This window comes from Methanosarcina sp. 1.H.A.2.2 (assembly GCF_000979975.1).
In the GTDB taxonomy this organism is placed as follows: Archaea; Halobacteriota; Methanosarcinia; order Methanosarcinales; family Methanosarcinaceae; genus Methanosarcina.
This window is the reverse complement of record NZ_JJQL01000007.1, coordinates 114,604-172,274: the sequence shown is the minus strand read 5'-3', so window position 1 is coordinate 172,274 and position 57,671 is coordinate 114,604. Positions and strand designations below refer to the sequence as shown.

The following is a 57,671-nucleotide window of genomic DNA, read 5'->3' as shown; positions in this document are numbered from 1 at the left end:
TTGCCAGATCGCTAATGTGTTTGCTTCAAGAACCCGGTTTCAGTCTGTCTTCTCAATGGGACTGTTCAGCAACCGCCCGGTTCTCCTGGGAATTGCAAGCGAACTCCTGATTCTTGCCCTCATTATCTGGAATCCATTTGCTAACCTTATCTTCAACACCGCTCCAATTGATCTCAGGTACATGCTACTCGCCGTTCCTTTTGCGGTTTTCCTCCTGGGGATCGATGAACTGAGGAAATATCTCCTGAGAAATAATGTGAACTGGGCAGCTAGATTCTTTAAATGGTGATCCGGTCACTTCCGAGGATAAATTACTCTGAACTCAAAATGGCTGGAAGGGTATTTTGAAAGGTAGGCTGGAAGAGAAAGCTGACATGCTGGAAAAAAAGCTGACATGCCGGAAAAGAAAGCTGATACATAACTTATGAGATAGTGTGATAGTAAATTATGTGACAATTAACACTTTTGGCAAGTTCTGTTTTTGCTTCTTATTTAATATATTTTTTTATAAAATATACCATATATCCGTTTTTTTGATAATAAAGCCTTATTATCCCCTTTAAATATTAACTCTGGATAAACTTTTATACTATGTATGTGGAGTATTTTATATATTTACCATCCCAAGTCTATCTGCTACAATTATTTTTTAACCCCCTATTCTGTTTCAACCCAGCCGAGTTCATAATATGAATGTAAGTAGAAAAATTTTTGTTATTATCTATATCATTTTTGCCCTCCTTACTTCGCTCGTCATTTTTGCATCTCAGAATATCCTCTACTCGAGTTTTTCCGACCTGGAGGAGAAAGAGGCAATTGGCACCGTGGAAAATATACATAATGTAATTGATTTCCAGATCATACAACTGGATGAGACAAACTCTGCCCTTTCTTCAAGGGAAGACATCAGGGCTTTTATGCTAAGTGAGAATCAAGAAGATCTTGGCAGAACTGTGCTCACTGATCTTTTTACCCTGAGCGGATACGACTTCATTTTTTTTGTCAATAGTTCAGGGGACATCATATACTCTCAGGTTTCGGATTCAATAAACGCTGGTAATGCTTCCAATGACTCAATAATTCCCGAAATCAACCACAAAATAAATGCTGGAAGCCTTCTCTGCAGGGGAGAAACGAGCTCTTTAAATGGGATGCTCCTTCTGAAAAACGGACCTGCAATTGTTTCCTGCCGCCCCGTATCTGCTGCATACGATAACAGGGAAATAATCGGCACAATAATCCTGGGGATGAATCTGGATTCCAGTTTCGTCGAGTCCATCCAGAAAATTACAGGAAATCCGGTTTTGCTTTACAGTCCCGACAGCGTGCCTCCTGATTTCCAGCAAGCCTTTTTCGAAAATGGAAACGAGAGTTTCACACATATTGTAGAGGGGAACAGGTTAGCAGGTTATTATATCCACGAAGACCTTTACGGAAATCCAACCGTCATGGTTCGGGCGGATGCTGACAGGAACATCTATGCAGAAGGCAGGAAGTCTCTTAAGTATATCGTACTCTTCCTCCTGTTTTCAGGTCTCATGGTCGGAGCAGTCTGTAAGTTCCTTCTTGACAGGGAGGTAGTATCCAGAATTGTCGCCATTGATAACTTTGTAGAAAAAGTGGGTAAGGACGAAAGTTTCTCAGCACATTGTATTATGAACGGGGATGATGAGCTCTCAAGGTTAACTGAAGGAATAAACCGGATGCTTGACCGGCTGAAAATAAATTCTGATAAATCTAAAGCTCAGGAACACGAGAAGAGGGTTATTCTTAACTCTCTCAGCGAACTCGTGATCTTTATGGATATTGAGCTGAGAATCGTCTGGGCAAACAGGGCTTCTCTGGACCATGCAGGTCTTAAGCTTGAAAACATTATTGGGCACAGATATGAGGAATTTTCTCCAATGTCCGATGCTGTTTCCGGAGAATCTTTTGCACAAAAAGCGCTTGAATCCGGAAATGAGGAGTTCGGAGAGGTAGTTACTCCGGACGGAAAAGTCTGGATGATCCGTGCAAATCTGATAAAGGATAATAACGGAAGAGTAACCGGAGTCCTGCAAACAGGGCTCGATATTACAGCATACAAACGTTCTGAAGAGAAGCTCCTTCAGGCAAAACTGGAAGCTGAGGCTGCCAGCTGTACAAAGAGTGAGTTCCTTGCCAATATGAGCCATGAACTGCGGACACCTCTGAATTCCATCATTGGTTTTTCAGACATACTGCTTGAGAGGGTTTTTGGGGAACTCAACGGAAAACAGCTGAGATATGTTAATAACATCTCTACCAGCGGAAAACATCTTCTGGGACTTATAAATGACATTCTTGACCTCTCAAAAGTAGAAGCCGGAAAAATGGAGCTGCATTACAGTGAGTTTTCGATTGAATCGGTTTTCGAAGAGGTGAAGGCTACTCTTTCTCCTCTTACCCAGGTAAAATCTCTTGAAATAAGCTTTAAGGTAGAATCGGATTTTGCAGATATTCAAGCCGACAAAAACCGTTTTATTCAGATTCTTTACAATCTTGTAAGCAATGCGGTCAAGTTTACCCCGGAAGGAGGCAAGGTATCTGTCCACTGTATAAAAAGCGGAAACCGAGCTATTTTTTCTGTAAAGGACACAGGGATTGGTATTTCTTCTGAAGACCAGAAAAAACTTTTCCAGCCCTTTACTCAGATCGATGCATCATCCGCCAAGCAGTACTGCGGGACAGGGCTTGGGCTTGCTCTCGTGAAGAAAATTGTACATCTACACCAGGGAGATATCTGGGTTGAAAGTGAACTTAAGAAAGGCAGTACTTTTATGTTTATAATTCCGCTCACCAAACCGCCTGAGTCCCGAAAAGCCGATACCAGGGAAATTGACGATTTAATGCTTGAGTTTGAAATGAATAAAGCAGCTACCTTTTCCGTGAAAGAGGGTGTAGAAGACCTTCTGGACGAAATCGAGCTTCCTGAGATCCTTCTTCCTGAAAAGAGTATTGGAGCGCAGAATCTTGTTCTCGTAGTTGATGACGAGAGGAATTCCAATGAGCTGATTTCAGTTGTTCTCAGGGAAGACGGGTACAGTACAGCCTCTCTATATAGAGGAAAAGATGTTTTAAACGTTGCAAAGAAACTGAAACCTTATGTTATCACGCTAGACGTTTTCCTTCCTGATACTAACGGCTGGGGTGTCCTGAGACAGCTGAAGAGCGACCCTGAGACAGCCCGCATTCCCATACTTATTATTTCAGTGACAGATAATAACGAGCTGGGAATTGCCTTTGGGGCAACTTATTCCTTTACAAAGCCAGTAAAAAGAATCGAACTGCTGGATTCCTTAAGAGAGATCACAGGTAAGTTAAGGTTCGAAGAGCCAAGGATTCTTATCATTGACGACGATGATAATGCAGTGGAACTGCTGAGTTCAATGATTGAACCCGAAGGCTTTGAGGTAGTAAAGGCTTATAGTGGGCAGGAAGGTCTGGAAAGCCTCTTTTCCGAGCAGCAGCCAGATATTCTTATCCTCGATCTGCTGATGCCGGGAATAAGCGGATTTGAGGTAATTTCCCGTATGAGAGCAGATGAGAAGACAAAAGACATTCCTTTAATTGTATGTACCGCAGGAGAGTTTACTGAGAAGAATATTGAAGAACTGAACGGTGAACTTAAGGAGCGTCTTATTTCTATTCTTAAAAAGGGTACATTCGGAAGAAAAGAGTTAATTAATAGGATAAAACAATTAGCTATGCTGAAGAGGCGTGAAGATGAAAGAAATTCTTATTGTCGAAGATAACCCCATGAACATGGAACTGATCCTGGACCTCCTTGAGTTTTACGGCCACCGTGTCACAGAAGCCGAGGACGGGATAAAGGCTCTTGAACGCCTTGCTGAGAAAAAGTTCGATCTTATCCTCCTCGATATGCAACTTCCTAAAATGGATGGGCTTGAGGTTATGGACAGGATCAAAAAGAACCCTGCTATTGCAGATATTCCAGTGATAGCTGTCACAGCCCATGCTATGAAGGGAAGTGAAGAACACTTTATCGAAATGGGATGCGTGGATTATATCTCAAAACCCATAGATATCCACAGGTTCAGGTCCCTTATCGATAAGTATCTGGGAGACTAAAGAGAGGACACAGAACTGCAAGCTCAAAATATATCTTTAATTATATAAATTTTATATGTTTTAAAAAATTGGTAATATATCAAAAAATATCACAAACACGCTGGTAATTAGAAGTTTTGAAATCTGAGACGGGATTTACAATCTAAAGTAATCTAAAGAGATTTACTGTCTGGAAAGCAGAGGACATCAGGAAAAGTAAGCTAACATTGGAAAACTATTGTAGCCGGAAAGATATTTTTTCTATTTCGAGCTGAGGTATTTTTCCTAATCCCATTTCCAGTCCAGATTCGATTTTCGTCTCTATCCGGCTTCAGTCTTATGTTTCAAAAAGATGCTACTTCTGTCTTAAACAGACCCTATTACCAGTGAAAAATTATATTTTCTCCAGGCGTCTGGACATCTCTTTATAATATATAAAGAGCTCTTCGCACCATTTAAGTGCGCTTTCATCGAAGCTCATCAACCGCTGATGGTCAAATTTTCCTTTTTTATCAAAGAGTACAAGAGAGCAGAAACGTTCTGTTACGACGTCTTTAAGTGTTACATTTTTGTCACAGATATAGACTTCCGTATTCTTTGATTCTACAAGAGTCTTCAGGTCTTCAAAATAATCCTTTTTCATTCTATCAAAGACCGGTTCTGTCAGGACAAGGCATATTTCTGCTTCTTTTCTTACGAGCTCTGAATAAATTTCAATATGGAGGGGATTGAAATATGAAAGAAACATTTTTATGTGTTTCGACTCAAGAAGATTCTTCTTGAAGTCTTCTGGGACTTCGAAAAGCCGGTTAAGATCGGCTTCAAGCATGAAGTAATTTCCGAGTTCATTAATCCTATTAAGAAGATGCTCAGGAATTGCGGTAAAATCATGGTTAATCCAGTAATCGTAGTTTTCCTCGAAAACCCTGACCGTATCAAGCAGAGGCTCCATCTTCTCAACAACTATTTCCCCCATATCCGTGAGACTGTAGGCATTGTTTTCATCCAGCACGATCAGACGCCCTTCCTTTAATTTCTTGATCTGGGGCATAATTGAAGTCGAGGTAACGTTAAGGGCTGTTTTTATTTCGTCGCCTGTCTTGGGCCCTTCTTCCAGAAGGAGCAATAAATCTTTCCTTTTTTCAGATAGGAACGCCAGGTCAATAAGTGATATTTTCATTTTACTCCATCTCCCCTAGAAGCTTCTCAAGTATGCCGGAGTGTTTCTCCTTCATTTCTTTTCAGGAAGCAACCTTCATTGGCAAAAGTCCTTTTTTCTCCCAGAAGAAAATAGTGAGGGGGACTTAGTGCAACACTCATGCGCTACTTTTCAGTTGATTCCTTATATTTTTTTCCAAAAAGCACTTACTTTCCTAAAGTTAAGCTCTTTTTCTTTGCTATTTTCCTTACCCTTTGCTATTTCCCTTACTCTTTGCCTTTTTTTCCTTTTTCTTTGCTATTTTCCTTACTCTTTGCCTTTTTTCCTTTTTCTTTGCTATTTTCCTTACTCTTCACCTTTTTTTCCTTTTTCTCTGCCTTTTTCACTTCCTATTTTTCTTCTCCCTCGTCTCTTTGCCTTTTTTATTTTCGGTCTGTCTTTCTAATCCTTTTCTCATTCCTTTATTCCGGTAGCAAGGACGTAACCCACATATTTTGAGGTTGACTTTTTTCGGAGCAGGATTTTTTTGCCTTCTCCCAGTCGGTTGAACCGGTACCGGATCGTTCTGCTGAACAGGTAATATTTTCCCATTTTCAAAATCAGCTCTGCAAAGTACCTGGAAAATTTCCAGCTTCTGCCCATCCCCTCCATAAGGGCTTTTACTTCTCCAGGGCCTGGAGAAGGCCTGAACTTCCGGACATTTACATCTTTGAGCCCCCCTTCCTCAAGTCCCTTTTTCCATTCTTCCGGCGTGGAGAGGGAAAAGGGAAGCCCTGTTATTTCCCTGAATACTTTTTCTGCATAAGCGATTTCTTCAGCGGCTTTCTGGGGAATCCTCTCCTCTTTGTACATTTCGTTGATTCCCACGTAGCCCTCCGGTTTCAGGACCCGCGCGAATTCTTTGAAGGCCCTGCCCCTGTCCAGGAACTGGGACACAAACTCGGTTATCACGGCGTCAAAAGTCCCGGCTTCGAAGGGCAGGGCATAAGCGTCCCCGACCCTGAATTTCACCCTCTCCGAAACTCCCTGCCTTCTGGCCCGCTCTTTTGCCTTCTCAATGGAAAGTTCTGCAATATCAATTCCCACCACCTCACAGCCGATTTTTCTGGCAAGGAAACAGGCAGAAAAGCCGGTTCCACAGCCTACCATCAGGACTTTTTTCGTCCTGTCAATCCGGCATAACTCTGCAAGTTTTTTGGTGGACACAAGGCCGCCTGTATGATAATAGGGTACTCCCAGGTAACTCATAAAATCGTAGTAGCCAAGAGCTTCGGCTTCTTTAACTGAAAGCCACTTCTTGGCGGCAGATACTTCTTTTTCTGTTTGTGCATCTGGATTTCCCGAACTTTCAGACATGCGTTCTCCCTTTGAGATTACTCCTTTCTGGGAGTTCACTTTTTCCTCTGTATTCTTCCGGTTTCCTGAGGTTCTCAGGTATATTTTTTTCCCGAAATTGAGAGACTCGCAGTCCGATGAGGGAGGACTAAAAAGTAAGTTTTAACACTAAAAAAGAAGTCTCCTCTGCCCGAAGCAGAAGGAGTTCCACGATTATTGGATGCTTTTATTTGGAGGCGTTTTTTACAAGGGCAAAAATCCCTTTCAGGATTTCTTTCGGAGAAGGTGGGTTTCCGGGAATCTTCATATCCACAGGCAGGATTTTATCAACCCCGCCGAGTACGGCGTAAGAACCCTTATAGATCCCGCCGTCACAGGCATCGTCTCCCACTGCTACCACAAATTTTGGGGAGGGCATGGCTTCATAGGTTTTTTTCACGGCTTCAGCCATGTTAAGGGTAACTGCTCCCGTAACCATCAGGACGTCAGCGTGTCTCGGGGAAGCAACAAAAGAGATCCCAAACCTCTCAACATCATAATGAGGGTTTCCGAGGTTTGAGATTTCAATCTCTGTGGAATTGTCACTGCCTGAATCCAGTTCGCGGATGGCAAGGCTGTGCCCGAAAACTTTCGGGATCTCTTTTTTGATTTCTGCTCCAAGGGCTTCCAATTCTTCATCCCGGAATTCAAAGGTCTCCGTAACCTTGGGACGGAGAAAGAGGGAAAGAGGGTTTACCATAATTATACCTCGTGTTTCCTGAGTTTTTGTATATTCAAAGGTCGGTTCCTGCATAGGAGAGGTTAAGGCTCTTGTTGATCAGGGGAAAGTCGGGAACAATATTTCCGAGTACTGCATGTTCTATAACTTGCCAGTTACAGAAAGATGCCGTTCTTACCTTATAACGGTCAACAAGCCCGTTTTTCATGTAGACCCAGTGCAGGTTCTGTCCCCTTGGGGCTTCTACAAGGGCAAGGGAATATCCTGTAGCTCCAGGGCAATTTGCTTCTCTTAGATTATGCCCGGCGTATCCGGCGTATCCGGTACTTTCAGCAAATATGGGGCCCTGTGGAAGTTTTTCTGCGAGGCGCAGGATCAGGTCCGCAGATGCACGGACCTCATTGGCTTTTACCTCAAAGCGGGAAAATACATCCCCTATTTTCCTTACTGAAAGTTCCGGAGCAAAGTCTTTATAGGCTCCATAGGGCCTGTCGAGCCGGGTGTCGGCAGGACAGCCTGAAGCTCTGGCAAGAGGGCCTGTAAGGTTAAGCGGAGAGACAAGTTCCTTTTTTATCACGCCTGTCGTTGCAAACCTGTCAATAAGTGAAGATGAAGACATTGCCCTCTCGAAAGCAGTTTCAAATGCCCTGGAAAACTTTTCCAGGAAGGCAGGAAGGTCGTTCAGGAGTGAATCGGGGATGTCCTTTTTCAACCCTCCGGGAATGGTAATTCCGCGCAGGAACCTTGAGCCTGTCAGTTTTTCGTTCTGCCTGAATGCCTCTTCCCTCAGTATTAAAAAGGGGCTTGCCACAAGAGAAAAGCCTACATCTACAGCCATTCCAGCAAGGTCTCCGAGCAGGGAATAAACGCGTTCGAGCTCAAGCATTATTGCCCGCAGGCGTTCTGCCCTTTCAGGTACTTTTATTCCGCAGACCTGCTCTACTGCCATACAGAACCCTGTTGCATTTGCCATACTTTCGTCCCCGCTCACTGCTTCGGCAAGAGCGACGCATTCTGAGGGGCTTTTTCCTTCAGCCAGTTTCTCTATTCCCCTGTGCTTGTAAAACAGCCGGATTTCCAGGCTGAATATAGGCTCTCCTATCACGCTGAACCTGAAATGCCCCGGCTCGATTATTCCGGCATGCACAGGCCCGACAGGGATCTGGTATACACCTTCGCCTTTAACCTGCCTGAACCTGTACTCTTTTCGGGGGAATTCAGAGGGGCGGATAGGCCCGTTTTTGAAGGTTTTTAGTAGAGGGTGGAAGTCTTCAGGGTAGCACTCGTGCAGGAAAAGCCTTCTGGTATCAAGGGCACCGGCAAAGTCCAGCCCGAAACCATCTCTTATTTCCCGCTCAAACCAGGAAGCTGAGGGGAAGGTTCCTGCAACCGAGGGAACCTTTTTTTCTTTTTCTGCCTCCCGGACAAGTACAAGGGCAGGTGCCCTTCCTGCCTGTTTGAAAACATAAAAGAGGGTAAAGCCGCCCTTTTTTTCAAAGGCTTCTGCGCAAAAAAGCCCGATAAGGCTGAACTTCCTTTCCGCAAGCGCAAGAGCTGCATCTTCAAACCCGGTTTCCGAAAGCCTCAGGTATATTTCGTTTTCACGGGCATTGAGCAGTTCGGGCTCTTCTTCTACAATGCCCGAAATTATTGAAAGCAATTCCGCTGTATCTTTATTCATTTTGATATCCATATTTACCGCCCCTTAAACATACCCGAGTTCAAGAATTATCGCATCAAGCAGATCCCTTAGTGAATCAGGGAAATAAAAGCCAAGGGCAAGGGCAAGAGCCAGCATGAAGATCGTTGGGACCTTCATTCCATTCTTTACCATATATTGACCCGGAAGCCTGCTTTTCTCATATACTGCTTTTCCTGTGGAGAGTTCCTTTGCGTTTCCTCCTGTTCCCGCAGGAGTCCTGGGTATGTGCCTGTGCTCCTCTTTTTCGTTTTCTTCTTCTACAGTCACCTTTGAGAAGGCTTTCAACAGGAAGTTTGCAAAGGATGCAGCTGCAAGGATGAGCATGAGCAGCACTGCAAGGGTCATGTAGGGAGAAACTGCCGCACTTTCCAGCAGGATGAAAAATTTTGCCGGGAAGAGAGGAAAAGGCGGCATTCCTACTATTGCAATGCTCCCAAGGATCAGGCACCAGGCTGCCATGGGCTGGAGTTTGAAGACATCCTTCATATTTTCACGCATATTGCTTCTGTATTGCCTGTGCAGAATGCCTGCGGAAAACAGCAGAGTTTCCTTTACCAGGATATGGACGAGCATGTAATAAAGAGTCCAGAAAAGGGCAATAGGCGTCCCGATCCCTATTCCTATGAGGAGAAGGCCCATATGCTCGACACTTGAGAAGGCTATCAGCCTCTTTAAATTCCTCTGCTGGAACATGCTGAATGAAGCGAGAGCAATTGAGAAAACCCCTGCTGCAATCAGGATAGAAGACGCCTGTGGGGCGGCACTGCTCTCTCTAAGCAGGGCATACATCCTGATAATTCCGTAGATTCCCAGATTCTGCATTAAACCTGACAGAATTGCACTTACCGAAGGTGCCCTTGCATAGGCGTCCGGGAGCCAGGTGTGGAAAGGAGCTACCCCTGCTTTTGCCCCGAAGCCTATGAACGTGAATGTAAAGCTTGCAAGGAGAAGGGCAGGGGAAAACTCAGAGGCATGAAGTGCCAGTACTGTCCAGTTGAGGGTGCCCTCTCCGAGGGTCTGTTCCGAGAGGGTGAAGAGGAAAACCAGCCCGAGGAAAGCAAAGAGCATGGCTCCGGAGACTATGAAGACGTACTTTAAGGCTGCATCGATATTCTCCCTTGCTGACAGAATTGCAACAAGCATGGCAGCGCAGACCGTTGTGAGTTCTGCAAAGATCCAGAAAAGCGCCAGGTTATCCGAAAAGAGCGCAACAGTGGATGTAACAAGCAGGAGATTGAAGGCAAGGTAGAAGGTCTTCAGGTTTTTAGGGTCAAGTTCTCCCGCTTCCATAAGGCTGTCAGTATACCCTCTGGCATAGAAGGCTGCTGCGGAAAATCCCAGGGCCGTTATTAGTTCCACATAAAGGTTAAGGTGGTCAAGATAGAGAGATTCTCCGAGCCTTCCTGGCAGGTCAAGCATGAGCAGAGCTGTGCAGCTCATGACAAGGTGCAGCAGGCCGTTTCCTGCGGCAAGCGCATTCATGAGTCGGTGGGACTTTGGAATAAGACCAAGTGCCAGGAATATCCCCATTACTAACAGGTAATACCGGATCACAGGGATTCCACTCCTGTCCAGATCTGCAGTTTTCGGAATTTCTGCCTGTATTCTTCAATGCTCGAGTCCATCCCCACAGCCAGAATAGTGGTCAGCATGACCAGGATAATAAGGTCGATTATAATCAGGACTTCGATGATAAAGGGAAGCTCCGTAACAAAAAGCCCGAACATCAGGACCCCATTTTCCATGCTTAGGTAGCCAAGCGCTTTTGTGATTACCTTTTTTCTGCTGAACATCACAAGCATGCCCATCAGGGTCAGGGAAAGGCCTATCACAGCCCCGAAGAAGAAGAGCCTCGAGAGGGGCAGTCCTTCGAAGACCCTTGAAAGGAACGTATAGGAGAGGAGGATAAGGCCTATGCTCAGCAGAAGAGAGGGAGTAGGCTCCAGATACGCAAAGTGAAGGTCTCTTCCGATTTTGATTTTCTCTTCTATTCTGGAGATGAAGTAAGGAATCAGAATTACCTTGCTTGCCAGGGTCAGGCCTGCCAGCAGCAGAAGCTGACCTTTCCCGTCTATCATGTAGAGGAGAAATGAGACTGCAGCTAGCAGGAAAGATTGGATTGTGTATGTGGTAAGGACTGAACTCAGGTTGCGGGTTGAGATGATCAGCCCTGCACTGATAAGGACAAAGACGAAAAGGACCTTTATTATGCCTTCAAGGAAGAGCGGGTCAATCATGCAAACACCTCGATAAGGATGGTAAGGGCTGAAAAGAAAAATGCCATCACGTAAAATGCAGGAAGCCTGAAGAGCCTCATCTTTGCAAGGGCTGATTCAAAGAGCCCGATTATTATTGCAAGCAGTCCTGCTTTCAGGAGGAAGAGAAGGGCCGAGACCGCAATTTTTCCGGCATCTATCTCAGTACTGAGCCCTACTGGAAGAATTGTGTTAATCAATATCCCCATAAGCAGGAACTGTTTAAGAGCATGGGCAAGTTCAAGCAGGGCAAGATTCTTTCCTGTCTGTTCAAGGATCATTGCCTCATTAATCATGGTAAGTTCAAGGTGAGTTGCCGGGTTATCCACAGGGAGCCTGCCGGTCTCCACGATCAGGATAATGAAGAGCGAGATTGAGACCAGGACAAGGGTCGGGCTAATGGGAAGGACCGTGCCTGCAGTAAGTGCGAACATATGGTGCAGATTGAGGCTTTTCAGAACAAAAGCCAGAGCTGCAAAAGCAACTACCATCGTTGGTTCGATCACGGCTGCAAGGCTCATTGACCTTGAACTGCCCATGCCTCCGAAAGCACTTCCTGCGTCAAGTCCGCCAAGGGCAGTAAAGAACCTTTCAAGTGCAAGAAGGTACAGGAAGACAATGATATTCCCCAGCCCTCCTGCAGGTTCCGGTACAAAGACCAGAGGTACGAAAAGGGAACAAACTAGCAGAGTCGAAAGGTTGAGGTATGGGGTAAACCGCATGACCCAGGAGGAGGTAGGGGAATAGACCGCTTCCTTCTTCATGAGTTTTCTTAAATCGTAATAAACCTGAAAAAGCCTCGGGCCCTTTCTTCCCTGGGCGTATGCCTTTACCTTCCGGATCAGAGCCATGTATAGAGGGGCTGCCAGCAGGGCAAAAAGCGGATTTAAGAGGGCAAAGAGCAGGAACGACGTGTTCATACAAGGCCTCCGGTTGCTATAATCAATGCAATTACTGCCAGAAAGGCGTAAAGGACGTAACTGTCAAGTTTTCCGTTCTGCAGGCTTGAAACATATTTTGAAAAACTCTCGATTGCCTGCGCAGGAGGGATGTAAAGGTACTCTTCAAAGAAGCGAAGAAGGCGGATTTCCACGTTCCCGTTTTTAAAGAGGCTTTCCTGTTTGTCGAGGTACTCAGCTTTGTGCACAATCTTTGTCCTGTAAATGTTTTTGAAGATCATTACAAGAGGCTCGGAAAAGCCTGCAGAGCTGTATTCCATGTAAGGGGCAAGGGTCGGACTTCCGCATCCCCAGGTTTCGCTAATCCTGGCAGGGCTCGTTTCTTTTGAACGGATTATCAGGAAAAGGGCTGCGTATATTAACCCAAGCAGAAGCCCCAGCAAAAGCAGGTCCGGGAACTCAATCTCCCAGCCTGCAAGAGAAAGGAGCTGCTTTGAGAAAAGCCCTGCAAGTATGCAGAGAGCTGCCGGCACTGCGGATCCTATCAGCATGGGTTTCTGGACTTCTACAGCAAGGCGGCTCTTTTCCGAACGCGGCATGGCAAGACAGGTGATCCCGAAAAGTTTTACGAAAAGAGCAGCTGCCAGCGCTCCGGTAAGGGCAAAGCTTGAGAGAGCAGTTATCAGAAATACGGTGAGAAGGGGGTCAGTTACGGCAAACGACTGGAAGAAAGCCTGGTAGAGCAGGAGTTCACCAGCAAAACCGTTTGTTGGGGGCAGGGCTGCAATCGAGACTGAACCTATCATGAAAAGGGCTGAGGTTACAGGCATCGTTTTTACAAGGCCTCCAAAGGCTTCGATATTCCTTGTGCCTGTAGCATGGACTATCGAGCCTGCACAGAGGAAGAGCAGGCTTTTGAAGAGAGCATGGTTAAAGGCATGGAAGCAGGCTCCTGCAAGGCTTAACAGGGCGAGGGATTCAAGCCCTTCAACTTTGAATATAACATACAGCCCTATTCCCGTGAAAATGATTCCTATGTTTTCAATGCTGCTGTAGGCAAGGAGCCTTTTTATGTCGTTTTCCTTAAGGGCATAAATTACCCCAAAGAGGGCTGAAAGGCTGCCTACTGTAAGGATGAGTACTCCCCACCAGAGTTCAGGTGTGAAGACAGAGAGCAGGAAACGCAGGAAGCCATAGACTGCAACCTTCAGCATGACTCCGGACATCAGTGCCGAGACACTTGATGGGGCTGCAGGGTGAGCATAGGGAAGCCATTTGTGGAAAGGAACAAGTCCTGCCTTGACCCCGAAACCTATAAAAAGGGAGAGGAAGGGGAGAGCCAGCTCGCTTGCAGAGTATTCAAGCGGTCCGAACTCGGCCGAGCCTGTCAACTTGAAGAGGCTTATGAAGCCCACGAAAAGAAACGCCGTGCTGATGTTGGTCATCACGAAGTAGAAAAAGCCTGCTTTTTTATTTTCCTCAGAGGAATAGTCGTGAAGCACAAGCAGGAGAGATGAAAGGGACATTATTTCCCAGAAAATAAGGAAGATGACCATATTGCCTGCAAGTACAACCATAAGCATGGCAAGGATGAAGAGATTTGTAAGGGCTGCCTGCAGGTTTTTTCCGGCTTCGCTTTTAGCGTGTTCTACATATTCTACCGAATATATTGAAACACCGGGCACGACTGCTGCAATTAGCAGGATAAATCCGGCTGAGAGCCGGTCTGCAGCAAGGGTAAAATCCAGGCCCGGAAGATATCTAATGGCTGGAAATACAGGCTCTTTTCCAGTGTAGAGGATCGCGCCTGCAAAACCCAGAAGCAGGATTGATGAGATCAGAGAAAGGCCAAAAGAAGTCTTTCTTGTGTTTTTACTGCGGTACAGGAGAGGGAGGACAGTTCCGGATATAAGGGCGGCAATTGCACCGTACACTAAGGCTTCGAGCAATGTATTCACTCCTCAAACCGAGATTCGGCAGCTATAAGAAAAGCTGAAAACAGTTTATCAGTCCGGGTAGAGAGTTCTGGCTTTCCAGATCCCATCCCGCTTAAAGCAAGACTTTCGAAACTATCCTCTGTATATGAGATGATAGGGTTAGTTTTGTAATTCGTATTGAGATTCCACCGTAAATTTCATCCGGGTTTACTCTCCCCGGAAACGTTTCTGCCTAATACTTCCTAATATTATATAGATTTACATTATAAAGTTTATTGAACTGATTGATAATTATTATTCATGACATATATTTTCGCTACAGGGAAAGAATCAGGGGCTTTAACACAATAAAATAATTTATTTTTTTGTATCTCAAGAGGGAATTCCTGATATCTAACTCTTATCACAGGAGGATTGGAATAATCAGAACTATAATAATCTTACGCAGCCTATTCCGCTCTCAACAGAATTACTTTTAAGTTCAAAACTCTACCTGGATATTTCATATGTCAAAAACATCCCAAAGTACAGCACATTATTGCCGTATCTGCAACATAGTCAAAACTATCGTCCGTTGCCTACAAAAAAGTACAGAATATAGAAAGGCGCAAAGCAGTTTCAATAGACTAATTTTTAATCCGTGGACGCATGGATTGGTATGACTACTCTCAAATCTGTTTCTTTCAGTAACCTTTCAGTGGTAATGATGTTGGTTCTTATTCCTTTCTTATTTTTTTCTTATTCTTTTCTTATTCTTTTCTAATTCTTTTCTTATTCCTTTCTTATTCCTTTCTTATTCTTTTCTAATTCTTTTCTAATTTTTTTCCAATTCTTTTCTTATCCCTTTTATTCTTTTAAAACCCTGTACACCAGATGCACATACTTCTTTTCCACAATTTCATTTCTTACAAGTTCGAGTTGAATCCCGCTTTTCTCAATGCCTCTGAAAAGATTTGTCCCGGGTTTTCCCACAATCTCCGGAGTCAAGACCAGGCTGATTTCCTCAACGAGCCCCTGTTCGAGCAGAATGCTGTTCAGTATTCCTCCGCTGTCCGAGACTACAAGCTTAAAACCATACCGTTCATTTGCAATTTCAAGTGCTTGCTTGACATCCACGCGTTCTGCTCCTGCCCGGATAAAGTCGTAGTTCCTTTCCTTTAGGTAATTGATGTAAGGCTCAGGAGTTTTCTCCGATACAAGGACGATCACATCTTTACTGTACTCGGAACGCCTGAAAACGTGCATCAGCCCTTCAAGAATTCCCCGGGAATCAGCGATCATCCAGTATGCCCGGGTGTCGTTAGGCTGAATTTCAGGTTTCTTGAAGTCCAATTCATCTTCCGGAGGGACTTTTTCGCAAAAAAATTGTGTTCCCGCCTTTGCGGTGTTTGAGCCGACTATCATGGCATCAGGCTCGTAATTGCCCAGGATTCCATAGTGAACATCAAGGTTTGCCGTAAAGCCGGTAGTTGAGCCGTCGAGACTTATGGTGTTGTGTATGACCAGTCTGGGTAGCATATTGTCACCTATTCCCCCAAATTAAACATCCAATAAAGTTATTCTATATTGGAATATATTTAATCTGGATGCATACTCTGGAATTTGAAGGCGTATCAAAGTCTTTCACAGAAAAAAATGTTATCAGAGACATCTCTTTTTCAGTCGAACAGGGTGAGATCTTCGGGCTGCTGGGACCAAACGGGGCTGGAAAAACCACCCTTTTAAGGCTGCTTCTTGATATTATAAAACCGGATTCGGGAGAAATCCGGGTCTTTGGGGGTTTTCTGGGTCCTGCTGCAAAAGATAGGATCGGCTATCTTCCTGAAGAAAGGGGGCTGTACAGGAAAACAAAGCTTCTGGATATGCTTGTCTATCTCGCACAGCTTAAAAACATCCCTAAGAAAGAGGCACAGGCGAATGCAGAGTCTCTTCTGAAATCCCTGGACCTGTACGAACACAGGGGGAAAAGGGTAGAAGAGCTTTCAAAAGGAATGCAGCAAAAAATTCAGTTCCTTTCTGCTGTCATTCATGAACCCGAACTTGTCATTCTTGACGAGCCTTTCTCAGGGCTTGATCCCGTGAGCACGAAAGCTATCAAAGACAAAATTATCGGGTACAGGAATGCGGGCAGGACTGTTATCCTCTCCACGCATATGATGGAACAGGCGCAGAAGCTCTGCGACAGGATCCTTATGCTGAATAAAGGTGAGCGAGTGCTTTACGGCACCGTTGCAGGGATACGAAAGGAGCACGGGAAGAACTCTCTGCTTGTGGAGTTCGCTGAAAAAAGGAGTTTGAGCATTATTCCAGAAATTCCAGGCATCAGAAAAATTACAGAGCATGACGGGTCAGTTGAGATCTTTCCTGAGGAAGGCATAAGCGCACAGGCAGTTCTTCAGGAGCTTGTACGGAGAGCTGATATCCTGCGGTTTGAGCAGGCTTTTCCTTCCCTGAACGAGATTTTTATTGAGACTGTGGAGAGTGCTTCTGGTGAGTAATTTTTCCGGAAAAACCTTTATTGTTGCCAAGCATGAGTTCCTGAAAACCGTAAGGCGTAAAGAGTTTCTCTTCATGACCTTTGCTTTTCCTCTTCTCCTTGCCGGAATCGCTATTATTCCCTCTCTGCTTGCCGGCACCACTCTTGCCGAAGATCAGAGGGTAGGCTATATTGACATGACCGGTTCCTTCGATTTTCCGGAATCATTAACCCATGAAGGTTTCTCTATGGGGCCGCTGGGAGCAAAGCCCTCAACTATAGAGTTTGTAAGGTACGAAGAGGACTCTGAAGCCAGGGAAGCCCTGCAGTCAGGGCAGATTTCTTCCTATCTTATAGTCCCTGCAGATTTCCTTGAGACCGGTGTGATCGAACTTTATGCCTCCGAAAAGGGAATGTCAGTTCCGGGGGCTGAACTCTCGTCTGAACTTTCAAATATCGCGATCAATTCTCTCCTGAAAGACCGGGTGGATGAACCCGTGCTCGAGCGAGTCAAAGATCCGATTAACCTTAATATGTATAATATAGGGGATAATGGAGAATCTTCAGAGCAGGGCATAGCCGAGATCCTTGCCAGCGTTGGTCTGCCTTTTCTTATGGCCTTTCTCCTCTTTTTCAGTATTTTTTCGGCATCAGGCTATCTCCTTCGTGGGGTTGCTGAAGAAAAGGAAAACCGAATTATGGAGGTTCTTCTTTCTTCCGTAACCCCTTCTGAGCTTCTTACTGGCAAAGTAGTGGGGCTTGGAGCAGTCGGCCTCCTGCAGATTGTCGTGTGGCTCTCAGTAATCTTTCTGGGAGGTGGCTATGCCCTTCCGGTAGATCTCGAGCCAATGCTCCTTTTTATTGCCCTTATCTATTTCCTGCTCGGCTTTCTCTTCTTTGCCAGCATGATGGCAGGAGTCGGGGCAGTAACCGGTTCTCTTCAGGAGAGCCAGCAGGTAGCAGGAATTTTCACATTTGTAGCTGCATTTCCTCTTATATTCATGCAGGTGATCCTTACAAGCCCCGACAGCCCGCTTGCAGTTTTTCTGTCCCTATTTCCTTTCACCTCTCCTGCATCCATGCTTGCAAGGATTGGGGCTTCGGAAGTTCCTTTCTACCAGATCGCAGCGAGTTTCTTTATCCTTTTTTTTTCAATTCATGTAGTAATCTTGATTTCGAGCCGGTTGTTCAGGGTTTACCTGCTCATGTACGGAAAAAGGCCTGGTGTAAAGGAAATCCTGAAAAATATTCGAGCAGGGGGACGGTGAAGGAAAGAAAACACGATATCCGTTGATTTATATCCGGGATTTGAGGCAGATTAAGTTACCTTGTCTCAGGTATACAAGGGCGATTGATTCGTAAATATAGGGACTGCGTAAATAAACACAACTTCTATCGCCAGCATTTTATAATATCACTTACATATATATGATTGGTTCATGAGGGATTACTGTAGAATGGAGCAAATTCAGGACAGCCTCAAAACTGATCCAGTAATATACTTCATGACACAGGATACTGTAAATGGAGTAAAAGCAGGACAGCCTCAAAACTGATCCGGTAATATTCTACTTCATGATGCAGGATAAACCTTGTGAACCACCTAACTGCCTTTTTTTACTCAACGGTCTTTTTTATATCCTACTTTTCATTGAACAAGCATGTTCAACCTGTTTTTGCCACCTCACTATAGTTGTTTTTAGAGCAACTGGTCAAGCCATAGCTTGTAGAGATCATTGCCGTGGACATGATGTTATTTGATTTGTAAAAAAGAAGACTGGTTAAATAATCAATAGTTCTATCGCTATCAATTTATAATATTGCGTATATATTTACAAATGGTCCATAAGGCCATACTGTAATATGAAGGGCATAAAGGGCAGACGTACAAACTGTCCCAGAAATAAATTATTAATAGCAGATATGGTCTTATGGGCCACTTTAAAAGGCTTTTCTAGTTTTGCGGTAGATGCCGATAATATAAAATCGATGTGACTTTTTGTAGTTCAGGAGATTTAAGGTATCTCCTGAAGAAAAAATGATGTTTTAATTCCTGTAACAAGTCTCTTCTGTAGTTCAAGTCCCTTCTGTAGTTCAAATCCCTTCTGTAGTTCAAATCCCCCGGGTAAGATAAGATTTCTTAAGATTCGAGAAATAAAGGAGAAAACCAGTGGACCTTAGTTTGAGAGCGGTTTATGATAGGTCCGCCTGGATACAGACCGGAGCGATATGGTTTACCGCCTGGAGAGCGATGCTTTCAAGGAAGTTACGGATACTCCAGGGAATCTTATCCAGAGTATGGGAGGCAAAATTCAAGCTGCCTACGATTTCGTTACTATACTTAAGAGGAATTATCGCGACTGCTGTAATTCCTTCTTCCCTTACCGCTTCAGCCATATTTTCGGAGTAAAAATCCAGCGAGTAAATGGGCTTTTCGATCCAGATCTGTTTTGCCTCATTTGATTCTGCCTTATATCTTGAAACCTTTTCTTTGAATTCGGGTGAAATTCCCCTGGATGCAACAAGATTTATCTGGTCCATAAGTTCGTCCTTAATATATACGCCCCCGGCATCCAGTCCGTTTATCTGCAGGCAGGCATCAAGTACCAGGTCAAGAATGGTATGGAGATTCCAGGTAGTATTAAGGTTCATTCCCAGTTCCCGCTGGATTTCAAGCATTTTCTGGGCTTCTTTTCGTTCGGTAATATCTACAACAAGGCCCTGAAGATGTGTTGCTTTGCCTTCTTTGTCCCTCTGGATAAAGGTTTTCTCATCCACCCAGAGCATTTTTCCGTCTCCTGTAAAAATCCTGTATTCAATATCAAAAGAATCCCGGCTTTCTGCGATGTTGCGTTTAAGGGTTTCAATAACCGTGCCAATGTCATCCCTGTGAATTATACTCCCGTAAGCCACTTTCCCTGATGTGAAATCTTCTACAGTGTAACCGAATTGGGTCACGTTTTCTGAAACGTATTCTGTCGGCAGGTTTTCTTTGTTTTCCCATAAATATGCCACTGCCTGGCTGTTGTTGATTATGGTTCTCAACAGCTTCTGCATTTCAAAAGATTTCCTGAGGGCTTCTTCATTCTCTTTCCGTTCGGTTATATCGAGGACAAGCCCTTGCAAGTGGGTTATCTCTCCGTCTTCATTCCGCTGGATAAATGTCCTTTCGTTGACCCAGCGCAGGTCTCCGGCTTTTGTGAATATTCTGTACTCCGCATTGAAGTCAACTTCACCTTTTCGGATACGCTGTTCAAACATCTCTTCAACTTTTTTCTGGTCATCAGGGTGGATGATGTCCCCATAAAGGATATTGCCGGAAATAAAGTCCTCCACCGTGTACCCAAACTGGATGACGTTTTCCGACACAAATTCGGATGGCCATTTTTCCTCCTTTCTCCACAGGAAAACAACTGCAGGGCTATTGTTTACTACGGTCCGGATTATTTCCTGCATCTTAAGGGCAGATAATAGGTCCACAATTCCTATTGCTGCAATTACCTCCCCATCTGCCGAGAAGATCGGGCAAACAGCCACGCTTCTGCCCAGGTAAGTGCCCTCCTTCGGAACTCCCCTTATGGTTTTTCCGGTCCTGAGCACCTCTTCGAGTACAGGTCCTGTATAGTCCCTGTCAATTATTTCCCCTTTTTCCAGGCGAAGCCCCCTTTGCTTGAGGCTGCGAATGGTTGTAGGAAGCCCTATAAGGGAGTGTACTGCCACTGCTATTGACTCAAGTTCTTCAGGTCCTGCATCTTCAGATATCACAGAAGTAATTCTTTCACCCCCAGGAAAGATTCTGACATTTTATAACTAAAGGTAGAAACATTTCAACCGGAAAAATATCGTGCTGAAAATCAGTATCCGGCCTTTTATACTATATTTTCAGAGAATATATAGTCGTTCTTTGTTTTTACCGGATATCAAACACATAGATATTCCTGTATTAATTATGAAATCCCTGTATTAGTTATGACCTCCGAACAATTACGATTAATGTTGATCTCTGTGAAGAGATCAGTTAAAATACCCTGTGTACGATGGCTCTCAGCTGAATCAATAAGGATATGCTTGGACTCGTTTCGTAGATATTCTTGAGGTTGAATATTTTATCTAACTATTTTTATACTACTCGGATGAATATATTCAAGTCATGAAAATTCTGGTTATCATGGGAAGTCCGCGAAAAGGTAATACTTATCGGGCGGCAAAAAAAATAGAAGAGTTCATGCAGTTAATGGGTAGTGTTGAGTTCGAGTATCTGATGCTCAAAGATGCAAATTTATCTCAATGTCGTGGCTGCTTTGTCTGTTTTACAGAGGGAGAGAATCATTGTCCATGCAAAGACGATGCCCCAATTATTGAGCAGAAAATGCATGCCGCCGATGGGGTAATCTTTGCTACGCCTGTATATGGTATGAATGTTTCCGCACTCATGAAAACCTTCATCGATCGTTTCTCTTATATTTTTCATCGCCCGCGTTTTTTCGATAAAAAAGCCCTTCTTCTCTCCACTGCCGGAGCACTGGGTCTTAAGGAGGTTCTCGATTACCTGAAACTGGTAGCTGGGGTATGGGGTTTTGAGGTCTCTTCCCGTGCTGGCATAGTAACTCCTCCAGGACCAGTTTCCAAAAAGAAGGAACAGGAGAATAACCGGAAACTTGAGAAAGCTGCATCTATTTTTTATAATTCCCTTCAGAAAGAGCGGCACCCTCCAGGCCTCCGGGATATATTCATTTTTCGTGCCCAGAAAGCAAGTTTTGGTGAACCTGACCAGAGTTCCCCTGTTGATTATACATACTGGAAAGAAAAAGGTTGGCTTAGTCCGGAAGCAAAATATTACGTGAATGTACCGGTTAATCCTGTTTACAACGCTATCGGCTGGATGGCTGAAAAGGTGCTAAGAAGAAAAATTCGAACGGAACTGGCTGAAACACGAAAATAAATTCTTTCTTATGATACATCTTTTGACTTAAGACCAGATGAATATTTTAATAGTCCTGAGCGGATTTGAACCGCTGTCCCGGGCTCCAAAGGCCCGAAGGATTGACCACTACCCTACAGGACTGCGCATGTAAGCTTTTACTTATAGCTTAATTCATGTACTTAATTTTTGTGCCTTATTGGGACTTTTTTGCGGTATTTTCAGGTCAAATATTCATTTATATAAAAATTCGTATGCCGGCTTTGAAACTTTTTACATGATAATATTTTTTGTTTGAAATGAATTTTTTGTATAATTAATTTAAAGTAATTTACATTATTACTATATAATGGAGCTGGAAGAGATAGGGATGACCGAATAGAATTATTAGCGGATTGTTTAAGAATCGCCCGGAGTTACAAGTTCCTGCTCTGGCAGTTGTTGATGGGAACATATTTTCAGAGCTACTGTGTTGGGGGACACAGTAAGGGATGAGGGTGACACCGGGCGTCTTCTTCTTTCAGTATCTATTTGTTTTGAGTGCTTTTGAATTTGTTTATATTAATTTTTGATCGATTTCGATCTGTTTTTGCTGTATTCTCAATATTCTTTTGCTCTTCTATGAGCACTCTTGCTGAATCTTTCTGGTTAAAAATTAGAATTGGCACAAAATTTATGCTGGTTTTGAAACTTTTAGTATAACAATATAATTTGTTACAGAACAATTTTTGATATAATTAATTTAAAATAATTTACGCCATTAGTATATACTGGAGTTGGGAAGTGACATTGGTTAATCTACCGACATAATCTACCACCTGAAGACTCGCCCGGGGGTCGCTGATCCTTTCTTCGAATTAATATGCTTGGGGGAGCATATGATATTCGGAGAGGCTATGTTGGGGGACACGGCGAACGGATGTAGTGCCTCTGGGCTTCTCTTATACTGTTTTTCCTTACTCCATCTTTTCTCTTCTGTTTTATTTTTTTTCTTTCTCTATTTCTTTCTCTATTTCCTTCTCTATTTCTTTCTCTATTTCTTTCTCTATTTCTTTCTCTATTTCTTTCTCTATTTTCTTCTCTATTTCCTTCTCTATTTTTCCGATTTCTATCCATTTTTTTGAATATGGCTTTTGAGACTTACATTCATAAAATATATTTTTTACAGGTCAAAAGGGTAAAAGACCTGGCACCGAAATGCCTTCCAGGTTGATAGTTTAAGTAACAGGCGCCTGCAGACCACAGTTATCTTTTTGGCAGTTGGCAGTTGAGCTTTTACACTTAAATCCTTATATTGCTTTGAATTTTTTAACGTTAAATTAATTTTTGTTTAAGAACAAAATTTTGGGTAATTAATTTAAAATAGTCAATGATATAATGTTATATTTGTGGAGTTGGGAAGTGAGTAGGGTATATACAATAAGAAATGCTTGGGGGCCATTGATCCTGCTCTGGATCAATATGCTTGGGGGAGCATATCTTCAGGGCTGCTGTGTTGGGGGACACGGTAAAAAAGGATAATAGTGCCTCTGAGCTTCTTCTCACAACGTTTTCTTCACTGCGCTTTTTTCTCTCCAGGTCTTTTCCCTGTTACTTTAAAAGTTGTCACAAACGGGCGCTTGATCGGAAGGGTGATGTCCTCTTTTTCTATATGAAGTTCTACCGCTTCTTTCAGGTTCGAAACAGCTTCTTCAATCGTTTTTCCCTGGCTTGATATGGCCAGTTCCAGGCATGAGGATACGTACCGCTCGTTCTCCTTTTGCACTACTGCCGAAAATGTAAACATTTCTGTCATGGTTCGTAATACCTCAGTGCCTATGTTAAATATTTCGCATCTAGCTATTTTAGATCGAGCTTATCTATTGACTCTAATAGATCGGAGAAGGAAACTATAAAGTAAATATCATAATTGTTCAGCTACCTTTGCTCCGAACTTCTTTTTCTGCTATATTCAATGCTGCTTATTTTCATACTGGTTAATACAAAAATCATTAATTTCGTGTTTTTTACGGGGCGTGATGATATTCTATTTCTCTGTCACTCTAATCCCGAGGCTATTCTTGACAATCTAAAGAGTCTCGAGATTGAATTGAATTATGTTAAGATTGAATTGAGTGAGATTAAAGAAAAAGTTAGGGATCTAAAGGCTCTTTTTAATCCGAACAGTCAATACAGCAATAAGCTCTCGTTTACCGATACTTACTAAGATTCTTTAAAGTTTGAGGTAATTTCATGGAGACCAAGAAACGATATGTTTTGTTTACTCTATCAATCGTCGGTCTGCTGCTGCTCGGATATATTACTTCGGCGGTGGACTCAATCGATTCCCATGCAAAAAGTACTGTTTTAAACATTAATGGCAATTCTATAACTTTGGCAGACCCGGATGCCAATATCAAAAACATTATTGTCCTTGTCCCTGACGGGTGTTCCCAGAGTGTACAGACCCTTGCTCGATGGTACAGCGGGAAACCCCTGCAGCTTGATGAAATGATGGTTGGAGCAGTATCAACTTATAGTGCTGACTCAGTTATCACAGATTCTTCTGCTGCTGCAACGGCATTAGCTACAGGTCATAAAACAACAAATGGGTTTATAAGCGTCGGCCGGGCTGATGATTCTGTGTTAAGCATACTGGAAGCCCCTTCCGAAGAAGTCCAATACCGACCGCTTGCAACAGTGCTTGAAGGTTCAAAACTTGAAGGCAAAGCTACCGGGCTTGTGGTAACCTCTCGTGTCACTCATGCCACACCTGCGGCTTTTGCTTCTCATGTAGATGACAGAGATAATGAAAACGAAATTATGGAACAGATGGTTTATGGGGATATTGACATAGTTTTCGGCGGCGGTTCCGGTTATCTCGTACCTGTAGATGAAGGGGGAAAAAGGAAGGATGGGGAAAATCTTACCAAAGTACTTCTTGACAGAGGCTACCAGTTTATTGATAACAAAGACGAAATGTTGGACCTGACCTCTGGCAGAACCTGGGGACTTTTTGCCAAAAGCCACATGGAATCGGACATTAACCGCCCCCTACTTGCACCTGAGGAGCCTTCTCTTGCAGAGATGACCGAAAAGGCAATCGAGCTGCTCTCCCAGGACAAGGACGGCTTCTTCCTGATGGTGGAAGGTAGCCAGGTTGATTGGGCAGACCACTCCAATGACCCTATCTATGCTGTCACCAGTTTTCTGGCATTTGATGAAGCTGTTAAAGTTGCAGTTGATTTTGCTGAAAAAGACGGGCATACCCTTGTCCTGGCTTTCCCGGATCATAACACAGGCGGCATGATTATTGGCAGTTACTCCGATTCAGAATATACCTCCACAACAGTAAAAGATGTTATTAAGCCTCTGAAAGGCATGAAGCTCAACTCTCCAGGTGTTGAGGCAAAAATAGGGAAAGATCTTTCTCCCAAAAATATCAAAACCCAGTTGAAGACCTGGTGGGGCATTGATGCAACTGATGAAGACATAACTGAAATTCTTGAACTTTACAATGATGGGAAAGGCCTCTCACTCGACTATGCTATCAGTGAGGTAATCAGCCGAAATCATACAGTCATTGGGTGGACTACTCATGGGCACTGTGGAGAAGATGTCCCTCTGTGGGCTTATGGTCCTGACAGTCCTGCAGGACACATGGATAATACTGAAATTGCGGAATATGTTGCTAAAGAACTGGGCTTTGACCTGAATGAAACCAGCGAATATCTGTTTGTCGAAGCAGGGGAGGTTTTCTCCAGAGACAACGGAGATGGGCAACTCGATGAAAATGAGTATTCTCTGGATATGACAGATCCCTTAAACCCTGTACTGAGAATCGGAGATGCCGAATTGCCCGTGAGCAAGAACCTTCTTATTAAGGATGGAGTTACTCATGAACTCGACGGAATAATTGTTTACGCCCCTGAAACCGATAAAGTCTACATTCCTTATGAAGCCCTTTCATTCGTCTGATGCAGGCACTGTCACAACAATGAAACCTGCAAACGGGTGAATAAGCCATATTGAAATCTCAGGAAACCCTGAAGAAAAACGGAAGATTTTTTCCTTTATATCTTTTTTTTATTCATTTTGCTCTTCTCTACCATTTATGAGCTGGAAATTGGTTGAATTTCCTTCTCAGGATTTTTTCTTCTGCCTTAAATCTGGGTGGTATTTATAAAACTACTTTTATACTGATATATGGAAGCTTAAAAAAGGAGATCCTATATGGAAGCGGAAATGACCTCAAGGGAGCGTTTTATTAACGCACTAGAAGGAAACTATGTTGACCGTGTCCCATACGGCTACCTGTGGTTCGGAGCAGGGCATGCGGTACTGGAACGGATGGGCACAAGCCTCAAGGACGCCTACGGTTCTGCAGAGGGAATTGCAAGGGCACAGATCCTTGCGCGGGAGATGTATCACCAGGATAATGTAATGTCCCCCTGGGGCTGCCTTCTGGTGGAAGCCGAGGCACTCGGGACAAAGGTAAACATAAAGGAAAATGCCTATCCTACAGTTGCAAAATATGTACTCAAATCCGCGGCTGAGCATGAATTGATAAACCCCGATGACATCGAGAAGTCCGGGAGAGTGAAGACCATTTCCGGATCGGTTGAGATTCTCAAGAAGGAAATCGGGGATGAAGCATTTATCACAGGGGCAACTATGTCTCCTCTGATGCTCGCATCTCAGGTCATGGGAGGGAGCAGGCTCTGCATTGACATGCTGAAGGACAGGGACAGTTTCCACGCCCTGCTGGAAAAACTCACGGAAAGCTGCATCCTTTTTGCCGATGCCCTGCTTGAAGCCGGAGCTGACGGTATTTTTGTCGAAAACGGGGAGAACACGGGAGACCTTTTCAGCCCGCAAATGGCTGAAGAATTCATGCTGCCATATACGAAGAAACTCTATGACCATATCAAAGCCGGAGGAAGCTATGTAATCTCCCATAACTGCGCAGCTCATGCCTTCTATGACCTGGAAATGAAACTTGAACCCCATGCCCTTAACTTTGCCTTCGGGGATGTCAGGCTGCTCGGAAAAAAGTATGGGGTTGAATGTAAAAAGCTCCATAACCACAAAAACATCGGATGCGGTCCGAGGCACTGCTTCAAGGAATTTAAGGAATTCTCGGATGCAGGCATCTGCCTTATGGGAAACATTATCCCGGACGCTCCTCTCACCGGTTCCTGCGCCGAGATCGAGCATGAAGTAAAAAGCTGTCTCTCCGCGGCACCGAAAAAAGGTTTCATTCTGTCGACAGGCTGCGAAATCCCTCTTAACACCCCGCTTGATAAAATGGAATTACTCTGGGATGCAGTAAAAGCAGGAATTTGAGGACTTCTTTCCAGGCTTTTGTTTCAAGGAAAGCTTTCTGGAAATATTAATTGTTTCATAAAGTTTCGTAAAGTTGGTAAATTTAGTATAATTTCAGTAATAAACAATTTTTGAAAAGCCCTGAGGCAGTTCTTCTCCCAGGAATTTTTCTACTTCTTTTTTCAGGTTTGCAACGGCTTCTTCAACAGTTCCTCCTTTACAGATTACATCCGCTTCAGGGCAGATTGAAACATAGGCATTCTCCTCCTTGAGAATGGTTGCAGAGAAAGGAAACCATATAGTCATATTTTGAAATATTGTTCAGTCCATTTTAAGCGTTTCGTATCCCTGTACTCTTGCTGTACTCTCACGAGCCGTTTTTCAGGGGTAGATGGACGAGCGCAGGAAATTTATACTTGCGAATATATCACATTCGAAGTTTATATTAATAGAACTTTGAAACTTATGTTGACAGGCTTGCGGGATTTATGGCAGTAGAGTCTTTGATAACCTCTTTTGTGTCTTCGCCTGACCTTTCGGTACTCGTTCTCCTTGGAGTCCTTTTACTGACCGCTCTGAGGCAGGTTGGGTCTTTGAGGCTGCAGATCTGGCAGGTTATGACCCTCGGGGCTCTCTCAGTGCTACTGCTTGGGGAAATTTCACCTCAAGAGGCTCTCCGGGCAATTAACATGGATGTTCTCCTCTTCCTTTTCGGGGCTTTTTGTGTGGGTGAAGCGCTTAACAGGAGCGGATACCTTGCCTGGCTTGGAAGCCGGATAGTTTCAAGGGCAAAGAACAAGGGTCAACTGGTCTTGCTCGTGATATTTTCTACAGGGCTTCTCTCTGCAGTCCTTATGAATGATACCCTTGCTATTATGGGCACTCCGCTTGTTCTGCGTTTTTCCCGGAAATACGGGGTATCCCCCAAACTCATGCTCTTTGCCCTGGCTTTCGGAATAACCACAGGCAGCGTCATGAGCCCCATCGGAAATCCTCAGAACCTTCTGATCGCAATTGACGGAAATCTTGATTCCCCGTTTGTGACCTTTTTGCGCTCGCTGGCTCTGCCGACTCTTATAAACCTTGCACTTGCTTACGCAGTACTCAGGCTCTTTTTCAGCCGGGAATTCGGGAAAACAGCTCTTGTTCATTCTGAAGAGGTTATTTCCGACCCCGAACTTGCAGAAATCTCAAAGAAGTCTCTTTTCCTTCTGCTGGCTCTTATCACCTGTAAGATCCTTCTTGTGGAGTTTCTGCCTGCCCGGGATTTCAGTTTGAGCTGGATTGCCCTGCTCTCCGCTTCTCCCATACTGCTCAGTAAAAGGCGAACTGAAGTTGTAAAGAATATTGACTGGACAACTCTGGTCTTCTTTGTTTCAATGTTCGTGCTTATGGAAAGTGTCTGGATGTCCGGAACCTGCCAGGAACTTCTTGGCAGAATGTCTCCGCATTTAGGCTCGGTTCCTATGATTCTTGTCCTCAGCATGGGACTCAGCCAGCTTATTTCTAACGTTCCCTTTGTTGCGCTCTATCTCCCTGCAATGGGAAGTGAGGTCTCTCAGGGGCAGCTGATGGCGCTTGCTGCTGGAAGTACAATTGCGGGGAATCTTTTTATCCTGGGGGCTGCAAGTAATGTTATAATCCTTCAGAATGCTGAAAAAGATGGTGAAACGTTTTCTTTTATGGAATTCGCCAGAATTGGGGCATTAATTTCCTTTTTAGATGCTATTATTTACTTTATCTTCCTTTTGCCCTTCTAAGCAATAATATTTCCCTAAATAACGCTAAAAAATCCGTTATAACTTTAAATGCCCTTTTAAAACCTATTAATCCTCTAATAAATTTTGCTGGTTAACCCTTACAGTATATAAAGGGTACCCAACCCTCTGATAAACTTGATATACTGAGAGCACATACACTTTTTTCTGGAAGATATCAAATCATGACCCAGAATACTACCGATTCAAATACCAGGCGCAAACGCGCTAAAGGTACCGTACAGATGAAAACCCTCGGACCTGTTGATGACCTTGAACCCCATGTCCAATCCAACTGGTGGCAGACTCTTTTTAATTCCCTTTATCTCAAGACCGATGCCGATCTTCTGGATGATATGGAAGTTACAAGGAAAGAAACAGATCTTGTTGTCTCCATCCTCGGACTCGCCCCTGAAGACACGGTTCTTGACCTTTGCTGCGGACAGGGAAGGCATGTCCTGGAACTGTCAAGGAGGGGTTTTTCAAACGTCGAAGGTTATGACAGGTCTCAGTACCTTATCCGGAAAGCAAGAACAAGGGCTCTGAAGGAAAACCTGCAGGTCCGGTTCAGGGAAGGGGACGCAAGAAAACTGCCTTACCCATCTGATACTTTCTCTGTGGTTACCATCCTTGGAAACAGCTTCGGATACTTTGATTCCACTCTGCATGATCGAAAAGTGCTTGAGGAGATTTTCAGAGTACTGAAGCCCGGAGGCAGGGTTTTTATTGATGCTGCAGATGGAGACCATATGAAAAAGAATTTCCAGCCAAGATCATGGGAATGGCTGGACAGGAAGTACTTCGTATGCCGGGAAAGAGCTCTTTCTTCTGATGGCGACCGTTTGATTTGCAGGGAGGTTATATGCCGCAATGACAGAGGAATAATTGCGGATCAGTTTTACGCTGAGAGGCTGTACAATAAGGAAAGCCTTTTTGAGCTGCTTACAGCATCAGGTTTTAGCAGCCCTACTTTTCATACAACCTTCAGCCCTGTGTCAACAGGCACCCAGGATGCAGGAATGATGGAGCAGAGAATCCTGCTTTCAGCAACGGTTGAAAAAGCCTGGCCGTCTCTGGCTTCCCCTCTTCATTCTGAAAGTAAAAAACCCCTTAACGTTGTAGTGGTGCTTGGAGACCCGAGAAAGGAAGATCAGGTCAAGCCTGCTTGCGTATTTGATGATGATGATTTCGAAACCGTTAATAGGATGAAAAAGGCACTTGCTGAGATTCCTTACATGAAATTCACTTTCCTGGACAGGCATGAAACCCTTCTCGAAGACCTTAAAAAGAGGGCAGGAAAAATTGACCTTGTACTCAACCTCTGTGATGAAGGTTTTAACAACGACCCCACAAAAGAACTCCATGTTCCTGCCCTGCTTGAGCAGTTCAATATTCCTTATACAGGCGCAGGTCCACAGTGCCTCGCCTTCTGCTATGATAAGTCTCTTGTAAGGGGAGTTGCCCGTGAGATGCGGATTCCTGTGGCAAAAGGAATTCTTGTTACCGGAGATTCTGATGTTTCAAGGCTTTCCCTCTCTTTCCCCCTGCTAGTAAAACCCAACTCAGGGGACTCAAGTTACGGGATCACGCAGAAAAGCATAGTCCACAGCAGGGAAGATATATTCAATATAATGAAGGAGACGAGAGAAAAAATAGGGTCAGATAAGCCTTTCCTGCTGGAGGAGTTCCTTCCGGGGAAGGACATCAGTGTCGGTATAATCGGAAATCCGCCTATGTGCACTGTACTGCCTATCACGGAAGAAGATTACTCTGCAGTTCCGGAAGAACTTCCACAGATTTGCGGGTATGAGGCTAAATGGCTTCCTGATTCCCCATACTGGAATATCAAATCCGTGCCTGCAGGAATTCCTGAAAAAACCGAAAAAGAAATTGTGAGGTGCTGCCTTGCTCTCTTTTCAAGGTTGGGCTGCCGCGACTATGCTCGCTTTGACTGGAGGCTTGATGCCGAAGGCAGGCCAAAATTGCTTGAAGTAAATCCGAATCCTGGCTGGTGCTGGGATGGGCACCTTGCAAAAATGGCAGCTTATACCAATATCTCTTACTCCGGTATGCTGGCAGCAATTCTTGAGGCTGCAAAGAAAAGGTATGGTATCGGAACCGATGTAAAGGCTGAGCTTCATAAGAAAGTCCCTGAACAATCCCCAAGGAAAAGCCCGGCTGAATGTGCTGCGGAATTCGAGGAGGAAGTCGAAGCTAAAGGTTCTATCGACTCAAAGAACGATAGAAAGAGAAATGTTTTCTCCAGCAATTCTGAAACAATACAGGCTCTTTAAGAGTATCTAAAATCAAAAAGTAATATCAATAAGATCGGTTAAGAAAAAGGTTAGATTTGGAAAAAAGTTATATTCAAAAAAACTGCAGTCAAAAAACTACGGAATGCGAAAGATCGATTTCTTCCTTTATTCTTCCCTTTCGCTTTCCTTTTTCTTTTACTTCTGGATGATTATCGTGAGGATATCTTCATCCTCCATGGCATGTTCAAGTCCTACCCTCTGTCCGGGGTGTTTTGCAGACGGGCCCCAGATCTGGGCATAACGGAACTTTCTGCGGAAATCACGGTGCAGGCGGTCACAGATCTGGCCTATGTTTGTCCCACTCATTACTATAAGAGGCTCTTCCATATCTGCTGGTCCTCCCTGAGGTTTCAGGTAGACCCGGATAAAGCCCAGGCAGTCGTAGATAGCGTCCTTGAGCTCCTCGATATTAATGCCTTTATGGGCTGAGATAAATATTGAGTTCGGGTATATTTTCCGGCATTCTTCTATCAGCTGAGGGTAGGCAAGGTCCACTTTGTTGACTGCAATCAGGGAGCTGACATAACTCCGGTTTTCCAGGACGACATCGATAAGCTGGTCTACAGTGATATTTTCCCTTATCAGGACATGGGCATTGTGGATTTTATATTCATCCAGTACTGCCTTGATGGTCTCTTCATCCAGGTCAAGGTCTATGGTTGAGTTTATCTCGATTCCACCCCTGTCCTTTCTCTTGATGGTAACGTCAGGGGGCACCTCATCCACACGGATTCCTGCCTGGTATAGTTCGTCCATAAGGACTTCATAGTGCTTGGGCTGGAAAACATCGAGCAAAAAGATAACCATGTCGGAGTTTCTTATGACCGAAATCACTTCTTTCCCGCGTCCGCGCCCTGAAGATGCGCCTTTTACAAGCCCGGGTACGTCAAGGAACTGGATTGTTGCGCCTTTGTGCTCAAGCACTCCCGGCACGACGGTAAGGGTGGTGAATTCGTATGCTCCTACCTCTGATTTTGCGCCAGTGACTTTATTCAGAAGAGTGGATTTCCCTACCGACGGGAAGCCCACGAGAGTTACGGTACCATCTCCCGACTTCTTGACCGAGTAACCGTCTCCTCCACTCTTTGAGGAGGCTTTCTTCTCAATTTCATCCCGCATGCGGGCCATCTTGGCTTTCAGCCTGCCTATGTGGTGAGAAGTTGCCTTATTGTACTGGGTCTTTCGAATTTCGTCTTCTACTTCCTGTATTTGCTCCTGTATGCTGCTCATCTGGAACCTGCCGACTTCGGGACTGAAGAAATTATTTTCATAGCACTTTAAAAATGAAACCGCATTCAAACGGTCTCTATAATCCTTTTTTGATCTAAAACAGATCCGTTATCTGGATATTTTATTCTGAATAGTTGGATGCAATATATATACCTATGGAATGGTTTTTATCGCTACTGAATGGTCTTTACTGATAGAATTATTTTATTTCCTTGCTACTAAGCTACTAAATGATTTTTACTGCTTGAATTATTTTGTTGGTATGAAATTATTTTTATTGATTGATCCGGAAATGATGAAATTGGTCTATTATTTATATCTCTCAATAAGTATAATAATACTTAAACCTTCTTGATGGGAAGCTCTCTGGCAAATATGCATAACAAACGCCCTGGAGCTTCCTGATTAATTGGTTGGTATTATTCCGAAGTGACCGCAAATGGCATCTCACGTTCTTTTTTCACGCGCCGCGCAAGGCTTGACCCCGCCTGCGTACCGTAGATCTATACAAAATCAATAGCCTTACCGGTAGCTTTAATACCAAAATACCAACCATGCAGCGGGGTGCGACCAACGCCTTTACTCAAAAGGAATGATCTCTCCAGTTCTCTCATATACCTGCAGCCCTGCCGGAAGCTTTGAGGCGAATTCTGTGGAGCTAAGGGTTTGCAGGAATTTTATTACTTCAGGGGCGTCCAGCACCTCTTTTCTGACCAGGAAGTCATATTCTTCTTCTGCAAATTTTACGAATTTCAGGCCGGTTCTTTCTGCACAGTTCCTTATGCCCACTCCGGCATCAGCCTTTCCTGAATGAACAGCCTCGCAGACTACAACTTCAGATTTCGCTCCGGAAACGTATCCTGGTATTGAGTCCGTAAACCCTTTTTTGCTTATTCCTCTTTCCTTTGCCAGTTCCTCTATTTTCATCTCCAGAAGAGCCCTTGTGCCCGAACCCCTGTTCCGGTTAATCAGGCTTTTTCCTGGCAGGTCTTCAAGTCCGGAAACCGGGGTGCTCTGCCTGACAAGGAGCCCTACTTCACGCCTGTACCCTTTAACAAGCACAGCTCCTGAAAGACTCATTGCCTCAACTGTAGGGGTGTTGTACCGGATTTCACCTTGCAGGGTTCCGTTCTGTCCTTCCGGATGTCTGGAGGGCATATTCACGCCTGCGATATCTGCCGTGCCTGCGGCAATTGCACTGAAACCCCCGCTTGAGCCGCTGTAAAGTGTTCTGAACCTGAGTCCGCTAAGGTCTTCCAGAACATCAAGTCCGGGGCAGAACCCGCCTGCTATGAGCAGGTCCGGCTTTTCAACTTCTCCAAAAAGGGTTACTTCTACCGGAGTTCCTGCTTCTATGAACTCGGTCTTTGGCGGGATTTCTATAAAGCCATCTGCTCCGGAAAGCGATGTTATGGCACCTGAACCCCTGTCTGCAGGATAAACCCGTCCCCTTACCATGCCTACGGGAAGGAGCTGCTGCCTCCCTTCGGAACGGAGATCCGTACCCATTATTCCTTCTTCCGTTTTTCTGATTTCCGCCTCTGCTCCAAGGGATTTTCTAAGAAGAGGAGCCACAAATTCATTAAAGATCATTAAAGCAGATGTAGGGTTTCCGGGAAGCCCGATAATCGGGACATCTTTTATGACGCCGATGATTACAGGTTTTCCCGGTTTTATGTTAATCCCGTGGGCAAGGGTCTCTCCTGCTTCGTCTATTAATCGGTACATCACATCCCCTGCCCCGGATGATGTGCTGCCCGAAGTCAGGATAAGGGCACACTCCGAAACCGCAGTTTCAAGTGCTTTTCCCATCACACTCTCATTGTCCTTTACAATCCCGTAAAGCAGGGGGGAAGCTCCGCATTCCTGGACTCCTGCGTATAGCGTGTAAGAGTTTGCGTCATATACTTTCCCCGAAGCCAGCGTTTCTCCCGGATTGGTGAGTTCGTCTCCAGTAGAAATTATCCCTACCTGCAGCCTGAGTACGGGAACTTCTTTTTTTCCTATGGAAGCCAGGACCCCGATTTCTCTTGTGCCCAGTTTCCTTCCCCTGCGCAGCACCCTTTCCCCCTTCAGGATATCAGAGCCTGCTTTCATGATATTTTCTCCCCCGGTTACAGGTCTGAAGATGAGTGCAGTCCCGTTTTCTTCAGAGGTATATTCAACCATAACCACAGCATCAGCCCCTTCAGGAATCGGGGCCCCTGTCGCAATCTCCACAGCTTCCCCTGCCGAGACCGTGAATTTTGCATCCGAACCTGCGGGGATATTTCCAAGTAACCTCAGCTTTACAGGCTCTGTTTCACTGCAGGCATACGTATCTTCTGCCCTGACAGCATAACCGTCCATCACAGCTCTCGGAAAAGGAGGGACATTAATTTCGGTAATAATATCCTCTGCAAGGATTTTTCCGTGGGCATTCTCAAGGGCTGAGCTTTCTTTTTCAGGACGGACCTGAAGGCTGTTTATTATTCTCCGGGCCTCCTCCACAGAGACAAGTTCCCGAAATTCTTTGCGTTTCATAAGAGTCAAACCTGAAATCTTATCGGTTTTCAGATGGATTTTTTACCTTAATAGCATTTCCCGGTGCATATCAATCTGTTCTTGCATCCGTAATCGCTCTTACAGCTGGAATCGGCTGGTGCCTGCAGGAGAAAAGTATACAGGGTTGACTGATAAGATTGACTTCGAACGTCGAAAGAAATAGATTCCAGCTAAGAAGGTTGACTGAGAAAGATTTGATCTAAAAAAGAGTTTGGCGGGAAAAATCCCGCCGTTTTTGTTTTTGTCTTCAGAGTCGCGCTCTTTCATTGAGCAGACTCTTTTATTTATAAATCGGTGTGCCCGTGCTCTTGGTTATTTTATCAAAGGCTTCAACCATTTTCATTGTAAGGGGTCCTGGTTTGCCTGTACCTATGAGTCTTCCGTCAAGTTTGGTAACGGGGGCAGATTCGGCTGCAGTTCCGGTGACGAAGATTTCATCTGCTGTGTAGAGGTCAAAAAGGCCGAGATTTGATTCGATGACTTTGTAGCCCATCTCGTCCAGGAGTTCGATGGCTGTGGCTCTTGTGATACCCTTTAAGTTGCTTATTGTGTGGGGGGTAAGGACCTGGTTGTTTTTGACGATAAAGATGTTGTCTCCCGAGCCTTCGCACACAAAGCCGTTCTGGTCAAGGAAGACGGCTTCATCTCCTCCTTTTTCATTGGCTTCAATCTTTGCGAGGATGTTGTTGAGATAGTTCAGGGACTTGATGTTCGGGGACAGGGCATCCGGGGCATTTCTACGGACACAGACGCTGACTCCTGTGAGCCCGACTTCGTAAAGGTCGCCGTACATGGCTCCCCAGCCCTGGGCGATAACAACGACACATGGTTTTTCACACTTGCGGGGGTCAAGTCCGAGGTCTCCGACTCCTCTTGAGACGATGGGGCGGATGTAAGCATCTTTGAGGTTGTTTTTCCTGAGGGTCTCAAGGATTATCTCGGCCATTTCTTCTCTTGTGATGGGGATGTCCATTGCGATTGCTTTTGCTGAGTCATAAAGCCTGTCAACGTGTTCCTTTAACTTGAAGACACGCCCGTTGTATGCCCTTATGCCTTCGAACACACCGTCGCCGTAAAGGAATCCGTGGTCATAGACCGAAACTTTGGCTTCGGATTTTGGGACAAATTTCCCGTCTAAATAAATCAGTAACTCATTCATTTGCAAATCATCCTTTTAAGTTTTTATTATCTGTAGGGTACTTAACTGGGGCTTTCGATCCAGTATAGTCTTTAACCTACAGGTCAATAGCCCATTTAACTTTTTCACTCTTTTACAGTATGTAAGCTCTATGAAAAGCTCTTAAAGAAACTCAGAACTCCGAGAGAGTTGCCATACCGAGATTCTTAATAAACATTCCAAGTAAAGCGGGTAGATACTAAATATATATTACAATTCCGCTTCCACATAAATATTTTAAGATTTTATATCGCACCAATTAGTATGTTCATGCAAAAGGTTTTTATCCTAGAAGGCTCATTTCGTACTCCGCAGTAGGATAAGCAACCAGGGCTCGTGGCTTAGCCTGGATATAGCGCTGGGCTTCTAACCCAGACGTCGGGGGTTCAAATCCCTTCGAGCCCGCTTTATTCTTCTTGCTTACTTTTGATTAATTTCTGGTAAATAAACCTCGACCTTCTTCCTGATGTCCTTATACTTTTTATTGAAATTTCCACTCGTTTTCAATTCCTTTTTGTCTTTTTTCGGCAACGAGCTTTCAGCATAGCTGCAGTTTTTTACGGAGGCCTGTGCAACATCTCTTTTCAAATCGAAAAAATTCAAAAACAGGGTTGAAAGTTGAATAAATATAAATTAAATAAAATTTGAATAAATATACCTTATATAAAATTTGAAATAAATATACATTAAATAAAAAAGCAGTCTACCGGGGACGCTGATGATATGAAAATTCCCGGTATAATCTCACATAACGCTATTTCTTGTTCTTTAAAAATCCGGATACTGCCAGCTCTTTTCGTTAACTGCTCTTCCGGGTTTCGGGCACCATCTGAACGCTCTCTTCCGAGGGCATGATTATTGCCAGAATAATATATATGACGATCCCGATCCCGTCTATCAGGGCAAGAAGAACAAAGACAAGCCTTACAAAGGTCGGGTCAATCCCAAAGTATTTTCCGAGCCCGCTGCAAACCCCAAAGAGCATACGGTCACTCTTACTTTTTGTCAGGCGCTTTTCCATTTTATAAACCGTGCGTTTTTCTTCTTTTGTCTCCCCCTTTTCTTCGCTGGTTCTTTCCCCTGACTCTGTTCTGGCTTCTTCTTTTATTTCTTCCATTGTTTTCTCAGGTTTTTCCCATGATTTCTCTGTATAGCCAGTTTCAAGTTCCCCCGGAGCCTTGAAATCGCTTTCTTTTGGTTCTATTCTTTCCTGGGGTACAGGCTCTATACTGGCTTCTTCTTCTGTTTCTTCCATTGTTTTCTCAGGTTTTTCCCATGATTTCTCTGTATAACCAGTTTCAAGTTCCCCCGGAGCCTTGAAATCGCTTTCTTTCGGTTCCTTTTTTTCCTCAAAGTCGGGATTTTCCTGCATACTGATTATTCTATTTACGAGGATTTATATTATCCTGCTATTTATCCAACGTTTTTTATAATTATATATCTGATTTCTTCCTGTTCTCTCTCTTCCTTTCAATGGCATTCAGTGCAGCCACACTCTTGCCCCCTGCGGAAGACTCCGTATAGCATCAGAGGGAGCAGGAGGGCCGCAAAGCCGATCTTAATACCTTCTGGAAGCAGTTCTCCTGCGCTTCCCAGGGTTGCAGTCGCACTTACTCCCAGCTTAAGGTAAAGCCAGTCAAGAAAGATTCCTGCCCCAAGGGAACACAGGGAGATCACTCCAAGGTAGAGGGCTGCAGAACGCTTCCCCAGGAAACGGGCTACCATGGTTATGGTTGCCGCATTGGTTGCAGGACCTGCAAGAAGGAAAACAAACGCTGTGCCAGGGCTCATTCCTTTGGCTACGAGGCTTGCGGCAAGAGGAGTTGAGGCTGTAGCGCAGATGTAAAGTGGAATTCCCACTACAAGCATGACCAGCATTGACCCGAGCCCTCCTCCCAGGTATTCCTGAATCAGGGTTTCGGGAACAGCATAGGAAATTATCCCTGCAAGCAGAATTCCAATCAGCATCCACTTCGAGATTTCTCCGGGAAGTTCTATGTAGGAATATTTCAGTCCTTCCAGGAACTGCTCTTTTACGGATTTTTTGCTTCTCCCATCCGGCAATGATTCATTTTTCTCCTGCTCGCAGTGCCCGCAGCCGCACGAGGAGGTTTTGCTTTCAGTCGCCGGTGTTGCTGAGGGAAGTGTGAGAGGCAGGACTCCTTTTCCGGATCCGGTCTTCAATTCCAGAGGCATGGCTTTTGAAGGCACCGTATTCAGGGCAGGATATTCCTTTTTTCCTATTCCGGGAACTTCAGGTGAGCTGCAGCCGCAGGAATGGGAGTTGCATTTTTCTCCGGCTGCCGATACTCCTACAAGGGTCGAGACTGCAAGGATTTCTGTTTTTTTCCCGGATTTTTCCAGGTTTTTGCCTCCTTTTTTTTCGGGTTCTTCCCCTATCAGCAGGTTGTCTGCAAGCCCTGCAAGAAGTGCAGTTACAAGGGTTGCAATCGGGCGGAAAATAGTCATCAGGGGGTCAAGGAGAGCGTAGGTGATTGCAATAGAGTCCACTCCGGTCTGGGGAGTTGAGATCAGGAAGGACAGGGTTGCGCCTCTGGTTGCCCCCCTTTTCCTTATAGACATGGCTGCGGGGATCACTCCGCAGGAACACAGGGGAAGGGGAAGACCTGCCAGGGAGGCGTTGATAACGGAACGTACTTTTCCTGCTGATGTTCCAAGGTATTCCACAATTTTCTGATCAGGAACGATTACATTGAGGAGACCTGCAACGCCGAAGCCGAAAATAAGGTAAGGGGCAGCTTCCACAAAGATTTCCCAGGATGCGAGAAGGATCCCCGAAAGCAGGAAAGGAATGAAGCTGAGGAATTCAAAGCTCATGTTTTTTCCTCCACATGTTCAAGGCACATCTCAATGAGTGTGCGTACATGTTCGTCTGCGATGTAGTAAACCGTAAATTTTCCTTCCCGCCTGACTCTTACAAGGTCAAGCTGCCTGAGGGTCCGAAGCCCGTGAGAGACCGCAGACTGCGTGACTTCAAGAGCCTGCTCGAGTTCACAGACGCACATCTCTTTTTGTCTGAGCAAAAAAAGGATTTTCAGGCGGGTATCCGATTGAAGCGCCTGAAAGACTGCAGACATCCTCGTAATATTTTCGGAATCAGGGACCTTCTGCATCAGGGTTTCTATCTTCTCCGGGTTAACACGATCGCACTTATCTTGCATGAACATATGAACAACTGTTCATATATTAATGTTTTTCGAAAGACTGCAGAGTTTAGAGACTAAACGGAGGGACTTGAAATCCAGGTTTCAGCTTAAGGTTTTGGCTTAAGGTTTAGACTTCGGGTTGAAAAGGCTACTTTCTGTAGAAAAACTTAAACCCGCCACTTAATCTCGAAATTTAAGCCCGAAATTTAAGCCCGAAATCCAAATTGTCTTTTCAGATTTTTATTAATAATAGAAAAAATGCTCCGAGCACGAGCAGTGCTGACCACTCGAGTTTCTGCATCCTGAGTTCGTGGAGAGAGGTCCGGCACTGTCCCTGGTAGCACCTGCTCTCCATGGCTTCTGTCACTTCTTCGGCCAGGAGGATCGACCTTCTTATCAGGGGCACTGCAATTGCCGTGGTCCCCCGGCGCAGGTCATGCCTGAGGTCAAGGCCCCGGGCGAGCTGGGCTGCCCTGATAGTCGCTGCGTTTTCCAGGAAACTTGGGAGGAAGCGGATGGAGAGTGACATCATGGTTGCCAGGTCGAAGGAAGTCACTCCGAGGTAGCGGAGCGGCAGGGGACGGAGCAAGCGCTCGATCCCGTTGGTAATCTGGTTCGGGAGGGTACTTGCCGTAAGGAGGGCCGCATAGAGCAGGAGCAGCCCAAAGCGTAAGGAAAGCAGGGTTCCAAGCCTCAGCCCTTCATAAGTAGGGGTAAGCACCGGCAGGGGGACAATGGGAGTCCCTTTAGTTGCAAAGAGCTGGAAACAAAAGATGAAGAACATAAAGAAGAGCAGGGGGCGGACCGACCTGAGCAAAAAGGAAAGGCGTACTCCCGAAATCCCGGTCAGCAGGAGGAAAAATGCAATAAGTAACCCCATCCCGGCAAAACTCTCTTCCCTGAAGACCAGGATGCTCAGGCACATCACTGCCCCAAGCTTGGTCCTGGGGTCCAGCCTGTGCAGGAGGGAATTCCCGTAGACGTAGTTGAATGCAGTCTCATACATTGTCCCTCACCACCGTCTCAGCTATTTCCTTCTCCGTTGTTCCCGTTTCATCTGCCTTCATTTCAGCTTCTCTTTTTTCTGATATTCCCCTCTCTTTTTCCTGCATTTCCGGCCTGAGCTTTTGAAGCTCTTTCAAGGCCTCTTCTGCCGTAAAGATGTCCTCCCTGAGGTCGGCTCCCTTCCTGTTCAGTTCTTTCATAAGCCTGGTGAGCAGGGGCACCGGGGAATGTCCTGCACGGAGGTATTCTTCAGGGCTGCCTGTAAACACGATCCTGCCCTCTTCCATTGAAATGACCTTCTGGGCGAAGGGCAGGATTTCTTCCATGTTGTGGGATACAATGACGATCCCGACTCCCTTTTTATGAATCTCTTGAAGCCTTCCGAGCAGCTTGGTCCGGCCTTCGGGGTCCAGGCCTGCAGTGGGTTCGTCCAGCACCAGGTAGGCCGGGCGAAGCGCCATGATTCCCGCAAGTGCAACTCTGCGTTTCTCTCCCCCGCTCAGGCTGAACGGGGAGCGGTCCAGGATCCGGGTATCAAGGTGTACGAGAGACAGGGCATCATGCACCCTTTTTTCAAGTTCTTTTCCCCGGATCCCGAAGTTCGAAGGGCCGAAGGCAACTTCCCTGTATACAGTTTCCTCGAAGAGCTGGTTCTGGGAATGCTGGAACAGCATGCCTACTTTTCTGCGCACTTCCCGGCTATTGGTGTCCAGCCCGTCCACGGTTACCCTGCCGCTTTCGGGGTGGAGAATCCCGTTGAAATGTTTAATGAGTGTGGATTTTCCTGCTCCTGCGGTTCCTGAGATGACGGCAAATTCCCCTCTTGCGATCTCCAGGGAGACGTTTTCAAGGGCAGGCTTCCTTTTCTGGTTCCCGGAATAGGAATAGCTTAGATTTTCCACCTTGATTCCCATATCTCCTCCGCAAGATTTTCTATTGAAGACAGCCGTTTCCAGTCAAAGGTAAAGCCGCGGGCTTCCAGGCTGTTCAGCAGTTCAACGACGGGGGGAATTTCCAGGCCGAATTTCCCCGGCTCAGGGGCTTTGAAAACGGTTTCCGGTTTTCCTTCCTGCACTATTTCCCCCCTGTCCATCACGATTATCCTGTCAGCGTACAGGACTTCTTCGAGCTTGTGCGTCACATACACGATAGTTCGGGCTTTTCCCCGCAGCTTTCGGATGATTTCCCGGACCTGCTCCCTGGATCTGGAGTCCAGCATGGAGGTTATTTCGTCAAAAACAATGCACTCGGATTTCATTGCAAGGGCCGAGGCGATAGCCGCGCACTGGCTCTGCCCTCCGCTTAGGGTTTTTGGGGAATGGTTTTTGAAGTTCTCAAGTCCCACCACTTCCAGGGCCCTGTCTACCCTTTCCCGGATTTCGTTCGGGGGCAGGGCAAGGTTTTCGGGCCCGAAAGCCACGTCTTCTTCCAGGGTTGTGCCTACGAACTGGGTGTACGGGTTCTGGAAGACCATGCCCACGGTCTGCCGGATTTTGAGAAGATTCGAAGGATCTGCCGTGTCCATATCGTTTATGAACACTTTCCCTTCCATCGGCTTCAAAAGCCCGTTCAGGTGCCGGATAAGGGTGGACTTTCCCGAACCGTTCCTGCCAACTATCCCGAGAAATTCTCCTCTTTCTATTTCGAGGTTTATTTTCTTCAGGCCCCGTGTCCCATCAGGGAAGTTGTAGCTAAGGTCCTCTATCCTGATCATTGTTTTTGGCTCTTTGCTGTTTTTGGCTTTTTGCTTACTTTTTCAGATCCTGTACCTGGAAGCTATATGGGCAGCAATTGCCAGTTTCAGGATGTCCCCGATAATGAATGGAAGCACTCCCAGGGTTATTGCTTGCAGGAGGTCCAGTTTGGCGACAAATGCCAGCTGGGCCACGCCCAGAACATAGACGATTACGAGCCCTATGCCTATATAAAGAGCATTTGAGATGTAGTCGTTTTTTCCGCTCTTCTCACTCAGGTACCCTATTACAAATGCCGCAATTATGAAGCCTATTATGTATCCGCCTGTTGGTCCCAGGATCACGCCGAGCCCCGAGGCCCCGCCTGCAAAAACGGGTAGCCCTGCAATCCCCAGCAGAGTGTATATCAACATGCTGAGGGTGCCCCATTTGCTCTTAAGCATACTCCCTGCCAGGAAGACAAAGAGGGGCTGCATGGTAACCGGTACCGGAGAAAAGGGGAGTGGGATTTTGATGTACGCCCCCGCTGCAATCATTGCGGCGAAAAGGGATGCAAACACCATTTTTCTAAGTTCCGAGGATTGGGCAATGCCGTATGTTTCGTTTTTCCCTTTCATTCTTTCATTTCTCCTGTTTTTATGTTTTCAAAGTTTAGTCCTGCATCCCGTATCATCTGCAGGTCCATTTCCGGACTTCTCCCTTCAGTGGTCAGGTAGTTGCCGAGCATCAACCCGTTGGCCCCGCAAAAAAGGGCAAGGGACTGCAGGTCCCTTAGGTTCTTTTCTCTTCCCCCTGCAAGCTTGATATTTTTCTCCGGCAGGACGAGCCTGAAAAGGGCTATGCTTTTAAGGATCTCCATCGGGGGCAGAGGGGCTGCATTCTCCATCGGAGTTCCCGGAACCGGGTTTAAGATGTTGATTGGCACGGCATCTACGTCCAGTTCTCTCAGGGTAAGGGCCAGTTTTATCCGGTCTTGCATACTCTCCCCGAGCCCCAGGATCCCTCCTGAACATACTTCAAGCCCGGCTTCCTTTGCAGTCCTGATTGTCCGTATCCGGTCGGCATACGTATGTGTGCTACAGATGCGCCTGAAAAAGCTTTCAGAGCTTTCCAGGTTGTGGTGGATTCTTGAAACCCCGGCTTCTTTCAGCTTCCCCGCCGATTCCGGGCTCAGGGTTCCGATGGACGCGCAGACTTCAAGTCCGGTCCTGTTTTTTATCAGCCTCACGGCATCCAGGATGCTTTCAAGTTCCTCAAACTTCAGGCGGTTCCCGCTTGTGACTATCGAAAATCGGCATGTTCCGGCCTTTTCAGCGTTTTTTGCGTCTTCAAGGAGTCTCCCGGGGCTTAGCAGTGGATATTCCCTGGTTTCCGCACAATGGTGAGCTGACTGGGCACAGAACCTGCAGTCTTCGGGGCAGCGCCCGCTTTTTGCGTTTGTAATTGCACAGAGATCTACAGTGTTCCCCAGCTTTGCTCTCAAGCGGTTTGCGATGGTAAAGAAGTCGAAGAGGTCGGGCCCGGTAAGCACTGCAAACTCCATAATTTCCTCTTCGTCCAGAGGGATTCCCTTATTGAGTTTGTCTCTGATCCGAGGGGGCATCGTGGCAATTTCCTTCATTGTTAACCTCTTTCTATGACGCGGTTAACTTTAAATCCGGGACTTGTTTATTAAAGTTTTCTCTCAACTTTGATACCAAAACTATCTGTACTCTCCTTTTTGCCCGGATTTAGGGGCTTTTTCTCTTCTCCGGGCGATAATTAAATATATATCTTATGCCGGTATTATGGATACTTCACCTGGAATGCAGTTTTAGCATACTGTTACATGCTGTATTTTCGGGAGTTGCATTGTGGGCGCGTGGCCTAGCCCGGATATGGCGGCAGCCTCCTAAGCTGTAAGTCGGGGGTTCGAATCCCTTCGCGCCCGCTAATTTCTATCTCTTTTATGCAGCATCCGTTTTATTCATGTTTCACTTAATCTGCTTTCCCTGACTTTTTTGAAGGCTTGTTTTTGAAAGTTTATCTCATGGGAAAGTTCTGTAAGTATGGACGCTTTTCTTCTTCAGAAGGTTATCAGTTCATGCTTTTGTCTTCCGGACATCTCTTCTCTGTGTCCTTCTCCGTGTCCGTAAAACAAGTATGTAGTTAGAGAAGAGCCTATATCCAGAAGAGACTGAACTATGGATGGGAAGTGTCCCGATGGGAAGTGTCCCGCAAATTGGAGAGGCCTGCCCCGAAATTATGGAATAAATTCTTATTTAGAAATACATTATTCCTAGCTGGAATACAGTAAATTCTTATAATGCAGCATAATTTCTATTAAAAAACATAACTGCCGCTTCAGAGGAAACAGGAATTGATCAGAAAAGCCAGGATAAGTGATGTTGTTGAGATGAAGCAAATCATCAACACTTACTCTAAGGATGAGCTTATGCTTGCTCGCTCCCTTAGTGAGATGTACGAGAACATAAGGGATTTTTATGTATGTGAGGTCGAAGGAGAGGTTGTGGGATGCTGTGCCCTGCATGTGGTCTGGGAAGACCTTGCAGAAATCCTTGCTCTCGCAGTTAAGCCCGATTGTGCAAGAAAAGGAGTAGGCACACAGCTTGTTTCAGCCTGTCTTGAGGATGCTAAAGATCTTGATATGAAGGAAGTCTTTGCTCTTACTTATGTGCCTGAGTTTTTTGAAACCCTGGGCTTTAATATTGTGGATAAAAACAGCCTTCCCAGGAAAATCTGGTCTGGTTGCATCAGGTGCCCCAAATTTCCGGACTGTAATGAAATTGCAGTTCTTAAATCTATCAACGCCTGAAATCTTTCAGGAACCCTCAGGAAGTCTTACGCTTCACGACTCCTGAATTTTTTATTTTGTTTTTTCCTGCCCGATTCCATGTGATAAACTCCGGTTTTGAAATCTTTCTCAACCCATATTTATTTTGAAAGATCGAAACCAAAAGCTATTTATTCAGTAATCCTATTCTTTTTAGGTTGTCCTAATTATCTGGCCTGATAAATTTCGGGCATGTGTTGGTGGAATGGTGTTAATGCATACAGATCGACTCGAAGAATATTTAGAAACTATTCTTTACCTTATTACGAAAAACCAGAGCCCTGCAAAAACCAAACAAATTGCAGAAGAACTGAATGTATCTCCGCCCAGTGTGACGGAAATGATCAAAAAATTGCATTCTATGGGGTTCGTCGAGTATAAGCCCTATCAAGGAGTCGAATTGACCACAAAAGGAGCTGAAGAAGCTATCCGGGTCAAGAGGAAACACCAGGTTCTTGAGACTTTCCTGGCTGAAGTCCTTGATTTTGACAGGAAGGAAGCCCACAAGGAAGCCTGCGAGCTTGAGCACGCGGTATCAGACTCAGTGCTTGAGAAACTTTACGATTTCCTGGGAAATCCGGAGTACTGCCCCGACGGACACCCAATTAATATCGATAAAAGTAACTTGCAGCGCGAGGAAGGATTCATTCCTCTCGATGAAATGAAAGAGGGAAGTTCAGGTACGATTGCCAGGGTAACCCTTCCAAGGGAGACAAAAGAGCGGTTAACCTCTCTTGGTATCCTTACAGGAGAAGGTATTGAAGTCAGGCGCAAGCAAAAGCAGGGATGTATCTCAGTCATGGTTGTTGGGTCTGAGATTGCTCTTGGAAGAGATATAGCAAAGAAAATTTTTATCACTCCTAAAGGTAAAAATGCGTAAAAAAGGGACAATGCTGGCACTTTACAGGTACAGGGAAAAATTAATGGAGGCATGATAGGGATTTCCAGCTCATGCTGTACTTCTGGCAACAGAGGTCAAAAGAATTCTCCTTATGATGTGACACTGGCCTTCATAGGCAACCCGAGCGTTGGAAAAAGCGTTTTTTTCAGCAGGCTTACAGGAGTTGGGGTTGAGGTTTCCAATTACCCGGGCACTACGGTTGCGCTTAAAAGAGGGAGTGTAAATGCCAGAGGCAAGACCATTGAAGTAGTTGACCTGCCTGGAATATATTCTCTCGGGGTTGCAAACGAAGACGAAAAGGTAACCAAGAGATTTCTTATTGAAGATCAGCCGGATGTCATTATCAATGTCCTTGATGCAAGCAGGCTTGAGAGAAACCTCTATTTGACTCTACAGCTGCTGGAACTCGATATCCCTATGGTTATTGCCTTAAATCAGGTGGATCTGGCAGCAGAGCTCGGAATTCTTATTGATACGGAAAGACTTTCAGAACTCTTAGGCCTGCCTGTAGTCTCCACTGTCGCAACGTGGGGGGTAGGGCTTGATGAGGTAGTGCTCGTGGCTCTCGAAGAGAAAGACAAAGTCCAGGACCACCACAGGGTAAAGTACAGCCAGTGGATTCTCCAGGCTCTGTCCGGTCTTGACCATGCTTTTCCGGATTCATCTCAAAGTGTCAAGATTGCAGCTCTGCTGAACGATGCCGAGTTTGTGGAACTCTGCTGCATGCCGCCTGAAGCCCATGCCATTCTCTCTTCTGCCCGGCGCTTCAGGCAGAACCTTGAGATCGAGCACGGAATTTCGGTCCCGGATACTGTTGCAAGAGACCTGTACGGAGAATCCGGGCATATCGTAGATAGTGTTGTCTCAGTGTTCGAACCGAAAAAAAGATTTCGTGACAGGATAGACAGTGTTCTTACCTCTCCTAACTTCGGGATTGCGGTTCTCATAGCGGCCCTGCTCCTTACTTTTCTTCTCGTCTTCAGGGTAGGAGGCTTCCTTGAAAACTGGATTGTGAATGATTTTTTTGAGCCTCACGTGATTCAGCCAGTGGAAACAATGACTCTTGGCATGGCGCCTATCTTTAGAAACCTGATTCTTTATTCCCTGCGGGGTGTGGAAGCCGGATTTGCAATTGCAATCCCGTATATTGCAGTTTTCTATGCTATCCTTTCCATATTCGAGGACTCAGGCTACCTGACCAGGGCAGCTTTTCTCCTGGACAACCTGACCCACAAGCTCGGGCTTCATGGGAGAGCTGTTATCCCTCTGGTTCTGGGGTTTGGCTGCAATGTCCCCGCAATAATGGCAGTGCATGCCCTTGGCACCAGGAGGGAAAAGCGGATAGCTTCGCTTCTTATCTCCCTTATTCCCTGCTCTGCAAGGACAGTTATTATCCTGGGACTTGTGGGGACATTTGTTGGTTTCTGGCCCGCGGTTTCTATCTATGTGCTGGACGTTCTCATTATTGCAGCGATGGGTTGGGTTCTCGGAAAAACCCTTCCAGGCCAGAGAAGCGGCTTCATTATGGAAATGACCCCTCTCAGAAAACCTGAACTGAAATCCACTCTCAGGAAGACCTGGATGAAAAGCCGGGAGTTTTTATATATCGCTTTTCCGCTGCTGCTTGCAGGGAGCGCATTCCTCGGAATCGCCGATGCCCTTGGTCTTCTTTCTATCTTCCAGGACTTTGTAGAACCTGTATCTGTTGGCCTACTGGGCCTTCCGGCTTTTGCCGCAACAGCCCTGGTTTTTGGAATTCTCCGAAAGGAAATGGCTCTCCAGATCCTGGCCGTACTTGCAGGCACAGCCAACTTCGCAGCTGTAATGACCCCCCTTCAGATGTACCAGTTTGCGGTTATTACTACCATTTATGTCCCGTGCGTGGCAACGATTGCAGTACTGAAGCATGAGCTTGGAACAAAGGATACAGCTATGATTGTTACCTTCACCATATTCCTTGCTCTTGTGGTAGGTGTCTTGATCCGGATTCTCGGGCCTCTCTTCCTGTGACGCCCGAGTTGCGATTCGGGATCACAGGAAATCGGAGATTTCCTGGGAGTTGCACTGCAAGTGCAACAGCCCGCAGTCCTTTTCGCTGCGCTCAAGAGGACTATTTATGAGTTTTAGTAGTGAACTTTGCTCCAAGGACAAATTTATGGGTTTTATCAGTTATCTTCGCTCAGGAGGTCTAAATTACAAATATTTCTGACCCTTTCAACCATATTCGCTATAAATAGTCGTTTTATTCACTTCTTTTAAGATGGGCAGACAGGCTGGTGGAGGCGCTCATATTTGCCGGAATTGAAACACGGTTTCCGGGTTTAAGGGAGGTATTTCTCTGGCTGACAGAGGAACGTGCTGAAATTCCGTTATATTGAGTAAAAAGCGATATTTAAGGAAAGATCAATTAATTTATGAGATTAATTAAATTATCAAAAAACAGCAAGTTTTTTTATTTACTTCAATGCCGATTCGTTGGAACGTATGTTTCTGTATGCCGGGTACAATAATTATATATTAGTAAACTTATCTATTCTTTCTCGTCTGTTTTCATATTATAGTAAATTATTAATACTTCATGCATCGTGTTTATTTTCGATGACTCGGATTACCGATCACATACACAAAAACGTTTTTAGTGTTATTATGGATATTTTCGAAATGGATCATTTCCGAGAGCCTGAAGTTGAAGAGGTTCAACTTTTCCTTGAAAGCACCGGAACCCACGGTTCTATTGTTAACGAGAGTGCTCTGGAGATGGACTGCAGCACATCCCCCAAAATCCAGGAGAGGCAGAGTGTACTTCTTAATTTCGATGAGTCTATTCCGTCCATTGAGTAACACTTTCTTCTAAAAATTTCCAACCCCTGTTGAAATCCAACTCTTTAACTCATTTAATTTTTGAGTTACCTTTTGGGTTTCATTCCCTATTTTGTACAAATCCCGGATTGAAGCCTCTATCTTGTTTATATGATATCATTAACAGCATTCCGCGTTCTGGACTTTATCTCTTATTTTTATATCTGCCCTTTATCCAGTCTTTCCGGGAATAGAATTGCACCTGATACACATATTTAATATTTTTGTACAGACGATGCCGAAAAATATTTATTCTACTGTTCTGCCCTTTTCCTCTCCAGAAAGTTATTATCTCCATGGGATTGCTGAATTCTTGATCCGGGTATTATGTGCTCGAAAGTGAGGCATTTTAGCATCAATATTATTCTTTACAGGAAGATTTAAGGAAAACTGTTCATTCTCTTCCAGAGCATTTTCCGATCTGCATCTCCTGTTTTCTGTCCTTTCTGACGTTTAACCCTTCTTCCTTCGGAAATTTCATATTTTATACAATTTCTCCTGTTCTTATATGCGGTTTCTGCACCCGTTTTCAGAAAGGTTTATTAAGTTATCTTATTATAATATAATTTAAAGTTATTTCGGGTCAGCTGAATACTATCGATTACCATATATATATAAAGTAAGATTACATGTACTTTATACACATTATTTAAATTTGTCAGATTGAATCTATTTAATTATATTACACTGACGTTTCATGCTAACAAAAAACTGCAGACATAAGGAAACCCGGGACCCGAATTTATTGTTAGAGGTATTTTCATGAGAACTGGACAGAGGGACGTGCACAATACACCGCTTAAAAGGCGACTGTCAATAACCTATGAGGAGCTCGAGACTCTCAAAAAATCAATAAAGATTTCGGTTCTCAATGAACTGCAGGCCGAAATGGAAAACAGTTCCGATCTGGATTCCTTTAAGGACCAGATCCTTTCCGAAATCAGAACAGAATTGAAGGGGCTCCCTGATTCTGCATCACTAAAGGCTTCAATTATTAGCGAACTGCGAGCCGAATTCAGTTCTGGCAAAGATAATGACTCTGCGACAGCGGACCGGCGGCTGAAGGAACTGGCAGGAATTCAGGACGGGCTTGTCAGGGAGCTGCTTGACCAGAAAATGCTTATAAAACAGCTGGAAAAAGACCTCGAAAAACTCTCCGGAGCGCTGGGAGGTATGCAAAATACTGTTTCTTTCTCTCCCCCCTCGCCTCCCTCTTCTCCTTCTGTTTCTCTTCCCATCCTCGAAGACCCCCTTGACCTTCCTCCTCTCTCCAGAAAACCAACGCGTAAACTTGAGTTCAGGAAAGAGAACTATTCCGCACACGAGCTTATTGATTTCAGGGAAGCTCCTGCATCCCTGCCAGGCACAAATGCAAAAGTTCAGCTTAAGATAAGGGAGGTTGAGCCCGAGGAACTTGACGAACAGGAGGTTGTCGAAACAAAGTGTGAGTATATCATCGCCGAGAGCGGGGATCGAAAACGGCTTAGAGGCAACCTGAGGCAGTCGACTCCAGTAAGAGAGGCCCCGGCGGGACAGTTGTTCCCTCCAAGCTCGAGATCTTCTATGAGGCGCCAATCTCCTGTGAATGCAGACCCTGTAAGAGCCCGACCCGATGAAGATTATAAATGCGAGTACATAATCGCCGAAAAGGCTCCAAAAAAGCGTTTAATCGATGAGTCCGTGGATCTTAGGGATACTGATGATGCGGAAATCATAACCTGCAATCGGAAAGACCCCCAGGCGTAATGAGGCTGAAAAAACGGAGACATCCTCAAAAACGCAAAACCTCAGAGGCATTCTGTGTACATAAAAGAAATCGAGTTCGTTAATTTCAAGTCCTTTGGAAAAAAAGTAAAGATTTCCTTTTTCAATGACTTCACCACTATTTCCGGTCCTAATGGGAGTGGGAAGTCAAACATCATAGATGGGATTCTCTTTGCGCTCGGGCTTTCGAGCTCCAGGACTCTCCGGGCTGAAAAACTTACGGATCTTATTTACAATGGAGACGAGGCAAAAAAGCCTGATTTTGCCCAGGTTACGATCCGTTTTGACAATACTGACCGCAAGATGCCGTTAGAGCTTGATGAGGTTGAGGTCTCAAGAAAGATCAAGCGGACAAAAAATGCGTACTACAGTTACTTTTACTTTAATGGAAAAGCCGTAAGCCTGGGGGAAATCCATTCCCAGCTTGCAAAGGCAGGAGTAACGCCTGAAGGTTATAATGTGGTAATGCAGGGAGATGTCACGCAGATCACCTCCATGACCTCTGTAGAAAGGCGGAAAATCATTGACGAAATTGCCGGGGTTTCAGAATTTGATGAGCGTAAGCAAAAGGCGCTCGGGGAACTGGAAATCGTCAGGCAGCAGGTCGAACGCGTGGACATCATCCTTGAAGAGGTGCGTACCCAGCTTGAAAAACTTGCAGGGGAACGAGACCAGGCACTGAAGTACCAGGCTCTGAAGACTGAAAAAATTAAATTTGAAGGCTATGTCCTGCTCTCCAAACTCAAGGATGCCAGAACAGAACTGGAAAATGTGGACAAAGAACTTGCAGGGAAAGAAGAGCACTTTGAAAAAGTCCAGGTACTGCTGGACGAGAGGGTTAAGGAATTAGAAGCCCTTGAACAGGCCCTGGAAACAATTTCCCTTGAAATCCGGAAAAAAGGGGAAGACGAACAGCTGCAGGTCAAAAGGGAAATCGAAGAGACAAAAGGGGAAATTTCCCGCTGTGTGGACAGCATTGAGCTTTCGGAATCCGAACTTGAAGACGCTGACGCAAAGCGCAGAAAGGCGTTTGTTGATATCGACTCCACAAAGGGCAAGGTAGGGGAGCTCGAAGAGAAAATCGAAACTGAAAACGTGAGAAAAGAAAGCATCTCTTCTGAGCTGTCCGAGAGAAAAACCGAGCGTATGCTGCTTCAGAGCAGGATTGCGGATGTGGATGCAAAGTTTGCAGCAACAAGGGACGAGCTCATGGCTGCCCGCAAGAAACTTGAGGACATTAAAAACAAAAAAAATGAGCTTATCCGAAATGAGGACCGGCTCCTTGATACCCTCAGGAGAAAATCGTCGGAATTGCGGGATATCGAAAACCAGATCAGGGATGCAGAAGCTGCATTCACCGCCTCTGACAGTGATACTCTTTCTGTCCAGTATGAGATTGAGAAGCTTACGGAAAACCTGGAGTCCCTGATAAAAGACCGTGACGATGTCGAGAGCAGCCATTTCAGGGTCAAGGAAGACATAAAGAAACTTGAGAGCAGGCTTCACGGGCTCCAGCAGGAATATGCAATTGCTGAGGCAAGGGTCCGGGCTTCGGAACAGGGAGGCGGATATTCAAGGGCTGTGGAAATGGTAATCGGAGCTTCCAGGCAGAATGAACTCTTTGGAATTCACGGGACCATTGCCCAGCTGGGAAAAGTTGACCGCAGGTATGCGGCTGCCCTTGAGGTTGCTGCAGGTAACAGGATGCAGGCAGTTGTTGTAGATAATGATGGGGATGCTGCAGAGGCAATCGAATTCCTGAAACGGAGAAAGGGCGGAAGAGCTACCTTCCTTCCGCTTAATAAAATGAGGGATTCCAGGCGGCTTGAAAGCCTCAGTTATGAAAATGGAGTAATAGGGTACGCAATTGACCTCATCGAATTTGATCCCGACTTCGAACCTGCTTTCTGGTATGTTTTCCAGGATACCCTTATTATGGAAAACCTTGCCAGTGCCCGCCGTTTCATGGGAAAGGCGAGAATGGTCACCCTTGAAGGTGAACTCCTTGAAAAGAGTGGGGCAATGGTTGGAGGTTCTCTTTCTTCAAAATCGGGGATCTCTTTTGCGGCAGCGGAAAAAGACAAACTCCTTGAGCTTGCAGGCGAGATTAAATCCCTCGACGCAAGCCGGACTGCAGCGATCAGTAAACAGGACAATATTGAAAGCCACGTTTTTGAGTTGAGCAGGAAGATCCGCGACTGTGAGGCTACCATCTCCAGAAAAGAACTCGAACTTCAGGAAATCGCCGGCAGGGGAACTAAACTTACAGAACTCCTTGAAGCTAAACAGGCAGACCTGAGAGCAATTGAAGAGTCCAGGACAGAACTCAGGGCTGAAATGGACAGTGTAATTGCAGAAAAGGCTGAAAAAGAAGGTGCTTTGGCTGAACTTGAGGTACAGGTTGCCGAAATTGAGGCAAAGCTTGCTGATTCTCCTCTCCCCGAGATCAACAAAAAAGCCGAGTTTGTAGACGAGGAAATCCGGAGGCTTGACGGCAGGATCAGGGACACCGAAGCAAACCTGAATGCCCTGCAGCTCGAAAAAGAGTATGCTGAGCAGAAGATTGCCGAAGCTAAGGAGCTTATCCGGGAACTCGATGAAAAGAAAGCTTCAAGGCGTGAAAAAGTAGATTCTCTCAGGGCAAAAATTGCGGAACTTGAAGTGCAACTTAAGGAAAAACAGAACCGGGAACTTGAACTTTCCGACGAGCTTATGGGGCTCCAGAAAGAAAGGGAAAATGTTCAGGCCGAGTACAGTGCAGTAAAGCGCAGGGTCAGTATAGCCGCAACCACCCTTGAAAAGGCAAAACAGCAGGTACTTACGCTCACAGCTACGAGAAGTGCACTTTTTGACCAGGAAAAGCAGCTGCTTGAAGAGATACAGAGAAGGGGCATAGAAGAATCCTTAGAGGTCCCGAGTTACGAAACCGTTTACATAAGGATCCAGGCAATCGAAGAAGCCCTGCGCAGGCTAGAACCTGTAAACATGAGGGCAATCGATGAGTATAACGAGGTGGAACTCAGGCTTTCGGACCTGCAGGGCAAACGCGATACTCTCTTTTCCGAAAGAGAACAGCTCCTTGAACGCATTGACCAGTACGAGCAGCTCAAGCGGGACACCTTTATGGAGGCTTATACAAGCATAAATGCCAATTTCAAAGAGATTTTTTACGAGCTTTCCGACGGCATGGGGGAACTCCTGCTGGAAAACCTTGATGATCCCTTTGCCGGAGGAATGACCCTCAGGGCCCAGCCAAAAGAAAAGACTCTCCAACGTATAGAAGCCATGTCCGGAGGAGAAAAGAGCCTTACCGCACTTGCCTTTATTTTTGCAATCCAGCAATACCGCCCCGCTCCTTTCTATGCCTTTGACGAGATCGACATGTTCCTTGACGGCTGGAACGTGGAGAGAGTCTCAAGGCACGTTAAAACTTCAGGCTCAAAAGTCCAGTTTATTGTTGTTTCCTTAAGAAAACCCATGATCCAGGCGGCAAGCCGGACTATCGGGGTTACAATGCAGGAGAATAACATCACGAGTATTACCGGAGTGAAGTTTAATGGCTGAACTTATAGATAATTCGGCACTTGATATTTCCGGACTTCCTTCCCCCGATGTTCGTGAATCGGGGGAAAAGAACTCTCTTTTTTCAGACCCCGAAGTTTTCGGGCTTCCGACCACTCTTTCATGCCTCGGCGTTGATTGGACTCTGCTCGACCTTTCAGAGTTTGATTCCTATGAGCCCCTGGGTATCCTGGTCGAACTTGCAAAGGACGGGAAGATCGATCCCTGGGATATCGATGTTGTGCAGCTAACTGACAGTTTTCTGCAAAGGATAGAAGAGCTCCAGAAAATGGACCTGAGGATTTCCTCAAGGACTCTCCTTTATTCAGCTGTCCTCCTCCGCATGAAATCTTCAGTAATTCTCGGAACGGAAGAAGAAGAAGATGATTTTGACTCTGGATTTTTCGATGATGAAGATCTCCCTGAGCCTGATGAGTTTCCTATCCCAAAGCTGCCTGTCCGCCGCCTTTCCACAAGGCCTGTCACACTGAATGAACTTATTCTGGAACTTAAAAAAGCTGAAAGGACGCTCTCAAGGAAAAACGAAAAGAAAGCCCGTCTGGCTGCCGAAGAACCTGATATTTCCCCGGATCCTCTGACTACCGGAGACGTGCTCGGGATTGCCCACGACGAGGCGATCGGTTCGAGGCTGGTACTTATCTGGGCAAGGCTTGTTGAACTATTTATGAAGCAGCCTGTTGTGGAGTTTTCTGACCTCCTTAAACTGAGTGAAGACAGGATCATGGATTACCTTTCCCTCCTCTTTCTTGCTTCGAGCAGAAAGATCTGGCTTTTCCAGAGTGAACTTTTCGGGGAATTGTATATTTATCCCGGAGAAGAATCAGGTTTTTCTACGGAAGGCAACCCATCTCCCTACCCTCAGATAAAACAGGGCTTAACAGGAGATGTTTCAGAGCCTGAATTTTCCATGGAAGACAATTTTGCAGATAGTAAACCTCCGGTTGAGTATGCTGATGGAGAGCCTGATGAAGCCGGGTATCCAGAGGTTCTGTCCTTTGAGCCGGAACATATAGATGTAGACTCTCCTGAAGAAACACGTTAACTCAAATGAAAAATAACCTTATCCTCTTTTCTGGTCGTGAAACTTATGAGTGAGCTTGAAATTATCGAAGCGGCTCTTTTTGCTGCGGGCAGGGCAGTAAGCCTTGAAAAACTTATGAAAATTACCGGAAAACCAAAAAAGAATGTCTTTTCGGCAGTGCAGGAGCTGATGGAGGCTTACTCTTCCCGGGGATCAGGCCTCGAAATTCTGGACCTTGGAGACCGCTACGTTATGCAGGTTAAGCCAGAATACTCCGAACTTATGCGGGACGTTGCCCCAAAAGAACTATCAGCCCCCAAACTCCGGACCCTCTCTATGATTGCTTATCATCAGCCTCTGCTCCAGTCTGACCTTATCGAAATGAGGGGCAGTGGAGCCTATGATCATATAAAAGACCTGATTGAGAGAGGATTTGTTGAGTCTGTGCCCAGCGGGAGAAGCAGGCAGCTCTCTACAACCCCGCTGTTTGCAGATTATTTCGGGCTCAAAAGAAATGACCCTAAAGACATAAAGGAAAAAATCATTGAACTATTGAGGTTGCAGGGAGGGCAGAGTGAGATAAACCTCTGGGTTGGGAAAAAGATCATTGCTGTGACTCCAATGTATGAGTCCCTTATGGGCATGTGCGGGATTAAAGACTATTTTGTTGCCAATGCTTACCGCCCTTCAAAGGAGGAAATTTCCCGCCTGCTTGAGGCTGATGTGCTTGTGGTCTCTGCCGGCTACCTGGATACCGTGAAGCAGCATTGCGATGGGGAAATCCTTGAGGTGCGTTCAACAACCTTTGAAGACCTTATCGAGGCAGTCTCTTTAATCTCTGAAGAACTTTCTGATGAGGTAGACCCCGAAATAGTGGAAAACACTCTTCGGAAGATCAGGGAGACGCGGGAAAAATACGTATCTTCGGCTTTCCTAATTGAGAGGAAGGTAAAGCCTGCAACTGAGATGGTCTCAAGGATCGTAAACGACCTCAACATAAGGATTTCTACAGACGGTATCCTTGTTGCTCCGGATTACGGGACTTCACGCGAGGGAGTGAGCATAGGTAAAGGGGCAAATATTCTGATACCTACTCACCGCACTGTAGAGGGCGACCTTCTCGAGAGGGTCTGCAAAAAATATGATTCCCTCCTTGAAGGCTTGAAAAACTTTGAAGAATGAGGCACCTCAAAGCCAATGCGGGTGCCACTTTCTCCTTTAATTTTTTTTAATTCACTGGCGCCCATAATTTAAGCTTTTCTGTTCTATTTATATTCTATATATATAGTATTTATATAGTATGCGAGGCATTTAACTATAGCTTTATATACTGGTTAGAGGATATTACTTTTGCTTTATATACTGAGGGTTGACTAATGAGCGAATCTAGCATTAAAATTGAAAACGTGGTCGCATCCACCAAACTTGCTGAAGAGTTTGATCTAATTGTGATCGAATCCGAGTTCGAAGGCGCCGAGTACAACAAGCAGAAGTTTCCAGGGCTCGTCTACAGGGTTTCTGACCCCAAAGCCGCTTTCCTGGTCTTTACTTCCGGAAAGGTTGTCTGCACAGGAGCAAAAAATGTCAATGACGTGCACACAGTTATTGGCAATATGGCAAAAAAGCTGAATGGTATAGGGATCCCGACAATCGAAAACCCGCAGATTACTGTCCAGAATATAGTTGCCTCCGCAGACCTGCACACTATTCTTAACCTCAATGCAATTGCAATCGGGCTTGGGCTTGAGAATATCGAATACGAACCCGAGCAGTTTCCAGGGCTTGTGTACAGGATCGATGTACCTAAGGTAGTTGTCCTTATCTTCAGTTCCGGAAAACTGGTAGTTACAGGCGGGAAATCCCCTGAAGACTGTGAGAGGGGTGTAGAAGTAGTCCGTCAACAGCTCGACAACATGGGGCTTTTATAAGAATCCTCATATTTTTTAATCTATTATATCCATTAAATCCATTATATCCATTAAATCCATTAAATCCATTAAATCCATTAAATCTGTCTCCGGTGGAAAGGATATGGATAGAATACTTATATAAAAACGGATTCTGCGATACGCGTAGAGGCTCCGGCAAAGGATATGTGTGAAACGTGAATAATGCAGATGTTTGCATCCTCATTCCTACCCTTAACGAAGTTGCAACGATAGGGGAGCTCATTAAAGATTTCAAGAAAGAAGGGTTTTCCAACATTCTGGTAATCGATGGAAACAGCAGGGACGGGACAGCGCAGATTGCAGAGGCAGAAGGCGCAAGAGTTGTCTTGCAGACTAAAAAGGGCAAGGGACAGGCAGTGATCCAGGCTTTCGAAATTATCGAGAGCCCTTATGTGGTAATGGTCGATGGAGATGGGACCTATCTTGCAAGAGAAGCTCCTTCTCTCCTTGAGCCTGTTCTGGAAGGAAAAGTTGACCATGTTATAGGTAGCCGGCTGGATAATTATTCCCCGGGGGCTTTTACAAAGCTTAACCTTGTGGGCAACCGCCTGATTAATATGTTTTTTAACCTTGCTTACGGAGTACATTTAACAGACATTCTCTCAGGCTACCGTGCGTTTACTCTCGAGAGTGTGAGGGACCTTGAACTTAACAAGGCCGGCTTTGAAATCGAAACCGAAATCTCTGTGGAATGCATCCTGAAAAAACAGAGGGTTGAAGAAGTCCCGATTACTTACCTCCCCCGAAGTGAAAAAGGTGCAACCAAGCTAAACCCTGTAAAAGATGGAATCAGAATCGGATCTACCATTTACAGGCTTGCAAAAGTGCATAACCCTATGTTTTACTTCGGGGTTATAGGCTTTTTCTTTATTATGGCAGGTCTGTTTACGGGAACCTATGTGGTATTCCAGTGGCTTCAGGGAATCACCCGCATCCCTCTTTCGATTCTCACAACACTGTTTATTATATTCGGTCTTCAAATGTTCATTTTCGGGATGATCAGTGATCTTATAGTAACTCTCCACAGGCAAACAGTCAGCTTAATCCAGGAGAAAAATAAGCAGAGAAAATAATAAGA

General features: G+C 45.3%; 44 protein-coding genes and 3 tRNA genes (1 of these 47 running past the window's edge). 22 read left to right on the top strand and 25 right to left on the bottom strand.

Going from position 1 to position 57,671, the window contains the following annotated elements; translation table 11 throughout:
* The 3 genes from EO93_RS01845 to EO93_RS01835 all read left to right on the top strand — a co-directional run.
* Window positions 1-289: the final stretch of a cation-transporting P-type ATPase gene (locus EO93_RS01845; RefSeq protein ID WP_048160862.1), read on the top strand. 2,570 nt of this gene lie to the left of the window's left edge; only the last 289 of its 2,859 coding nucleotides appear in the window; its start codon lies off the left edge, out of view; the stop codon is at window positions 287-289.
* A 400-nt stretch (window positions 290-689) separates the two neighbouring features.
* Window positions 690-3,773 carry a response regulator gene (locus EO93_RS01840; protein ID WP_048160861.1) on the top strand — a complete coding sequence of 1,028 codons (3,084 nt, stop codon included), beginning with the start codon at window positions 690-692 and terminating at the stop codon, window positions 3,771-3,773.
* Window positions 3,745-4,110, top strand: a complete 366-nt coding sequence (locus EO93_RS01835) for a response regulator (protein ID WP_048131625.1) — start codon at window positions 3,745-3,747, stop codon at window positions 4,108-4,110. The genes EO93_RS01840 and EO93_RS01835 overlap by 29 nt, the downstream gene beginning before the upstream one ends.
* Window positions 4,111-4,483: 373 nt before the next feature.
* On the opposite strand, the gene EO93_RS01830 is transcribed toward EO93_RS01835, so the two are convergent.
* From EO93_RS01830 to EO93_RS01790, 9 genes are all read right to left on the bottom strand, one after another.
* Complete coding sequence (locus EO93_RS01830; protein WP_048160860.1) at window positions 4,484-5,269, bottom strand: winged helix-turn-helix domain-containing protein; 786 nt, start codon at window positions 5,267-5,269, stop codon at window positions 4,484-4,486.
* A gap of 432 nt (window positions 5,270-5,701) precedes the next feature.
* Window positions 5,702-6,643, bottom strand: a complete 942-nt coding sequence (locus tag EO93_RS01825; RefSeq protein WP_235284072.1) for a class I SAM-dependent methyltransferase — start codon at window positions 6,641-6,643, stop codon at window positions 5,702-5,704.
* Between the two features lie 166 nt (window positions 6,644-6,809).
* Window positions 6,810-7,322 carry an NADH-quinone oxidoreductase subunit B family protein gene (locus tag EO93_RS01820; RefSeq protein WP_048131623.1) on the bottom strand — a complete coding sequence of 171 codons (513 nt, stop codon included), beginning with the start codon at window positions 7,320-7,322 and terminating at the stop codon, window positions 6,810-6,812.
* Window positions 7,323-7,356: 34 nt separating this feature from the next.
* On the bottom strand, window positions 7,357-8,994 hold the full coding sequence (locus EO93_RS01815) for an NADH-quinone oxidoreductase subunit C (RefSeq protein ID WP_048160859.1): 1,638 nt from the start codon (window positions 8,992-8,994) through the stop codon (window positions 7,357-7,359).
* Window positions 8,995-9,006: 12 nt separating this feature from the next.
* Window positions 9,007-10,557, bottom strand: coding sequence for a proton-conducting transporter membrane subunit (locus EO93_RS01810; protein WP_048131619.1), 1,551 nt, complete (start codon window positions 10,555-10,557; stop codon window positions 9,007-9,009).
* Complete coding sequence (locus tag EO93_RS01805) at window positions 10,554-11,240, bottom strand: hydrogenase subunit (protein ID WP_048131618.1); 687 nt, start codon at window positions 11,238-11,240, stop codon at window positions 10,554-10,556. The genes EO93_RS01810 and EO93_RS01805 overlap by 4 nt, the downstream gene beginning before the upstream one ends.
* Window positions 11,237-12,178 carry a respiratory chain complex I subunit 1 family protein gene (locus tag EO93_RS01800; protein ID WP_048160857.1) on the bottom strand — a complete coding sequence of 314 codons (942 nt, stop codon included), beginning with the start codon at window positions 12,176-12,178 and terminating at the stop codon, window positions 11,237-11,239. The genes EO93_RS01805 and EO93_RS01800 overlap by 4 nt, the downstream gene beginning before the upstream one ends.
* Window positions 12,175-14,115 (bottom strand): proton-conducting transporter membrane subunit, encoded by a 1,941-nt coding sequence (locus EO93_RS01795; protein WP_235284071.1) that lies wholly within the window; start codon window positions 14,113-14,115, stop codon window positions 12,175-12,177. Before EO93_RS01795 ends, EO93_RS01800 begins: the two co-directional genes overlap by 4 nt.
* Window positions 14,116-14,940: 825 nt before the next feature.
* The gene (locus EO93_RS01790; protein ID WP_048131615.1) at window positions 14,941-15,612 is read right to left on the bottom strand and encodes a dihydrofolate reductase family protein; all 672 of its coding nucleotides are present in this window, start codon (window positions 15,610-15,612) and stop codon (window positions 14,941-14,943) included.
* 68 nt (window positions 15,613-15,680) lie between these two features.
* Between EO93_RS01790 and EO93_RS01785 the strand changes: the two genes are divergently transcribed.
* Together EO93_RS01785 and EO93_RS01780 are read left to right on the top strand one after the other, a co-directional pair.
* The gene (locus EO93_RS01785; protein ID WP_048160853.1) at window positions 15,681-16,592 is read left to right on the top strand and encodes an ABC transporter ATP-binding protein; all 912 of its coding nucleotides are present in this window, start codon (window positions 15,681-15,683) and stop codon (window positions 16,590-16,592) included.
* On the top strand, window positions 16,585-17,838 hold the full coding sequence (locus tag EO93_RS01780; protein ID WP_235284070.1) for an ABC transporter permease: 1,254 nt from the start codon (window positions 16,585-16,587) through the stop codon (window positions 17,836-17,838). The genes EO93_RS01785 and EO93_RS01780 overlap by 8 nt, the downstream gene beginning before the upstream one ends.
* Window positions 17,839-18,763: 925 nt before the next feature.
* On the opposite strand, the gene EO93_RS01775 is transcribed toward EO93_RS01780, so the two are convergent.
* Window positions 18,764-20,335: a PAS domain-containing protein gene (locus EO93_RS01775; RefSeq protein ID WP_048160849.1), complete on the bottom strand. Its 1,572-nt coding sequence runs from the start codon at window positions 20,333-20,335 to the stop codon at window positions 18,764-18,766.
* Between the two features lie 385 nt (window positions 20,336-20,720).
* Between EO93_RS01775 and EO93_RS01770 the strand changes: the two genes are divergently transcribed.
* Window positions 20,721-21,512: a flavodoxin family protein gene (locus EO93_RS01770; RefSeq protein ID WP_048160846.1), complete on the top strand. Its 792-nt coding sequence runs from the start codon at window positions 20,721-20,723 to the stop codon at window positions 21,510-21,512.
* Between the two features lie 50 nt (window positions 21,513-21,562).
* On the opposite strand, the gene EO93_RS01765 is transcribed toward EO93_RS01770, so the two are convergent.
* The 3 genes from EO93_RS01765 to EO93_RS01755 form a co-directional block, all read right to left on the bottom strand.
* Window positions 21,563-21,635, bottom strand: a tRNA-Gln gene (locus EO93_RS01765).
* Window positions 21,636-22,385: 750 nt separating this feature from the next.
* Entirely contained in the window at window positions 22,386-22,607 is a 222-nt protein-coding gene (locus tag EO93_RS17160; RefSeq protein ID WP_156161202.1) for a hypothetical protein, read from the bottom strand.
* 439 nt (window positions 22,608-23,046) lie between these two features.
* Complete coding sequence (locus tag EO93_RS01755) at window positions 23,047-23,286, bottom strand: type II toxin-antitoxin system HicB family antitoxin (RefSeq protein WP_048131604.1); 240 nt, start codon at window positions 23,284-23,286, stop codon at window positions 23,047-23,049.
* Between the two features lie 437 nt (window positions 23,287-23,723).
* Here EO93_RS01755 and EO93_RS01745 point away from each other — a divergent pair, with 437 nt between their 5' ends.
* Together EO93_RS01745 and EO93_RS01740 are read left to right on the top strand one after the other, a co-directional pair.
* Window positions 23,724-25,448 (top strand): alkaline phosphatase, encoded by a 1,725-nt coding sequence (locus tag EO93_RS01745; RefSeq protein WP_048160842.1) that lies wholly within the window; start codon window positions 23,724-23,726, stop codon window positions 25,446-25,448.
* Window positions 25,449-25,703: 255 nt separating this feature from the next.
* A complete protein-coding gene (locus EO93_RS01740; RefSeq protein WP_048160840.1) occupies window positions 25,704-26,816 on the top strand; it encodes a methylcobamide--CoM methyltransferase in 1,113 nt (370 codons plus the stop codon).
* 93 nt (window positions 26,817-26,909) lie between these two features.
* Here the strand turns inward: EO93_RS01740 and EO93_RS01735 are convergent, their stop codons facing one another.
* Window positions 26,910-27,101 (bottom strand): hypothetical protein, encoded by a 192-nt coding sequence (locus tag EO93_RS01735; RefSeq protein WP_048131596.1) that lies wholly within the window; start codon window positions 27,099-27,101, stop codon window positions 26,910-26,912.
* Between the two features lie 182 nt (window positions 27,102-27,283).
* Here EO93_RS01735 and EO93_RS01730 point away from each other — a divergent pair, with 182 nt between their 5' ends.
* Together EO93_RS01730 and EO93_RS01725 are read left to right on the top strand one after the other, a co-directional pair.
* The gene (locus tag EO93_RS01730; protein ID WP_048160838.1) at window positions 27,284-28,555 is read left to right on the top strand and encodes an anion transporter; all 1,272 of its coding nucleotides are present in this window, start codon (window positions 27,284-27,286) and stop codon (window positions 28,553-28,555) included.
* A gap of 182 nt (window positions 28,556-28,737) precedes the next feature.
* On the top strand, window positions 28,738-30,846 hold the full coding sequence (locus EO93_RS01725; protein WP_048160836.1) for a methyltransferase domain-containing protein: 2,109 nt from the start codon (window positions 28,738-28,740) through the stop codon (window positions 30,844-30,846).
* A 156-nt stretch (window positions 30,847-31,002) separates the two neighbouring features.
* Here the strand turns inward: EO93_RS01725 and EO93_RS01720 are convergent, their stop codons facing one another.
* The 3 genes from EO93_RS01720 to ilvE form a co-directional block, all read right to left on the bottom strand.
* A complete protein-coding gene (locus EO93_RS01720; protein ID WP_048131639.1) occupies window positions 31,003-32,097 on the bottom strand; it encodes a GTP-binding protein in 1,095 nt (364 codons plus the stop codon).
* Between the two features lie 579 nt (window positions 32,098-32,676).
* Window positions 32,677-34,620: a molybdopterin biosynthesis protein gene (locus EO93_RS01715; RefSeq protein WP_048160834.1), complete on the bottom strand. Its 1,944-nt coding sequence runs from the start codon at window positions 34,618-34,620 to the stop codon at window positions 32,677-32,679.
* 301 nt (window positions 34,621-34,921) lie between these two features.
* Window positions 34,922-35,800: a branched-chain-amino-acid transaminase gene (ilvE, locus tag EO93_RS01710; protein ID WP_048131592.1), complete on the bottom strand. Its 879-nt coding sequence runs from the start codon at window positions 35,798-35,800 to the stop codon at window positions 34,922-34,924.
* Between the two features lie 348 nt (window positions 35,801-36,148).
* Here ilvE and EO93_RS01705 point away from each other — a divergent pair.
* Window positions 36,149-36,223, top strand: a tRNA-Arg gene (locus EO93_RS01705).
* 394 nt (window positions 36,224-36,617) lie between these two features.
* Here EO93_RS01705 and EO93_RS01700 read toward each other — a convergent pair.
* From EO93_RS01700 to bioB, 8 genes are all read right to left on the bottom strand, one after another.
* Window positions 36,618-37,190: a PspC domain-containing protein gene (locus EO93_RS01700; protein ID WP_048131591.1), complete on the bottom strand. Its 573-nt coding sequence runs from the start codon at window positions 37,188-37,190 to the stop codon at window positions 36,618-36,620.
* 98 nt (window positions 37,191-37,288) lie between these two features.
* Complete coding sequence (locus EO93_RS01695) at window positions 37,289-38,656, bottom strand: SO_0444 family Cu/Zn efflux transporter (protein WP_048160832.1); 1,368 nt, start codon at window positions 38,654-38,656, stop codon at window positions 37,289-37,291.
* The gene (locus EO93_RS01690) at window positions 38,653-39,000 is read right to left on the bottom strand and encodes a helix-turn-helix transcriptional regulator (RefSeq protein WP_048131637.1); all 348 of its coding nucleotides are present in this window, start codon (window positions 38,998-39,000) and stop codon (window positions 38,653-38,655) included. The genes EO93_RS01695 and EO93_RS01690 overlap by 4 nt, the downstream gene beginning before the upstream one ends.
* 217 nt (window positions 39,001-39,217) lie before the next feature.
* Window positions 39,218-39,991: an energy-coupling factor transporter transmembrane protein EcfT gene (locus tag EO93_RS01685; RefSeq protein WP_048160830.1), complete on the bottom strand. Its 774-nt coding sequence runs from the start codon at window positions 39,989-39,991 to the stop codon at window positions 39,218-39,220.
* Window positions 39,984-40,904, bottom strand: a complete 921-nt coding sequence (locus EO93_RS01680) for an ATP-binding cassette domain-containing protein (protein ID WP_048160828.1) — start codon at window positions 40,902-40,904, stop codon at window positions 39,984-39,986. The genes EO93_RS01685 and EO93_RS01680 overlap by 8 nt, the downstream gene beginning before the upstream one ends.
* Entirely contained in the window at window positions 40,880-41,704 is an 825-nt protein-coding gene (locus EO93_RS01675; RefSeq protein WP_048160826.1) for an energy-coupling factor transporter ATPase, read from the bottom strand. The genes EO93_RS01680 and EO93_RS01675 overlap by 25 nt, the downstream gene beginning before the upstream one ends.
* Before the next feature lie 42 nt (window positions 41,705-41,746).
* Window positions 41,747-42,301: a biotin transporter BioY gene (locus tag EO93_RS01670; RefSeq protein WP_048160824.1), complete on the bottom strand. Its 555-nt coding sequence runs from the start codon at window positions 42,299-42,301 to the stop codon at window positions 41,747-41,749.
* On the bottom strand, window positions 42,298-43,305 hold the full coding sequence (gene bioB, locus EO93_RS01665) for a biotin synthase BioB (RefSeq protein ID WP_082107524.1): 1,008 nt from the start codon (window positions 43,303-43,305) through the stop codon (window positions 42,298-42,300). Before bioB ends, EO93_RS01670 begins: the two co-directional genes overlap by 4 nt.
* Before the next feature lie 234 nt (window positions 43,306-43,539).
* Between bioB and EO93_RS01660 the strand changes: the two genes are divergently transcribed.
* The 11 genes from EO93_RS01660 (at window position 43,540) to aglJ (ending at window position 57,666) form a co-directional block, all read left to right on the top strand.
* Window positions 43,540-43,614, top strand: a tRNA-Arg gene (locus EO93_RS01660).
* A 429-nt stretch (window positions 43,615-44,043) separates the two neighbouring features.
* The gene (locus EO93_RS01655) at window positions 44,044-44,499 is read left to right on the top strand and encodes an N-acetyltransferase (RefSeq protein WP_048131582.1); all 456 of its coding nucleotides are present in this window, start codon (window positions 44,044-44,046) and stop codon (window positions 44,497-44,499) included.
* A gap of 232 nt (window positions 44,500-44,731) precedes the next feature.
* Complete coding sequence (locus tag EO93_RS01650) at window positions 44,732-45,397, top strand: metal-dependent transcriptional regulator (protein WP_048160822.1); 666 nt, start codon at window positions 44,732-44,734, stop codon at window positions 45,395-45,397.
* Window positions 45,398-45,448: 51 nt separating this feature from the next.
* Window positions 45,449-47,428 carry a ferrous iron transport protein B gene (feoB, locus tag EO93_RS01645; protein ID WP_048160820.1) on the top strand — a complete coding sequence of 660 codons (1,980 nt, stop codon included), beginning with the start codon at window positions 45,449-45,451 and terminating at the stop codon, window positions 47,426-47,428.
* Window positions 47,429-48,079: 651 nt separating this feature from the next.
* The gene (locus EO93_RS01640) at window positions 48,080-48,259 is read left to right on the top strand and encodes a hypothetical protein (RefSeq protein WP_235282815.1); all 180 of its coding nucleotides are present in this window, start codon (window positions 48,080-48,082) and stop codon (window positions 48,257-48,259) included.
* A gap of 780 nt (window positions 48,260-49,039) precedes the next feature.
* The gene (locus EO93_RS01635; RefSeq protein ID WP_048160818.1) at window positions 49,040-50,023 is read left to right on the top strand and encodes a hypothetical protein; all 984 of its coding nucleotides are present in this window, start codon (window positions 49,040-49,042) and stop codon (window positions 50,021-50,023) included.
* Between the two features lie 54 nt (window positions 50,024-50,077).
* The gene (gene smc / locus EO93_RS01630; protein WP_048131575.1) at window positions 50,078-53,605 is read left to right on the top strand and encodes a chromosome segregation protein SMC; all 3,528 of its coding nucleotides are present in this window, start codon (window positions 50,078-50,080) and stop codon (window positions 53,603-53,605) included.
* Window positions 53,598-54,665, top strand: coding sequence for a ScpA family protein (locus EO93_RS01625; RefSeq protein ID WP_048160816.1), 1,068 nt, complete (start codon window positions 53,598-53,600; stop codon window positions 54,663-54,665). Before smc ends, EO93_RS01625 begins: the two co-directional genes overlap by 8 nt.
* 45 nt (window positions 54,666-54,710) lie before the next feature.
* A complete protein-coding gene (gene scpB / locus EO93_RS01620; protein ID WP_048160814.1) occupies window positions 54,711-55,826 on the top strand; it encodes an SMC-Scp complex subunit ScpB in 1,116 nt (371 codons plus the stop codon).
* A 194-nt stretch (window positions 55,827-56,020) separates the two neighbouring features.
* The gene (locus EO93_RS01615; RefSeq protein ID WP_048131567.1) at window positions 56,021-56,572 is read left to right on the top strand and encodes a TATA-box-binding protein; all 552 of its coding nucleotides are present in this window, start codon (window positions 56,021-56,023) and stop codon (window positions 56,570-56,572) included.
* A 176-nt stretch (window positions 56,573-56,748) separates the two neighbouring features.
* Window positions 56,749-57,666, top strand: coding sequence for an S-layer glycoprotein N-glycosyltransferase AglJ (aglJ, locus tag EO93_RS01610; RefSeq protein WP_048160812.1), 918 nt, complete (start codon window positions 56,749-56,751; stop codon window positions 57,664-57,666).
* Window positions 57,667-57,671: the final 5 nt, after the last annotated feature.

Bases quoted from the DNA above. Each gene is read 5' to 3' on its own strand.
- EO93_RS01840 (WP_048160861.1), top strand. From the start codon at position 690: ATGAATGTAAGTAGAAAAATTTTTGTTATTATCTATATCATTTTTGCC.
- EO93_RS01835 (WP_048131625.1), top strand. From the start codon at position 3,745: ATGAAAGAAATTCTTATTGTCGAAGATAACCCCATGAACATGGAACTG.
- EO93_RS01830 (WP_048160860.1), bottom strand. From the start codon at position 5,269: ATGAAAATATCACTTATTGACCTGGCGTTCCTATCTGAAAAAAGGAAA.
- EO93_RS01820 (WP_048131623.1), bottom strand. From the start codon at position 7,322: ATGGTAAACCCTCTTTCCCTCTTTCTCCGTCCCAAGGTTACGGAGACC.
- EO93_RS01815 (WP_048160859.1), bottom strand. From the start codon at position 8,994: ATGGATATCAAAATGAATAAAGATACAGCGGAATTGCTTTCAATAATT.
- EO93_RS01805 (WP_048131618.1), bottom strand. From the start codon at position 11,240: ATGATTGACCCGCTCTTCCTTGAAGGCATAATAAAGGTCCTTTTCGTC.
- EO93_RS01800 (WP_048160857.1), bottom strand. From the start codon at position 12,178: ATGAACACGTCGTTCCTGCTCTTTGCCCTCTTAAATCCGCTTTTTGCC.
- EO93_RS01790 (WP_048131615.1), bottom strand. From the start codon at position 15,612: ATGCTACCCAGACTGGTCATACACAACACCATAAGTCTCGACGGCTCA.
- EO93_RS01785 (WP_048160853.1), top strand. From the start codon at position 15,681: ATGCATACTCTGGAATTTGAAGGCGTATCAAAGTCTTTCACAGAAAAA.
- EO93_RS01770 (WP_048160846.1), top strand. From the start codon at position 20,721: ATGAAAATTCTGGTTATCATGGGAAGTCCGCGAAAAGGTAATACTTAT.
- EO93_RS17160 (WP_156161202.1), bottom strand. From the start codon at position 22,607: ATGGATAGAAATCGGAAAAATAGAGAAGGAAATAGAGAAGAAAATAGA.
- EO93_RS01755 (WP_048131604.1), bottom strand. From the start codon at position 23,286: ATGACAGAAATGTTTACATTTTCGGCAGTAGTGCAAAAGGAGAACGAG.
- EO93_RS01745 (WP_048160842.1), top strand. From the start codon at position 23,724: ATGGAGACCAAGAAACGATATGTTTTGTTTACTCTATCAATCGTCGGT.
- EO93_RS01740 (WP_048160840.1), top strand. From the start codon at position 25,704: ATGGAAGCGGAAATGACCTCAAGGGAGCGTTTTATTAACGCACTAGAA.
- EO93_RS01735 (WP_048131596.1), bottom strand. From the start codon at position 27,101: ATGACTATATGGTTTCCTTTCTCTGCAACCATTCTCAAGGAGGAGAAT.
- EO93_RS01730 (WP_048160838.1), top strand. From the start codon at position 27,284: ATGGCAGTAGAGTCTTTGATAACCTCTTTTGTGTCTTCGCCTGACCTT.
- EO93_RS01725 (WP_048160836.1), top strand. From the start codon at position 28,738: ATGACCCAGAATACTACCGATTCAAATACCAGGCGCAAACGCGCTAAA.
- EO93_RS01720 (WP_048131639.1), bottom strand. From the start codon at position 32,097: ATGAGCAGCATACAGGAGCAAATACAGGAAGTAGAAGACGAAATTCGA.
- EO93_RS01715 (WP_048160834.1), bottom strand. From the start codon at position 34,620: ATGAAACGCAAAGAATTTCGGGAACTTGTCTCTGTGGAGGAGGCCCGG.
- ilvE (WP_048131592.1), bottom strand. From the start codon at position 35,800: ATGAATGAGTTACTGATTTATTTAGACGGGAAATTTGTCCCAAAATCC.
- EO93_RS01700 (WP_048131591.1), bottom strand. From the start codon at position 37,190: ATGCAGGAAAATCCCGACTTTGAGGAAAAAAAGGAACCGAAAGAAAGC.
- EO93_RS01695 (WP_048160832.1), bottom strand. From the start codon at position 38,656: ATGAGCTTTGAATTCCTCAGCTTCATTCCTTTCCTGCTTTCGGGGATC.
- EO93_RS01690 (WP_048131637.1), bottom strand. From the start codon at position 39,000: ATGCAAGATAAGTGCGATCGTGTTAACCCGGAGAAGATAGAAACCCTG.
- EO93_RS01685 (WP_048160830.1), bottom strand. From the start codon at position 39,991: ATGTATGAGACTGCATTCAACTACGTCTACGGGAATTCCCTCCTGCAC.
- EO93_RS01680 (WP_048160828.1), bottom strand. From the start codon at position 40,904: ATGGGAATCAAGGTGGAAAATCTAAGCTATTCCTATTCCGGGAACCAG.
- EO93_RS01675 (WP_048160826.1), bottom strand. From the start codon at position 41,704: ATGATCAGGATAGAGGACCTTAGCTACAACTTCCCTGATGGGACACGG.
- EO93_RS01670 (WP_048160824.1), bottom strand. From the start codon at position 42,301: ATGAAAGGGAAAAACGAAACATACGGCATTGCCCAATCCTCGGAACTT.
- bioB (WP_082107524.1), bottom strand. From the start codon at position 43,305: ATGAAGGAAATTGCCACGATGCCCCCTCGGATCAGAGACAAACTCAAT.
- EO93_RS01650 (WP_048160822.1), top strand. From the start codon at position 44,732: ATGCATACAGATCGACTCGAAGAATATTTAGAAACTATTCTTTACCTT.
- feoB (WP_048160820.1), top strand. From the start codon at position 45,449: ATGATAGGGATTTCCAGCTCATGCTGTACTTCTGGCAACAGAGGTCAA.
- EO93_RS01640 (WP_235282815.1), top strand. From the start codon at position 48,080: ATGGATCATTTCCGAGAGCCTGAAGTTGAAGAGGTTCAACTTTTCCTT.
- EO93_RS01635 (WP_048160818.1), top strand. From the start codon at position 49,040: ATGAGAACTGGACAGAGGGACGTGCACAATACACCGCTTAAAAGGCGA.
- EO93_RS01625 (WP_048160816.1), top strand. From the start codon at position 53,598: ATGGCTGAACTTATAGATAATTCGGCACTTGATATTTCCGGACTTCCT.
- scpB (WP_048160814.1), top strand. From the start codon at position 54,711: ATGAGTGAGCTTGAAATTATCGAAGCGGCTCTTTTTGCTGCGGGCAGG.
- EO93_RS01615 (WP_048131567.1), top strand. From the start codon at position 56,021: ATGAGCGAATCTAGCATTAAAATTGAAAACGTGGTCGCATCCACCAAA.